This is a genomic window from Cellulosimicrobium sp. SJTW-1 (assembly GCF_047716875.1).
In the GTDB taxonomy this organism is placed as follows: Bacteria; Actinomycetota; Actinomycetes; order Actinomycetales; family Cellulomonadaceae; genus Cellulosimicrobium; species Cellulosimicrobium funkei.
Genome location: NZ_CP136680.1, coordinates 3,204,673 through 3,262,343, shown reverse-complemented (window position 1 = coordinate 3,262,343; position 57,671 = coordinate 3,204,673). Strand labels below are relative to the sequence as shown.

The 57,671-nt window shown below is 74.7% G+C and carries 46 protein-coding genes, 1 tRNA gene and 1 riboswitch (2 of these 48 only partly in view); of the genes, 25 read left to right on the top strand and 22 right to left on the bottom strand.

Annotation, left to right across the window (positions count from 1 at the left end):
• From RSE42_RS14665 to RSE42_RS14640, 6 genes are all read left to right on the top strand, one after another.
• A protein-coding gene (locus RSE42_RS14665; protein WP_415296825.1) for a LamG-like jellyroll fold domain-containing protein crosses the window boundary here: on the top strand, positions 1–3,996 show its 3' portion. Its footprint begins 204 nt before the window's first position; the window shows 3,996 of its 4,200 coding nt (coding positions 205–4,200); its start codon lies off the left edge, out of view; it ends in the stop codon at positions 3,994–3,996.
• A gap of 313 nt (positions 3,997–4,309) precedes the next feature.
• Positions 4,310–4,924: a 50S ribosomal protein L25/general stress protein Ctc gene (locus tag RSE42_RS14660; protein WP_415296823.1), complete on the top strand. Its 615-nt coding sequence runs from the start codon at positions 4,310–4,312 to the stop codon at positions 4,922–4,924.
• 121 nt (positions 4,925–5,045) lie between these two features.
• Positions 5,046–5,648 (top strand): aminoacyl-tRNA hydrolase, encoded by a 603-nt coding sequence (pth, locus tag RSE42_RS14655; protein ID WP_415296821.1) that lies wholly within the window; start codon positions 5,046–5,048, stop codon positions 5,646–5,648.
• 103 nt (positions 5,649–5,751) lie between these two features.
• The gene (locus tag RSE42_RS14650; RefSeq protein ID WP_415296819.1) at positions 5,752–6,924 is read left to right on the top strand and encodes a glycosyltransferase; all 1,173 of its coding nucleotides are present in this window, start codon (positions 5,752–5,754) and stop codon (positions 6,922–6,924) included.
• On the top strand, positions 6,921–8,744 hold the full coding sequence (locus RSE42_RS14645; protein ID WP_415296817.1) for a hypothetical protein: 1,824 nt from the start codon (positions 6,921–6,923) through the stop codon (positions 8,742–8,744). Before RSE42_RS14650 ends, RSE42_RS14645 begins: the two co-directional genes overlap by 4 nt.
• The gene (locus RSE42_RS14640) at positions 8,741–9,943 is read left to right on the top strand and encodes a glycosyltransferase (RefSeq protein WP_415296815.1); all 1,203 of its coding nucleotides are present in this window, start codon (positions 8,741–8,743) and stop codon (positions 9,941–9,943) included. The genes RSE42_RS14645 and RSE42_RS14640 overlap by 4 nt, the downstream gene beginning before the upstream one ends.
• Here the strand turns inward: RSE42_RS14640 and RSE42_RS14635 are convergent.
• The 5 genes from RSE42_RS14635 to RSE42_RS14615 are packed head-to-tail and all read right to left on the bottom strand — an operon-like array spanning position 9,897 to position 16,708.
• Positions 9,897–11,072 carry a glycosyltransferase gene (locus RSE42_RS14635; protein ID WP_415296814.1) on the bottom strand — a complete coding sequence of 392 codons (1,176 nt, stop codon included), beginning with the start codon at positions 11,070–11,072 and terminating at the stop codon, positions 9,897–9,899. The two genes, RSE42_RS14640 and RSE42_RS14635, sit on opposite strands and share 47 nt — an antisense overlap.
• Positions 11,069–12,082, bottom strand: a complete 1,014-nt coding sequence (locus RSE42_RS14630; protein WP_415296812.1) for a glycosyltransferase family 4 protein — start codon at positions 12,080–12,082, stop codon at positions 11,069–11,071. The genes RSE42_RS14635 and RSE42_RS14630 overlap by 4 nt, the downstream gene beginning before the upstream one ends.
• Positions 12,083–12,096: 14 nt before the next feature.
• Positions 12,097–13,269 (bottom strand): glycosyltransferase family 4 protein, encoded by a 1,173-nt coding sequence (locus RSE42_RS14625; RefSeq protein ID WP_415296810.1) that lies wholly within the window; start codon positions 13,267–13,269, stop codon positions 12,097–12,099.
• Positions 13,266–14,678 carry an O-antigen ligase family protein gene (locus tag RSE42_RS14620; RefSeq protein ID WP_415296809.1) on the bottom strand — a complete coding sequence of 471 codons (1,413 nt, stop codon included), beginning with the start codon at positions 14,676–14,678 and terminating at the stop codon, positions 13,266–13,268. Before RSE42_RS14620 ends, RSE42_RS14625 begins: the two co-directional genes overlap by 4 nt.
• Positions 14,675–16,708, bottom strand: coding sequence for a glycosyltransferase (locus RSE42_RS14615; RefSeq protein WP_415296808.1), 2,034 nt, complete (start codon positions 16,706–16,708; stop codon positions 14,675–14,677). Before RSE42_RS14615 ends, RSE42_RS14620 begins: the two co-directional genes overlap by 4 nt.
• 186 nt (positions 16,709–16,894) lie before the next feature.
• Between RSE42_RS14615 and RSE42_RS14610 the strand changes: the two genes are divergently transcribed.
• Positions 16,895–17,854: a glycosyltransferase family 2 protein gene (locus tag RSE42_RS14610; RefSeq protein ID WP_415296806.1), complete on the top strand. Its 960-nt coding sequence runs from the start codon at positions 16,895–16,897 to the stop codon at positions 17,852–17,854.
• 4 nt (positions 17,855–17,858) lie between these two features.
• Here the strand turns inward: RSE42_RS14610 and RSE42_RS14605 are convergent, their stop codons facing one another.
• Positions 17,859–20,216 (bottom strand): hypothetical protein, encoded by a 2,358-nt coding sequence (locus RSE42_RS14605; RefSeq protein ID WP_415296804.1) that lies wholly within the window; start codon positions 20,214–20,216, stop codon positions 17,859–17,861.
• Positions 20,217–20,387: 171 nt separating this feature from the next.
• On the opposite strand from RSE42_RS14605, the gene RSE42_RS14600 reads away from it, so the two are divergent.
• A complete protein-coding gene (locus tag RSE42_RS14600; protein ID WP_415296802.1) occupies positions 20,388–21,305 on the top strand; it encodes a glycosyltransferase in 918 nt (305 codons plus the stop codon).
• 3 nt (positions 21,306–21,308) lie between these two features.
• On the opposite strand, the gene RSE42_RS14595 is transcribed toward RSE42_RS14600, so the two are convergent.
• The 8 genes from RSE42_RS14595 to RSE42_RS14560 are packed head-to-tail and all read right to left on the bottom strand — an operon-like array spanning position 21,309 to position 29,291.
• Entirely contained in the window at positions 21,309–22,298 is a 990-nt protein-coding gene (locus RSE42_RS14595; protein WP_415296800.1) for a glycosyltransferase, read from the bottom strand.
• Positions 22,295–23,101, bottom strand: coding sequence for a polysaccharide deacetylase family protein (locus RSE42_RS14590; RefSeq protein ID WP_415296798.1), 807 nt, complete (start codon positions 23,099–23,101; stop codon positions 22,295–22,297). The genes RSE42_RS14595 and RSE42_RS14590 overlap by 4 nt, the downstream gene beginning before the upstream one ends.
• On the bottom strand, positions 23,098–24,252 hold the full coding sequence (locus RSE42_RS14585) for a GNAT family N-acetyltransferase (RefSeq protein WP_415296796.1): 1,155 nt from the start codon (positions 24,250–24,252) through the stop codon (positions 23,098–23,100). Before RSE42_RS14585 ends, RSE42_RS14590 begins: the two co-directional genes overlap by 4 nt.
• A complete protein-coding gene (locus RSE42_RS14580) occupies positions 24,249–25,400 on the bottom strand; it encodes a glycosyltransferase family 4 protein (protein WP_415296794.1) in 1,152 nt (383 codons plus the stop codon). Before RSE42_RS14580 ends, RSE42_RS14585 begins: the two co-directional genes overlap by 4 nt.
• Positions 25,401–25,404: 4 nt before the next feature.
• Positions 25,405–26,400 (bottom strand): glycosyltransferase family 2 protein, encoded by a 996-nt coding sequence (locus tag RSE42_RS14575; RefSeq protein ID WP_415296793.1) that lies wholly within the window; start codon positions 26,398–26,400, stop codon positions 25,405–25,407.
• Positions 26,397–27,239 (bottom strand): hypothetical protein, encoded by an 843-nt coding sequence (locus RSE42_RS14570; RefSeq protein WP_415296791.1) that lies wholly within the window; start codon positions 27,237–27,239, stop codon positions 26,397–26,399. The genes RSE42_RS14575 and RSE42_RS14570 overlap by 4 nt, the downstream gene beginning before the upstream one ends.
• Complete coding sequence (locus RSE42_RS14565; protein ID WP_415296790.1) at positions 27,239–28,075, bottom strand: ABC transporter permease; 837 nt, start codon at positions 28,073–28,075, stop codon at positions 27,239–27,241. The genes RSE42_RS14570 and RSE42_RS14565 overlap by 1 nt, the downstream gene beginning before the upstream one ends.
• Before the next feature lies 1 nt (position 28,076).
• The gene (locus tag RSE42_RS14560; protein WP_415296788.1) at positions 28,077–29,291 is read right to left on the bottom strand and encodes an ABC transporter ATP-binding protein; all 1,215 of its coding nucleotides are present in this window, start codon (positions 29,289–29,291) and stop codon (positions 28,077–28,079) included.
• A gap of 174 nt (positions 29,292–29,465) precedes the next feature.
• Between RSE42_RS14560 and RSE42_RS14555 the strand changes: the two genes are divergently transcribed.
• Positions 29,466–32,837 (top strand): hypothetical protein, encoded by a 3,372-nt coding sequence (locus RSE42_RS14555; RefSeq protein ID WP_415296786.1) that lies wholly within the window; start codon positions 29,466–29,468, stop codon positions 32,835–32,837.
• Positions 32,838–32,878: 41 nt separating this feature from the next.
• Here the strand turns inward: RSE42_RS14555 and RSE42_RS14550 are convergent, their stop codons facing one another.
• Entirely contained in the window at positions 32,879–33,955 is a 1,077-nt protein-coding gene (locus RSE42_RS14550) for a glycosyltransferase family 4 protein (RefSeq protein ID WP_415296784.1), read from the bottom strand.
• A 161-nt stretch (positions 33,956–34,116) separates the two neighbouring features.
• On the opposite strand from RSE42_RS14550, the gene RSE42_RS14545 reads away from it, so the two are divergent.
• Entirely contained in the window at positions 34,117–35,313 is a 1,197-nt protein-coding gene (locus RSE42_RS14545; RefSeq protein WP_415296782.1) for a glycosyltransferase family 4 protein, read from the top strand.
• Here the strand turns inward: RSE42_RS14545 and RSE42_RS14540 are convergent.
• Positions 35,294–36,001: a phosphatase PAP2 family protein gene (locus RSE42_RS14540; RefSeq protein WP_415296781.1), complete on the bottom strand. Its 708-nt coding sequence runs from the start codon at positions 35,999–36,001 to the stop codon at positions 35,294–35,296. The two genes, RSE42_RS14545 and RSE42_RS14540, sit on opposite strands and share 20 nt — an antisense overlap.
• A gap of 292 nt (positions 36,002–36,293) precedes the next feature.
• On the opposite strand from RSE42_RS14540, the gene mfd reads away from it, so the two are divergent.
• Positions 36,294–40,046 carry a transcription-repair coupling factor gene (gene mfd, locus RSE42_RS14535; protein ID WP_415296779.1) on the top strand — a complete coding sequence of 1,251 codons (3,753 nt, stop codon included), beginning with the start codon at positions 36,294–36,296 and terminating at the stop codon, positions 40,044–40,046.
• A gap of 7 nt (positions 40,047–40,053) precedes the next feature.
• On the opposite strand, the gene RSE42_RS14530 is transcribed toward mfd, so the two are convergent.
• Complete coding sequence (locus RSE42_RS14530) at positions 40,054–40,758, bottom strand: hypothetical protein (protein WP_085387463.1); 705 nt, start codon at positions 40,756–40,758, stop codon at positions 40,054–40,056.
• A gap of 255 nt (positions 40,759–41,013) precedes the next feature.
• On the opposite strand from RSE42_RS14530, the gene RSE42_RS14525 reads away from it, so the two are divergent.
• Positions 41,014–41,454, top strand: coding sequence for an adenylyltransferase/cytidyltransferase family protein (locus RSE42_RS14525; protein WP_021483197.1), 441 nt, complete (start codon positions 41,014–41,016; stop codon positions 41,452–41,454).
• 12 nt (positions 41,455–41,466) lie between these two features.
• On the opposite strand, the gene RSE42_RS14520 is transcribed toward RSE42_RS14525, so the two are convergent.
• The gene (locus tag RSE42_RS14520) at positions 41,467–41,685 is read right to left on the bottom strand and encodes a PLD nuclease N-terminal domain-containing protein (protein ID WP_085387464.1); all 219 of its coding nucleotides are present in this window, start codon (positions 41,683–41,685) and stop codon (positions 41,467–41,469) included.
• A 258-nt stretch (positions 41,686–41,943) separates the two neighbouring features.
• Between RSE42_RS14520 and RSE42_RS14515 the strand changes: the two genes are divergently transcribed.
• The 10 genes from RSE42_RS14515 (at position 41,944) to RSE42_RS14470 (ending at position 53,004) form a co-directional block, all read left to right on the top strand.
• A complete protein-coding gene (locus RSE42_RS14515) occupies positions 41,944–44,130 on the top strand; it encodes a carbohydrate-binding module family 20 domain-containing protein (protein ID WP_415296776.1) in 2,187 nt (728 codons plus the stop codon).
• Between the two features lie 122 nt (positions 44,131–44,252).
• Positions 44,253–45,032 (top strand): MazG family protein, encoded by a 780-nt coding sequence (locus tag RSE42_RS14510; protein WP_415296774.1) that lies wholly within the window; start codon positions 44,253–44,255, stop codon positions 45,030–45,032.
• A 207-nt stretch (positions 45,033–45,239) separates the two neighbouring features.
• Positions 45,240–46,526: a phosphopyruvate hydratase gene (gene eno, locus RSE42_RS14505; RefSeq protein WP_415296773.1), complete on the top strand. Its 1,287-nt coding sequence runs from the start codon at positions 45,240–45,242 to the stop codon at positions 46,524–46,526.
• 192 nt (positions 46,527–46,718) lie between these two features.
• Positions 46,719–47,540 (top strand): FtsB family cell division protein, encoded by an 822-nt coding sequence (locus tag RSE42_RS14500; protein ID WP_232422986.1) that lies wholly within the window; start codon positions 46,719–46,721, stop codon positions 47,538–47,540.
• Positions 47,541–47,581: 41 nt separating this feature from the next.
• A complete protein-coding gene (locus RSE42_RS14495; protein ID WP_415296771.1) occupies positions 47,582–48,109 on the top strand; it encodes a DUF501 domain-containing protein in 528 nt (175 codons plus the stop codon).
• 21 nt (positions 48,110–48,130) lie between these two features.
• On the top strand, positions 48,131–49,165 hold the full coding sequence (locus RSE42_RS14490) for a Ppx/GppA phosphatase family protein (protein WP_168946142.1): 1,035 nt from the start codon (positions 48,131–48,133) through the stop codon (positions 49,163–49,165).
• 210 nt (positions 49,166–49,375) lie between these two features.
• Positions 49,376–49,708: a PadR family transcriptional regulator gene (locus RSE42_RS14485; RefSeq protein WP_034651541.1), complete on the top strand. Its 333-nt coding sequence runs from the start codon at positions 49,376–49,378 to the stop codon at positions 49,706–49,708.
• Positions 49,708–51,093 (top strand): hypothetical protein, encoded by a 1,386-nt coding sequence (locus RSE42_RS14480; RefSeq protein WP_415296768.1) that lies wholly within the window; start codon positions 49,708–49,710, stop codon positions 51,091–51,093. Before RSE42_RS14485 ends, RSE42_RS14480 begins: the two co-directional genes overlap by 1 nt.
• A gap of 191 nt (positions 51,094–51,284) precedes the next feature.
• Positions 51,285–52,775 (top strand): NAD(P)/FAD-dependent oxidoreductase, encoded by a 1,491-nt coding sequence (locus RSE42_RS14475; RefSeq protein WP_034651900.1) that lies wholly within the window; start codon positions 51,285–51,287, stop codon positions 52,773–52,775.
• 152 nt (positions 52,776–52,927) lie between these two features.
• A tRNA-Leu gene (locus tag RSE42_RS14470) sits at positions 52,928–53,004 on the top strand.
• Between the two features lie 42 nt (positions 53,005–53,046).
• Here the strand turns inward: RSE42_RS14470 and RSE42_RS14465 are convergent.
• Together RSE42_RS14465 and RSE42_RS14460 are read right to left on the bottom strand one after the other, a co-directional pair.
• Positions 53,047–53,442, bottom strand: coding sequence for a VOC family protein (locus tag RSE42_RS14465; RefSeq protein WP_415296766.1), 396 nt, complete (start codon positions 53,440–53,442; stop codon positions 53,047–53,049).
• An 84-nt stretch (positions 53,443–53,526) separates the two neighbouring features.
• Entirely contained in the window at positions 53,527–54,453 is a 927-nt protein-coding gene (locus tag RSE42_RS14460; RefSeq protein ID WP_415296765.1) for a VOC family protein, read from the bottom strand.
• 86 nt (positions 54,454–54,539) lie between these two features.
• Positions 54,540–54,668: riboswitch (TPP riboswitch) on the top strand.
• Between RSE42_RS14460 and RSE42_RS14455 the strand changes: the two genes are divergently transcribed.
• From RSE42_RS14455 to RSE42_RS14445, 3 genes are all read left to right on the top strand, one after another.
• On the top strand, positions 54,659–55,411 hold the full coding sequence (locus tag RSE42_RS14455; RefSeq protein WP_021483086.1) for a TenA family protein: 753 nt from the start codon (positions 54,659–54,661) through the stop codon (positions 55,409–55,411). (Overlaps the previous riboswitch by 10 nt.)
• Before the next feature lie 113 nt (positions 55,412–55,524).
• The gene (locus RSE42_RS14450) at positions 55,525–56,007 is read left to right on the top strand and encodes a helix-turn-helix domain-containing protein (protein ID WP_415296762.1); all 483 of its coding nucleotides are present in this window, start codon (positions 55,525–55,527) and stop codon (positions 56,005–56,007) included.
• A gap of 67 nt (positions 56,008–56,074) precedes the next feature.
• Positions 56,075–56,938 carry a DUF6882 domain-containing protein gene (locus RSE42_RS14445; protein WP_415296761.1) on the top strand — a complete coding sequence of 288 codons (864 nt, stop codon included), beginning with the start codon at positions 56,075–56,077 and terminating at the stop codon, positions 56,936–56,938.
• 30 nt (positions 56,939–56,968) lie between these two features.
• On the opposite strand, the gene RSE42_RS14440 is transcribed toward RSE42_RS14445, so the two are convergent.
• Positions 56,969–57,574, bottom strand: coding sequence for a ClpP family protease (locus tag RSE42_RS14440; RefSeq protein WP_396052522.1), 606 nt, complete (start codon positions 57,572–57,574; stop codon positions 56,969–56,971).
• Positions 57,574–57,671, bottom strand: partial view of a ClpP family protease gene (locus RSE42_RS14435; protein WP_415296759.1) — the 3' portion only. Its footprint extends 568 nt past the window's final position; 98 of the gene's 666 nt are visible here — the last part of the coding sequence; its start codon lies beyond the right edge, outside the window; its stop codon occupies positions 57,574–57,576. Before RSE42_RS14435 ends, RSE42_RS14440 begins: the two co-directional genes overlap by 1 nt.

Here is a 57,671-nt window from a genome sequence, read left to right as displayed (position 1 = left end):
ATGTGGTGGCGCTGGACGGCACCGACGAGCGGCCCGATCACCTTCTCGACGCACGGCAGCGAGCTCGACACCGTGCTCACCGTCTATCCGCGCTCGGCGAAGAACGCCCCTGTCGCGGTGAACGATGACGAGGGCGACGTCCGCACCTCGTCGGTCACGTTCGACGCGACCGCGGGGGAGGAGTACCTCGTCGAGGTCACCGCGGCCTCGTCCGAACCCGGTCTGCTGACGCTGTCGTGGCAGCCGCCCGCTCCGGCGGACGCGACGCTCCTGCAGGAGCCCGCCGCGACGGCGATCACGTCCACCGGCATCCCCCTGACGGGGAACACAGGCGAGAAGCCTCAGTCCAAGCTGTGGTCCGCGGGCGGGACGTGGTGGGCGGTGCTCGCGTCGGCGAGCACCTCGCCCGCGGGCACGTGGGTCTGGCGGTACGACGCCGCCGCGAAGACCTGGACGAACGTCACGCGGATCTCCGAGCGCACGGACGTGCGCGCGGACGTCAAGACCGTCGGGGACGTGGCGCACGTGCTGCTCCACGGACCGACGACGACCCTCGTCTCGATCCAGCGCGACGCGCAGTCGAACACGTACGTCCCGTGGACCTCGCGCGCCGGGGCGACCGCGGTCTCCTTGCCGGGGAGCGAGACTGCGACGATCGACATCGACTCGACCGGTCGCATGTGGGTCGCCTGGGACACCGCGAGCCAGGTCCAGGTGCGCTGGAGCGACGCCCCGTACTCCTCGTTCTCGGCCCCCGTCACGGTCGCGTCGGGGATCACCGACGACGACATCGCCGTCGTCACCGCGATGCGGGGCGGCAGGATCGGCGTCCTGTGGTCGAACCAGAACACCGAACGGTTCGGCTTCCGCACGCACATGGACGGTTCGTCCCCGTCGACGTGGACTGCGGACGAGGTGCCGGCCGCCGGCTCCGCGCTGAACGTCGGCGACGGCATGGCGGACGACCACCTCAACCTGGCGCTCGCGGACGACGGCACGCTGTACGCGGCGGTCAAGACGTCGTACGACTCGTCAGACCTGCCGGTGATCGGCCTGCTGGTGCGGCACCCGGACGGCACCTGGGACCCGCTGCGCGAGGTCGACCGCATCGGGACGCGAGGGATCGTCCTCATCGACGACGTCACCGATCGGCTGCGGGTCGTGTACACGCGCAGCACCGAGCTCGACGACATCCTCGTGAAGGAGACCTCGCGCACGTCGCCCGACTTCAGCGGCCCGGCCGAGACCTTGCTCGCGGGCGCCTGGAACAACGCGACGGCGACGAAGTCGAACGTCCCGGGCGAGGTGCTCGTGATGGCGTCCTCGTCGTCGACGGCGCAAGCGGCGCGGCTCGCCTGGACGCCCCCGGGCGCCCCGACGGCGCTCGACGCGACCGTCTCGACGACCGCCGGCGCCTCCGTGTCGGGGACGCTCCGCGCGGACGGACCTGCCGACGCGCCCACGACCTACGAGATCGTGTCCGCTCCAGCGACCGGGACGCTCACCGCGTTCGACCCCTCGACCGGTGCGTTCACCTATCGGGCCGGCACGAGCACGGGGGTCGACTCGTTCACCTTCCGCGCGGGGCGCGACGGGGTCTGGTCCCAGCCCGCGACGGTGACGGTGCGCGTGTCCACGGCTGACGGGCTCGTCGGGGCGTGGAACCTCGACGAGGGGCAGGGCCTCGTCACCGTCGACGCGTCCGGCTGGGGCGGCACGGGTGCGCTCGTGGGTGCGACCACCTGGGTGCCCGGGGTGACGGGTTCGGCCGTGCGCTCGGACGGGAGCACGGGCCATGTGCGGGTGCCCGACTCCGCCGCGCTCGACCTGACGTCCCGGCTGACGGTCGTCGCCTGGATCCGGCCGGAGCAGCGGGCGACGCAGTACGTGGTGAAGAAGGCTGCGCAGGGGGAGACGGACGGCTATGAGCTCGGCCTCTCGTCCGGCGGCACGCCGTTCCTGCGCCTGAACCAGGCGTCCTCAGGCGACACGTTCCGCGTCGACGCGACCTCGTCCTACCCCACGGACGGCACCTGGACGCAGCTCGTCGGCACGTACGACGGGACGCGCATGCGGATCTACGTGAACGGCGTGGAGCAGGGGTCGAAGGCGGGTCCGGCGACAGTCGTCGCGAACTCGTCGCCGCTGGGCATCGGCGCCGAGCCCACCGGGTTCCGACCGATGAAGGGCGCGATCGACGGCGTACGCCTCTACGACCGTGCGTTGTCGGCGAGCGAGGTCACGACGCTCTTCCAGGGCGGTTCCACGCAGCCCACGCCTGCCCCCGTCGCGCGGGACGGTGCTGTGACGACGACGCTCGGTCGGCCGGTCTCGGGCACGCTCGCGGCCACGGTCCCGCAGGGCGCGACGCCGCAGTTCCAGATCGTCACCCCACCCGGCCGCGGGACGGTCGTGCTGACCAGCCCGACGACGGGCGCGTTCACCTACACGCCGGGCGCCTCGCCCGGCACGGACTCCTTCACGTTCCGAGTCGGTGCCGGTGGGCAACGGTCCGCGCCGGCGACGGTCCGGGTGGCGGTGACGTCCCCGGACGGGCTCGTCGGAGCGTGGGACCTCGACGAGGGCCAGGGGCTCGCGACGGCGGACGCCTCGGGCTGGTCGAACGGCGGCTCCCTGGTCGGCGCGGCCACCTGGGTCCTCGGTCGCAGCGGAACCGCGGTGCGGTCCGACGGCGTGACGGGCTACGTCCGCGTCCCCGACGTCACGGCGCTCGACCTCACGACGGGGATGACCGTGAGTGCCTGGGTGCGACCGGAGCACACCGCGACGCAGTACGTGGTCAAGAAGGCTTCGCAGGGGACGACCGACGGCTACGAGCTCGGGCTCGCGAGCGGGGGCAGGCCGTTCCTCCGGCTCAACCACGCCTCCTCGGGTGACTCGTACCGGGTCGACGCGACCTCCTCGTACCCGACGGACGGGACCTGGGTGCATCTTGCGGGCACCTACGACGGCACGCGGCTGCGCATCTACGTGAACGGGGTCGAGCAGGCGTCGAAGGCTGGTCCGGCGAGCATCGGCACGAACTCGCTCCCGCTGGGCATCGGGGCCGAGCCCAACGGCACCCGCGCGACCAAGGGCGCCGTCGACACCGTGCGGCTCTACGACCGCGCCCTCACGGCAACCGAGGTCTCGGCGCTCTACGCCGGAGGCAGCGCCTCGCCCACGCCGACGCCTGACCCGACGCCGGCGCCGACGCCTGACCCGACGCCGGCGCCGACTCCCGACCCGACGCCGACGCCGACGCCGACGCCGGCGCCGACGCCGACGCCCGATCCGACTCCCGACCCGACGCCGGCGCCGACTCCCGACCCGACGCCGACGCCCGACCCGGGACCGACGCTCCCGGTCGGTGCGGTCGCGGCGTGGGGCTTCGACGAGGGGCAGGGGACCATGGCGGTGGACGGCACGACCAACGGTGCGACGGCGTCGCTGCGCTCGGGTGCGACGTGGGCGGCGGGGCTCAGCGGCACCGCGCTGGGGCTGGACGGTGTCGACGACTTCGCGCGCGTCGAGGACACCCCCGCCCTCGACCTCAGTGGACCGATGTCCGTCTCTGCCTGGGTCCGTCCCGAGCAGAAGGCGACCCAGTACGTGCTCAAGAAGGCCGCGCAGGGCGTGACGGACGGGTACGAGCTGGGCCTCGCGAACGGAGGGACGGCGTTCCTCCGGTTCAACCACGCGTCCTCCGGGGACACCTATCGCGTCGACACCACGTCGCCGTACCCGACGGACGGCACCTGGGTGCACCTCGTGGGCACCTACGACGGCTCGCAGATGAGGATCTTCGTGAACGGCGTCGAGCAGGCCTCGAAGGCGGGGCCGGCCGCCGTCGGGACCAACGCGCTCCGTCTGGGGATCGGCGCTGAGCCGGACGGCATGCGTCCGGTGAAGGGCCGTCTTGACGGAGTGCGGCTCTACGCCCGCGCCTTGAGCGCGGCGGAGGTGGCGCAGCTCTACGCAGCGCCCGGGCGGTAGCCCGGACGTGTTGCCTGGGCCCGGACACGGTTTCGCGGCGGGCTCAGGCCCGGGTACAGTTATCAGGTTGCCTCGGCGAGGGACGTCTGACGGCCGGCAGCGCTGGACCGGTGAGCACACCGGCGGCGCGGGACCGCACGTGTCAGCCAGACCTGTTGGATCTCCGTTATCGACTGGGCGGTCGTCCTCCTGCGCGCCCGTCACACGTCCCGCGCCGACGCAGCCGCCCGTCCGGGAGGCCCTCTCACCGTCCGGACAGCCGACCGTCCCCCACTGGCGGCCGGCCCGCAACGTTCTTCCAGGAGTGATCCACGTGTCCGAGATCAAGCTCGCCGCCGAGGCCCGTACCGAGTTCGGCAAGGGTGCCGCCCGTCGTATCCGCCGTGCCGACAAGATCCCCGCGGTCCTCTACGGCCACGGCAGCGCGCCGGTGCACGTCACCCTCCCGGGCCACCAGACGATGCTGGCGCTCAAGCACTCGAACGCGCTCTTCTCGATCGAGCTCGAGGGCAAGGGCCAGCTCGCCATCGCCAAGGACGTCCAGCGCGACCCGGTCCGCAACGTCATCGAGCACGTCGACCTGCTCATCGTGAAGAAGGGCGAGAAGGTCGCCGTCGAGGTCCCGGTCGCCGTCACCGGCGAGTCCGCCCCCGGCACCATCCACCTCGTCGACCTGCAGACCCTCGCCATCGAGGCCGAGGCGACGCACCTCCCCGAGTCCGTCGAGGTCTCCATCGAGGGCCTCGAGGCCGGCACGACCGTCACGGCGGGCGAGGTGAAGCTCCCCTCCGGCGCGACGCTCACGACGGACGCCGAGCTCGTCGTCGTGACGATCTCCGTGCCGCAGGACAACTCGGCGGACATCGAGGCCGCCGAGGCCGAGGCTGCCGAGCAGGCCGCCGGCTCCGAGGCGACCGCGGGCGAGTGACCCCCCGCGCGGACCTCGTCCGCGCCATGCTCTCGGCGAGGCGTCCGGCACCCTGGTGCCGGACGCCTCGCGCGCGTCGGGAGCCGGGACCGTGCAGGACGTCAGCGAAGGAACGGTGCACATGAGCGACCAGCCGTGGCTCGTCGTCGGGCTCGGGAACCCGGGCCCCGGCTATGCCGGCAACCGCCACAACCTGGGCCACATGGTCCTGGACGTCCTGGCTGGCCGGGCGGGCACCCGGTTCGCGCGGCACCCGCGGGCGCAGGCCGCCGTCGCGGAGGCGCGTCTCGGCATGCTCCCCGGCGGGCGTCCCGGGCCGCGCGTCGTGCTCGCGAAGCCCACGACGTACATGAACGTCTCGGGCGGGCCCGTGGCGGGGCTCGCCAGGTACTACGGGATCGACCCCGAGCACGTGGTCGTGGTCCACGACGAGGTGGACATCCCCTTCGGCACCGTCAAGCTGAAGGTCGGGGGCGGCGAGGGCGGCCACAACGGGCTGCGCGACATCACCAAGGCGCTCGGCACGAAGGACTACGTCCGGGTCCGGGGCGGCGTCGGGCGTCCGCCCGGCCGCATGGACACCGCCGACTACGTGCTCAAGGACTTCAAGGGCACCGAGGCGAAGGAGCTGCCCTTCCTCCTCGACGACGCGGCCGACGCGGTCGAGATGCTGCTCACCGAAGGGTTGCTCGCGGCGCAGGGGAAGTTCCACACCAGGCCGTAGCTCCGGGTGCGCCCGTTTTCACCCGGGTGAGGTCCCTTCGTCCCTCTCCGTGCGGACCGGGTCGCATGCCTACGCTGGGTCCTCGCGCTCGTGAGGAGGACCGATGACCCACGGTGTCGCGCTCGCGCACGACTACGCGACCCAGCGTGGGGGCGCAGAGCGTGTCGCGCTGCTGCTCGCCGACGCTTTCCCCGGCGCGCCCATGTACACGACGCTGTACGACCGGCACGGCACCTTCCCCGAGTTCGACGCGATCGAGCTGCGGACGTCCGCGCTCGACCGTGCGTCGCTCCTGCGTCGGCACCACCGTGTCGCCCTGCCGTTCCTCGCGCCTGCCGTCGACCGCCAGCGCGTGGACGCGGACGTGCTACTCGCGTCCTCCACCGGGTGGGCCCACGGCTACCGGGGCGCCCGGCGCACGGTGGTCTACTGCCACGCGCCCGCCCGCTGGCTCTACCAGCGCGACCGGTATCTCGGGCCGGCGCAGGGGTCCGCCGCGCACCGCGCCCGGCGTGGGGCAGCGGCTGCAGCGCTCGGTGTCCTGGCGCCCGGGCTGCGGCGGTGGGACGGTGCTGCCGCGCGGCGCGCCGACGTCTACCTCGCGAACTCCACCGTGACGCAGCGCGCGATCCGCGCCGCGTACGGGATCGAGGCCGAGGTGCTCCCGCCCCCGCCCGCGATGCTCCCCGCGGGAGAGGAGCGGACGGTGCCCGGTACGGGCACGGGATTCCTGCTGTGCGTCGCACGGCTCCTGCCGTACAAGAACGTCGACGTCGTCATCGACGCGGCGCTGGCGACCGGACGCGAGCTGGTCGTCGTCGGCGACGGTCCGGACCGTGCGCGGCTCGAGGCGCGCGCGGTTCGCGGTGGTCGCGGGAGGGTGCACCTGCTCGGCCGGGTCGACGACGCGACCCTGCGCTGGCTCTACCGGAACGCGTCGGCGCTCGTCGCCGCGTCGTACGAGGACTACGGATTGTCGCCGCTCGAGGCCGGGGCGTTCGGACGACCGAGCGTCGTCCTGCGCGACGGAGGCTATCTCGACACGGTCGCGGACGGGGTGAACGGCGTGTTCTTCGACGCGCCTCGGTCCGATCTCGTCGCCGCGGCCGTCGAGACTGCCCTCGCGCGGACGTGGGAGGATGGCGTCGTGACGGCGCACGTCGAGGCGTTCGGCAGAGAGCGGTTCGTGCGGCGCCTGCGAGCGGTCGTGGCGGAGCAGGGTGAGGGACGCACCCCGGGCGCCGCTCGACCGGGTGGGGGGAGCGCGCAACGATGACCATCAGGGAGTTCGCCCGGACGGTCTGGTCGGGCAGGTACTACGTGCTCGGCGCGGTGCTCGTCGTCGTCGCCGGTGCGCTGTTCTATCTCGACCGCCAGGACACGACGTACCGGGCTGTCGCGACGGTCCAGCTCTACGGCGTCCAGAGCGCCCAGGGCGGAGAGTCCCTCGTGGAGGTGACCGTCACGACCGACGCCGAGGACGTCACCTCGGCCGAGGTCGCGGCCGCGGCTGCCGCCGCCCTGGACGAGCCCGGGTCCGCCGACGAGCTCGCAGACCTCGTCTCGGCGAGCGTGGACGGCGAGAGCCGTGCGGTGACCGTCGACGCGACGACGACGGACCGAGCGCGCTCCGTCGAGGTCGCGAACGCGTTCGCCGACGCCTATGCCGCGCAGCTCGTGACCCTTCAGGCGGACCAGGTCGCCGAGCTCGAGAGCAGGCGGGAGGCGCTCGCCGACCAGCTCGCGGGAGTCCGCCAGCGGCTCGCGGTCGACGGTGACGACCCCCTTGCGCTCGCCGAGCAGGACATCATCGTCGACGACTACTCGGCGCTCACCCTGCAGATCAACGCGTTGCGCGGCATCGCCGTGCCCGGCGAGGTGGTGGAGCCGGCGACGGGCGCGGAGCCGCTGGGTCTCTCGCGCGTGACCGTGCTGGCGCTCGCCGTGCTCGTCGGGTTCGTGGCCGGGGTGGGCCTGGCGTTCGCCCGCCGCGGCCTGGACGTCCGCGTCCGCAGCGCGGCCGAGAGCACGCGGCTCACCGACACGCCGGTGCTCGCCGAGCTCTACGGGACCCGCCCGGCGGAGCGCGAGTTCTCGCACACGAGCGCGCTGCCGGTCGCGAGCAAGATCGCGACCCCGTTCACGGAGTCGATCCGCGAGCTGCGGACCGCCGTGCAGGTGTCGACCGCGGGGATGAAGCACGTGGTCGTCGTCGTGACCGCAGCGGACCCGTCCGCCCCTCGCTCGTTCATCACCGCGAACCTCGCGGCATCGTTCGCCCTGAGCGGGCGTCGCACCGTCGCGCTGTCCGGCGACCTCCGACGACCCCAGCTCGACCGCATGCTCCCACCCCCGGAGGGCTGGCAGGGCCAGGACCAGGAGCTGCGCCCTACGTCGGTGCCGAACCTGCGGGTCATGCCCGTCCCAGAGGAGGAGATGGACCCGGCCGACTTCCTCGCGACCGAACGGGCACGCGGGCTCGTGGTCAGCCTGCGTGAGCACGCCGAGGTCGTCGTCGTCGACGCGCCGCCGGTGCTCGCCGCCGCGGACGCGACCATCCTCGGCGGCTACGCCAACGGCGTGGTGCTCATCGCGTCCGCCGGACGGACCGACCGGGCAGTCCTCGCCGAGGCCACCGAGCGGCTGCGGGTGAGCAACGTGCCGCTCCTCGGCATCGCCCTCACCGGTGTCACCGGGGACCGCCGCATGCTCTACGCCTCGACCTACGGCGAGGAGGCGGACACCCCCGAGCCGCCGGGCGACCGGCGCGTCTCGTCGGCGGGCGCCGCCCCGTCCCGCGAGAGCGAGGGCGCCGGGGACCCGGAGGTCCCGTCGCGGAGCACGCGACGCGCGGACGTCGTCGCGGCCGCCGTCGCCGTCGAGGGGCACGCGCGGCCCGGCGACCCGAGCGCCGAGGCTGTCCGGGAAGGTCTGTCCGACCCCGCCGCCGGCGACCCGGCGCAGCGTCCGGCGGCGTCCCGCGGCAGGCGGAAGACCGTCCTCGCACCGGCGTGGAGCAAGGTGGAACCCGCCGCGCCGACGGAACCTCCCGGGGAGTCCACCGACGACGCGCGCAAGCGCCCGTTCCGGTGGTGAGCCGCCCGGGCGGTCCGCCGCTCCGGGTCCTCGTGCTCGACCACACCGCGGAGCTCGGTGGTGCCGAGCTCGCGCTCGTCCGCACGTGCGCGGCCCTCGGGCCCGAGGTGGACGTCCGGGCCGTGCTGTTCTCCGACGGCCCGCTCCGCGCACGTCTCGAGGAGCGCGGCGTGCGCGTCGATGTCGTCACGCTCGCGCCGTCCGTCGCGACCACCGACCGCGAGCGGGCCGGGCGGCTCTCGGCGGCGACGGTCACGGGCGTCCTGCGCACCGTCCCCTTCCTCTGGCGGCTCACGCGGCGCGTGCGGGCGCTGCGGCCCGACGTCATCCACGCGACCTCGCTCAAGGCCGACCTCTTGGGGATCGTGCCCGCTGCGCTCGCCCGGCGGCCCCTCGTCTGGCACGTCCACGACCGCATCGCCCCCGACTACCTGCCGCGGTCGCTCGTCCGGGTCGTGCGAGGACTGGCGCGCACGGTCCCCGCGGCGGTGGTCGCGAACTCGCGCGCGACGGCGGCGACGCTGCCCGTGACGACGGCGGTCGCGTACCCCGGCTTCGCCCCCGAGCAGGCGGAGGGCGCCGGGGCCACGCCCGCCGTGCGCGCGGACGAGACGCACGGGGGGGTCGTGATGGTGGGGCGGATCAGCCCGACGAAGGGCCAGCTCGAGGTCGTGCGCGCCCTGCGCGCGGTCGTGGACGCGGTGCCGACGGCGCGACTGCGGGTCGTCGGCGAGCCGGCGTTCGGCGCGGAGGACTACGCGGCGCTGGTCCGGGACGAGGTGACGCGGCTCGGTCTCGACGACCACGTCGACCTCGTCGGGTTCGTCCCGGACCCGCGTGCGGAGCTCGACCGGGCGGCGGTGTGCGTGCACGCCTCGCCCGTACCTGAGCCGTTCGGGCAGGTCGTCGTCGAGGCGATGGTCCGGGGAGTCCCCGTCGTCGCGACGCGTGCGGGAGGCGTCGAGGAGATCCTCGACGACCCCGGGGCAGGGCCGGCCCCGCTCGGGCTCCTCGTCCCCCCCGGCGACCCCGACGCGCTCGCCGCCGCGCTGCTCGACGTGCTGCGCGACCCCGCGGCGGCGCACGACCGGGCGTCGCGCGCGCGCGAGTCGGTGGCGCGTCGGTTCCCGGTCGCGCGCACCGCGCGCGTGCTCACGGATGTCTGGACGAGCGTGTCCGCACGAGCGCGTCGCGCATGAGCGCGGCCTGACCGCGCCAGGTCGGCACGTCGGGCGGGACCGTCTGCAGCGGCCGCGCCTCGGGCGACGGGGCGGCGTCGAGCGCGGCGAGCACCGCCGCCGGGAAGCCGTCGGCACCGGCGACCCGCACCCTCGGCTCGTCCCGGAACCCTGCCACCGGTGTCGAGACGACGGGCCGCTCCACCGCCCGGTACTCGTAGAGCTTGATGGGGTCCAGGCTGTCCGTGAACGCGTCGACCACGTGCGGGACGAGCAGGACGTCGGCGTGGCGCAGGTAACCAGGCACGGCGGTCCAGGGACGGGGTCCGAGGAGCACCACGCCGACGCGCGCGAGGTCCGCGTGCTCGGTGGGGGACAGGTCCACCACGGGCCCGACGAGGACCACCCGCGCGCGCCCGGCGAGCTCCCGCGCGGTCGCGAGAAGCAACGGGACGTCGAACCGGTCGGGGTGCACGGTCCCGACGTAGACCGCGACCCGGCCCGTGGGGAGGTCGTCCGGGCGAGCGACACCGCGGCGGTAGCGGTCGAGGTCGACGCCGTTGGTCAGGAGCGTCACGTCCCGGGTCGCCCCCTTGCGCGCGACCAGGCCGGTGGAGCACACGATGACCTCGGCGCATCGGTCCAGCAGCGTCGCCTCGTCGTCGACGAGGCGCGCATGCTCGGCCGGGGACCGGTCGGCGGCGAGCCAGTCGTCGGTGACGTCGTAGAGGGCGGGCCACTCCGTGCGCCGCACGACCGCGGCGCCGGACGGGTCGTTCACCCACAGCACGGGGCGGCGGAACCCCGCCCGTGCAGCGGCATGCTCGACGGACCGCGCGAGGCGGTCGTCGACGCTCGGGTCGACCTTGCGAGGCAACCACTTCGTCGGCTCGTGTAGCAGGAGCCGACGCCGGTCGAGCCCAGCCACGGCGGGTGCCTCGCGCAGCCCGCGGCCGGCGCGAGGCACCGTCCGGCGGGTGAGCCGGTGCAGCGGGTCGGCCGCCGGCTCCACGAACAGCACGCGTGCCGTCGGGTCGGCACGGCACAGCTCTGTCACGAGGTACTGGTTGCGGCGCCACACGTCGTCCCAGCGCTCGAGCGACAGGACGACGACGTCACCGACGCCCGCCGCGGTCTCGCCGCGCGTCACGCGAGCACCGCGCGGTAGACGGCGTCCGTCCCCACGACCTGGGCGGCGGGCGTGAACCTCTCGCGCTGCGCCGTGCGCCCGGCGTCGGCGCACGCGTCACGGCGTGCGGGGTCGGCCGCGAGGGCCGCGAGGGCACGCCCGGCCGCGCCGGCGTCGAGCGGCGGGTAGAGGGTGAGCGGGTCGATCCCGGCCAGCGTCTCGCGGTGCCCGCCCGCCGCCGAGGCCACCACCGGGAGCCCGCTCGCCATCGCCTCCAGGACGCTCAGGCCGAGCCCTTCGACCGGGCACGGCGCGACGAGCAGCCCCGCCCGGTCCAGGAGCGTGTCGACGTCGTCGCGCGCCCCGAGGAACGTCGTGGCGTCGCCGATGCCGAGCGACCGGGCGAGGGCCTCGAGCGCCGCGCGCTGCGCGCCGTCGCCCGCGACCTCGAGGCGCCACCCCCGGCCGGAGAGGCCGGACGCGGCGAACGCCTCGAGCGCGAGGTCGGTGCGCTTCTCCGGCTCGAGCCGTTGGACGACGAGCACGACGGCGGCGCGCTCGGCGGCGCCACGCCCGTCGGGACGGTCCGCCACGCCCGGGTGCACCACCTCGCACGCGCCCTCGACGTGCTCGGCGACGTACCGGCTGATGGCGATCTGCGCGCGGACCGACGACGCCGCGACCACCGCGACGACGCGCCCACGAGCGCCGGTGCCGCGGCGGCGCGCGAAGTGTCGCGTCGAGACGACGGGCGGGAACCCGCGCGTCGTGCGAGCCGCCAGGGCAGCGGCCACCTCGGCCGCCGTCATGTGTACGTGGACCACGTCGGCGGCCGCGCCGTGCGCCCGCAGCGCACGGACCACGTCGCCGGTCGTCGTCGCGGGCAGGAGCGGCACGCCCGGGTCGTCCACGGTCGCGCGCATTCCCTCGGGCGCCCCGCCCACGACCGCCACGTCGTGCCCGGCCGCCGACTGCGCGCGCGCCAGCCGTGCCACGTGCCGCTCGACCCCGGCGAACCCGTCGGAACGCACTGCATGGAGGATCCTCACGGGTGTGGCTCCGATCGTGGGGTTGCGAGGGTCGCCGCGAGCTCGAGGTACCGGCGTGCGACGGCGTCCCAGCCGTGGCGCTCCGCCGTCGCCCGGGCAGCCCGAGAGGTCGCGCGCCGGGTGTCCTCGTCGAGCGCGGCGACGGCCTCGAGCCCCGTGCGGACTCCCGCGACGGACCGGTCGACGAGCCAACCCGTGACGCCGTCCTGGACGACGTCCGGCGCGTACCCCACCGGCGTCGCCACGACCGGGACGCCGCACGCGAGCGCCTCGAGGACGACGAGCGCGTTGGCCTCGTACGCGCTCGGCAGGGCGAGGGCGTCGGCGGCGTGCAGCCAGGGGCGGGGGTCGGGCACGCGCCCGGCGAGGTGCACGCGGTCGGTCGTCCCGAGGCGGGACGCCCGCGCTCGCACGTCGTCGAGCATGTCGGGCGTCCCACCGACGACGCTCACGTGGACCCGGGGAAGGTCGGCCGCCGCGGTGAGCACGAGGTCGAGGCCCTTGCGGTCGAACTCGTGCCCGACGAAGACGACGTGGACGGCGTCGGACGGTACGCCCGCGGCGGCCCGGGCCGCCGCGCGCTCCTCCGGCGACGGGGGCGAGAACCTGGTCACGTCGACCCCGTTGCCGATGACGACGGCGCGGGCCCGCAGGTGCGGGTACGTGTCGCGCAGGGCCTCACGCTCGGACCGTGTGAGGTTGACGACCACGCGGTGCGTCCGACCGCGGTAGCGCGCCGCGTCGCGCGCCGCCGTGAAGAGGTGCAGCGGGTTGCGGACCATGCGCCACGCGTAGCCGCCGCGCGCACGCATCGCGACGCGGAGGATGCCGTGGTTGACGTACACGTCGCCGGCGAGGACGTCGTTGTGGCAGATCGACACGACGGCTCCCCGCGACCCGGCGAGCGTCCGTCGCTCGCGGGCGAGCCGGCGTCGCGCGAGGACCGTCCCGACCGTCGAGAACCACACGACCCGCGCGAGGAGCACGAGCCTGCCCCGGACACCCGGTCCGGGTGCGGGGAGCCACGCGCCCCGCGCGTCGGCGAGCGTGAAGCGCGCGGTCGGTACCCCCGCGCGCTCGAACGCGTCCTCGAGGTGGTGCGCGACGCCGCCCACGCCGCTGCCCGGGGCGATCTCCGGGGCTATCTGCAGGATCCGCAGGTCGGTCATCGTTCGGCCATCTCCCGGACGGATCGCAGCTCGTCGAGAGGCAGCTCCCGACCGGTCATGTGGCGGGCGTACCGGCGCGACCGGGCGTAGGACTCGGCGCCCAGGCACACGCCGACGATGACGAAGGGAACCGTCACCTGGACGGACACCCAGAAGAGGTCGAACTGGCCCTGGACGAACCGCATCATGAGCATCGAGAACGCGAGCGTCCCGAAGCGGGGGTTGATCCGCCAGAGCACGACCATCCCCCCGAGGAACAGCACGAGGAACCCGACGAGCCCGACGATCCCGGCCGACGTCAGCACCTCGAGCTCGACGTTGGGCGGCTGGAAGACGAACTCGGTGACGCCCGCCGTCCACCAGCGCAGCCCCATCCCGACCCACGGGCTGCGCTGCCACACGTCGATCGAGTCCGCGTACCAGGTGAGTCGCTGGTTGGCGGAGTTGAACTCGTTGCCGGAGGCGAGCTGCTCCTGCACGGCGAGCACGACGAAGTAGATCGCCGGGATCGCGGCGAGCAGGATCAGCTTCGAGCGCTTGCGGTCCGGGTCGCCGCGCAGCGTGATGAGCATGATGCCGATCGCGAGGCCGATGAGGGCCTGGCGCGCCTGCGCGGCGAGCACGCCGAGCGAGCACAGCCAGAACGTGCCGAGCGAGAACCATCGTGGCCAGCCGACCCACCAGGGCCGCGCGTACGCGATGAGCGCGGCGAAGGCGAGCACGCACCCGATGAAGTTCTTGTGCATGGCCACGGGCGTGTCGATGTAGACGGGCCCGGTGATCCCCGCGGCCAGCTGCTGGAGCGCGACGAGGCACGTCTGCGCGGCGATCGCGAGGCAGGGCAGCAGGAACAGGGTGAGCCCGAGCCGCGCGCGACCGGACCGCCCGACCGCCCAGCCGAGCACGAGCGCCCCGGCGACCGACAGCCACGCGTGGAACCACTCCACGACGTTCGCACTGAACGGGTTGACGATCACGGTGAAGAGCGTCGCGACCTGGTACACGAGCGACAGCCAGAGCATGGCCCGCATCGGCCGGGAGAACGGTCGCGGTGAGAAGAACAGCGCGAACCAGAACGCGCCGAAGAGCGCGAAGTCGCTCAGCGAGAGGTCGACCCCGCCGCCGCCGACGCGTTGGACGACGACGAGCGCGGGCATCGCGAGGATCGGGAGCGCGACGGGCTCGTAGGCCGTGAGCCCGACGATCAGCACGAGCAGGGCTCCCCCGACGGCGGCCGTCTGCAGCGCCGGTACCACGAACCCGAGCACGGCGAGGAGCGCGACGACGACCGCACCGCCCGCCACCCAGCCCGCCACGGTCCGCGTCCGCTCGAGCGCGGCCCCCCGCACGTGCGGCGCGCGGTAGAGGACGGGGCGTCGTCGGGGCAGGCGGACGGCGGGCAGGTTCACAGGGCGGACTCCGCCCGCACCGGGCCGGTGAGGTAGAGCCGCAGGCGCCGCCGGGCGCTCGCCCGCCCCTCACCCGTCAGGGCGACAGAACGCACCGCCGCGCCGAGCACGGCGCCGACGCGCGCGACCGCCCACCCGGCGCGGCCGTGGTGCTTGCGCAGGTAGCGCTCCTGCGAGGCGTGGAAGTGCGTCTCGCGCCGGGTCGGGTCGCTGCTGGTCGCGCCACCGAGGTGCGTCGCGCGCGCCTCCGGGACGACGGCGTGCCGCCAGCCGGCCCGGACGGCGCGGTACGCCCAGTCGGTCTCCTCCGCGTAGAGGAAGAAGCGCTCGTCGAGGCCGCCGAGCTCGTCGACCGCGGCGGCGTCGAGCAGCAGCACCGACCCGATGACGAACGAGCGGTCCACCGGGGTCCGCCGCAGCCGCGCGAGGCCGACGGCCTCGATCCACGTGGCCGCGGGCGAGGGGAACGGCCACACGACCCGTGCGGGCGTCCCCTCGTCGTCGACCTGCTGCGGCCCCACGCTCGCGACCCGTGGTGACGCGTGCAGCGCACGGTGCAGGGTCTCGACGTCCTCCGGCGTCACGACGGCGTCCGGGTTGAGCAGCAGGATGTCGGCCCCCGGCGCCTGCCGGTGCGCGAGCGCATGGTTCACCCCCGCGGCGAACCCGCCGTTGCGGCCCGGGTCGAGGTAGCGCCCGCCCGCGAGCTCGGTGATCTCGCGGATCTCGGGCAGGGACGAGTTGTCGACGACCGTGATCGGGTACTTCCCGGCGAGCGGGGCGAGCGCGTCGCGCACCATCGCGGGAGACCCGTAGGCGACGACGACGACCTCCGGTGGCACGGTCGCGGACGGGTCGCTCGCGCCGGGCCCCTGTGCACGCGCGGGGCCCGTGCCCTCGTCGACCGCCGTGCGGTAGAGCTCCTCGTAGCGACGGGCGACCTCGGCCCACGAGCACGACGCCGCGCGCTCCGCCCCCGTGGCGCGCAGCCGGTCCGCGAGGCCGTTCTCGTCCAGGACGCGCGCGAGGGCTGCGCGGAGCGCCTCGGGGTCGTCGGGCGGCACGAGCAGGCCAGCACCGCCGACGACGTCGGGCAGCGCGCCGGTGCGGCTCGCGACCACCGGGACGCCGCACGCCATGGCCTCGACCGCGACCCGGCCGAACTGCTCGACCCAGCCGCGCGTCTCGCGCGAGGGGACGGCGAGCGCGTCGAGGGAGCGGTAGAACGCGACGAGGTCGTCGCCGTCGAGCGCGCCGACGAACCGGGCCCGGCTCCCGAGCGGACGCGCCGCCTCCTCGAGCGCCGCGCGGTCCGGTCCGTCGCCCGCGACGACGAGGTCGACTCGGTCGTCGCCCGCGACCGCCGCGAGGAGCACGTCGACGCCCTTGTGGTGCGCCAGCCGCCCCGCGTACCCCACGCGGAGGCGCGCTCCGCCGCGTCCCGGGTGCGCGTCGTCGGAAGGGTGCGCAGCGACCTCGCCGGAGGCGGGCGCGAAGACCCCGGGGTCGACACCCAGGGGGACGGTCTCGACGCGCCCCCGGGCGCCCTTGGCGCGCACGATCCTGCCCGCCTCGTCGTTGCACACCGACACCGCCGCGGCACCTCGCAGGGCGCGCGCCTCGAACCACCGGAACGGCCACGGGTAGCGCTTGTCGAGGTTCTGCGCCGAGTAGAGGAGGTACGGCGGGGCAGGACGCCGCGACACGACCGCCCGCAGCCGGCGTAGCAGGAGGACCTCCGCGGTCGCGAGCGCGAACGGCTCCTCGTGCACGTCGAGCACGTCCCACCTCTGCCCGAGCGCGCGCCACAGGGGGACCGGGTCGTACACGAAGAGGGCGGGGTGCGATCCGATGGTCCGCACCCCGTGCACCGGCTCGCCGGGCCTGGGCACGAGGCGCACGGGCGCACCGCCCTCGTCCCACGCGCGCGCCGACAGCAGTCCGACGTCGAGCCCTCGCGTGCGCAGCTCACGCTCGCGCTCGCGCCAGGCGTCGACCACGGCGCTGTGCGAGACGCGGAGGACTCTCATGTGGGAGATTGTCCCCCAGCACGCTACGGATCCCGCAGGAATCTGCCGATTTCACCCGTCCGTCCGTGGGCCGACGCGTGGCCCTGGGCCCACGGCGAGGACACCGCGGGACACGGCGAGGACAGGGCGACGAGACGGCGAGGCGGCGACGAGAGCGGCGACGCGGTGACGACACGGAGGAGCGGCGTGGACGAGGTCCGGCGGACGACCGGGGGCGGCACCGTCCTCCCGAGCGTGAGCGTCGTCGTCGCGACGAACCGCGGCGGGCCGTTCCTCGCGGAGGGGATCGCGTCCGTCCTCGGGCAGTCGTACCCGGCGGCCGAGCTCGTCGTGGTCGACGACGGCTCGCCCGACCCCGCGGCGCTGCGCCGGATCGTCGAGGGCGTGCCGCGCGACGTCGCGGCCCCGCGCCCCCGCGTCATGCGGCAGGCGCCCGCCGGGGTCTCCGCGGCGCGCAACGCCGGGGTCGCGGGCACGTCCGGGGAGCTGGTCGCGTTCCTCGACGACGACGACCGATGGCACCCCGAGCGGCTGCGGCGGCACGCCGAGGTGATGGCCGCACGGCCGGACGTCGTGGTGAGCTACTGCGGGATGCGCACGATCGACGCCGCCGGCGCGGAGCTCGTCGCCGCGGACCAGCGCGCGGCGGACGACCAGCGGGCCGTGATCCGCGGACCGGGCGTCCTGCTCCCGAACCTCGTGGTCCGTCGGGACGTCTTCGACGCCGTCGGGGGGTTCGACCCGAGGTACAGCCAGGGAGAGGACCTCGACCTGGTGCTCAAGGCCGCGGCGCTCGGGCCCTTCGCCCTCGTCGACGACGTCCTCGTGGACTACCGCCACCATGCCTCGAACACCACGAGGTCCTACCAGGACCTCGCGACCGGGCTCCGGGTGATCCTGCGGCGCCACCGCGCCGCCGCGCGCGCCGCCGGACGGCGGGACCTCGTCGACGCCTACGACGACCGGCTCCGGGCCAACGACCGGTTCGCGTGGTGGAGCGCCGGGCGCGCGGCGCGCGCCGCGGCCGCCCGGAGGGACGTCCTGGAAGCGCTGGGCGACGCGGCGTGGGCCGTCCGGTTCTCGCCGTCGACCCCGGTGCGCGTGGCGGCGCACCGGCTCCGTGACGCGCGTCCGGGCAGGCCCTGAGCGGCTACCGCGTCGGGTGGTCGGCGACGTCCGCGGCCCCGGGGGCGCCGACGAGCGCGGCCCCGGGCGTCGCTGCGCGGCGTCGGGCCCACTGCGTGTACCGCCACAGCAGCGGCCCCTTCGCGCCCCGGGCAGTGCCGAAGGCACGTCGCGCGAGCACGGCGGCCCGCGCCCGCGGTGCAGCCGTCAGGGCTCGCGCCCGATGTCGCCGCCGGTGCGACCTCTGCTCCTGCTCGGAGCCGTCGAGCAGGACCGCGAGAGGCATCCCCGTGTAGGGCAGCCACCGTGTCTCGTAGGACATGTCGCCCACGGGCAGGTCGATGCCCAGGGCGTGCGACATCTCGCCGAAGGTGGGGCAGCGGTCGAGCGGCGGTGGGTCGCCGTCGTACCGGTGCATGAACTCGAAGTCGACCACGCGCAGCCCGAGCTCGCGGTCGAGGACGAAGTTCTGGGGCTTGGCGTCGACGAGGTCGTAGCCGAGCTCGTGGAGGCGGCGGAGCACCGCGACCATCTCGCGCAGGACGGGGAGCGGCACGAGCCGTGGTCCGCGGGGCGTGTCGAGGGGCTCGAGCACGTCCTCGAAGTACGGGCACGTGAACCAGTTGCGTCCCGTGTCCAGGACGGGCGGGACGGCGTCCACCCGCCCCGACAGCTCGCGCATCGCCCCGACCTCGCGCTCCATGAATCGCAGGAACCCCCGCGCGAAGGTCTTGCGGACGACCAGGCCCGCCGGGCTCTCGACGACCTCGACCCGGGCCCGTCGGCCCCGGCTGAGCGTGCGCACCACGGGCACCTCGGTGCGGAGCTCCTCGTGCCTCTCGTCCACGTCCGCGCGGATGCTCGCGACCTGCCCCGGCACAGCGATCTCCAGGTACTCCCAGGCCTCCTGCTCGTTGTCGGACGAGTGGACGGGGTTGAACGCGGCGTCCGCGGTGGTCCTGACCTCCACTGCGCGCCGGACCCGCTGCTTCGCGACGACGACCTCGCCGTTGGTGAGGTGGGGGTAGCGCGCGAGCAGCTCGGGCGACGGCGGGTCGGGGTCGTGGTGGAGCGCCGCGATCACGATGACCGGGTCCCCGCCGCTGACGGGGAACGGACCCTGACCCCAGTTCCCCCCGCGCAGGCTCTGTGCGGTGCGGGTGCGCGCCTCGTCGTCCAGCTCGGCCACCGCGACCACGTCGAAGCCGACGTGCTCGAGCTCGGCGAGCACGTCCGCCGCCGTGAGCGTGGTGAGCGTGCGCTCGCGGACGAAGAACACGGTGAGCTCGGATCCCTCGGAGACCCCCCCGGCCCGGTCCCCGGTCACGGTCCCGAGCGCAGTCTCGACCCAGGGGTTCGACGACGCGAGGCGGCGCAGGGCGTCCAGCGGTGGCCGCCAACCCACCGTGGCGAGGTAGTGGTCGACATCCTCGAGGGTGCGCAGCGCGGGGACGCCGAGGGGCGCGCCCAACCGGGCGACCTCCGCGGGGTAGTCGTGCTCGGGGTCCGGGTCGGTGCGACCGAGGAGCGCGGAGGGGAACCCCGAGGACGGGCCCTTGTGGTAGACCGCGTGGTAGGCGAGCGAACGGACGTGGTCGTCCGGGGCGGGCACGAGAAAGCCGGAGCCGTGCACCACGGCGCGGTCGATGAGCCCGGTCGCGAGCGACGGAGGGTAGTAGGCCGCGCCCTGGTAGTCCGTGTGCTCCAGCCCCGAGGCGCTGTAGAGGTCGACGGGGAGCACCCCGGGCTCGGACTCGAGGAGCGCGCGCAGCGCGTCGGCGTCCTCGTCCGCCACGAGGACGTCGAGGTCCTCGCCGGGCGCGATCTCGGGCAGCGACTCGAACCAGCGGAGCACGGCGTAGCGCAGCCCCGCCTCCTCGAGCCGTCCCGCCAGGCCGACCGGTCCCCAGACCGGGGAGAAGTACGTCCGCGGCGCCGGCTCCCGGTGCTGGGGCACCTCGTAGGCGTCGAGCACGATCCCCTCGCACTCGACACGCCCACGTCTCCGCAGGCGCCCGATCGTCCGGGCAGAGAGGGCCGCGGCGCGGTGCTCGAGATCACGCGCGCCTCCAGCCCGCTCGACGACGAGCGTGCGGACGTGGTGCAGGTCACGGTGCGCCCACAGGACCCGTGCCCAGGGCCCACGGAGCACCAGCACGTCGGTGCTGTTGCGGAACGCCTGGTCCGGTGCCGTCAGCGCGTGCACGCGGTGCGCGAGGTGGTCGCCGACGTCGGACCGGATCGCCGCGAGGTACCGGGGCGGGACGAGCCCCAGGTAGCGCGCCGCGAGACCGCACCGGTCGAGGGCGTGCGCCAGCGCCCCGTCCGTGGCCCCGATCTCCAGGACACGCGCACCGGGGGGCACGACAGACGCGAGATCCACACGGCGACCCTATGGCAGCGGTGACGGCGCACGAGCCGCTCGTCCCGATTTCACCCGGGCGAGGTCCGGACGGGCACGGGAGAACCGTCGGTGCGACAGGTCCGAGTACCCGGGTCCGGCTATGCTCGGCGGGTCGTGGACGACCCCGCGAACCCGGACGAGGAGAGGCGCATGGAGGACGCTCCGCGTCGGGCTGACGACCTGCCGAGTGTCACGGTCGTCATCCCGGTGTACAACGACGTCGAGCGGCTGCGTCTGTGCCTCGATGCCCTCGTGCAGCAGGACTACCCGGCCGACCGGATGGACGTCGTCGTGGTCGACAACGCCTCGACCACCGACCTGCGCCCCGCGCTCCCGGACGACGACCGGTTCGTGCTGGTCGAGGAACGGCGCAAGGGTTCCTACGCGGCCCGCAACGCCGGGCTCGGGGTCGCGGCGGGCGAGGTGCTCGCGTTCACCGACGCCGACTGTCGGCCGTGGCGCGACTGGCTGAGCACGGCGGTCGCGGCGCTCCGAGGGCCGGACGCTCCCGACGCGGTCGGCGGGCGGATCCGTCTCGTGTTCCGCGACGGGCCGGAGCCCGGCACCGGGCCGGAGCTGTACGAGTCGGTTCACGGCTTCGACCAGGAGCGCTTCGTCACGACGTTCGGCTTCGCCGCGACCGCCAACCTCGTCGCGACCGCCGAGGCGGTCCGGGGCGTGGGCGGCTTCGACCCGTCGCTCCAGTCCGGCGGCGACGACGACTTCGGTCATCGGCTCGAGGCGAGCGGCCGCCGTCTCGCCTACGCGCCGGACGCGGTCGTCGACCATCCGTCGCGACCCACGTGGTCGGAGCTCACCACGAAGTCGGTCCGCATCGCGCGGGGGATGGCGGACCTCGCCGCGTCCGCGCCACGACGTGAGTCCGTGCGAGCGGCGACGGGCGAGCTCCGGGCCGGGACGACGGTCTGGCTGACGATCTGGCGCAAGCCGTGGCCCCCGACGCCGCGGGGGCGGCTCGGCTACGCTGCCGCGTTGAGCTGGGTGAGCCTCATCCGGCTCGCCACGTGGACGCCGCGGCTGGTCCGCCGCGCCGTGCGCCGCGGCTGACGATCACCGCGGGGCGGGGCCCGGGACGAGGTCGTCCGGCGGGGGGACCTGCGGCGTCGAGGCCGGCGGCGCCACCCGGCGACCTCGCGTCCACCCGGCGCGCCACACCACGTCGGCGACGTCCGCCGGGTTCCAGAGCCGGGCTACCTTGTGCAGAGCGCGCGTCGTGAGGCCGACGGCGCGCCGCGCGGGCGACCCCGGAGCGGGAGCACGGTGGCCCGGGGCGGCCGCGGCATCCTGCGGCCCTGCGCCGGACGACCGCGCCAGGGCGTCCGCGACCAGCGCGTATCGGTGCTCGAGCCAGCGGGACCCGACGCCGTAGGCGTACGCCTGCCGGTAGACGGCACGGACGCCTGTACGACGCCGCACGTGCAGCACCACGTCCGGGTCGAAGGCGATCCGGTATCCCGCGAGCTGGAGTCGCAGGCAGAGGTCGTCGTCCTCGCGCGTCGCGGCCCGCTCGTCGAACCCGCCGACGGACCGAAACGCCTCCGCCCGGACGCCGAGGTTGCCCGCGCCCGCGGTGACGAAACCGGGGAGGAGGTCGAGGTTCGTCAGGCCGTGCTCCTGCGGCGACCACGTCACGGCGACCTGGTGCCGCGGCGCCGCGACGAGCTCGAAGCGCCCCCCGACGACGTCGTGCTCGTCGAGAGCACGGCGCATCCCTGCCACCCAACCTGGCCCGACGCGGTCGTCCGCGTCGCAGAAGGCAAGTCGGGGGGCCCGCGCGACGGCGGCACCCGTGTTGCGCGCGGCGCCCGGGCCGCGGACGGCGGAGGCGTCGACGAGCCGGAGCTCCGGCATGCGTCGCGACCACCGGCGCACGAGGTCCGCCGTCCCGTCCGACGACCCGTTGTCGCAGACCACGACCTCCCAGGGGTGGCCGGGGCGCTGGTCGTGCAGGGCACCGAGCTGGCCCTCGATCGTCCCGGCGGCGTCGAACGCCGGGACGATCACGGAGAGCTCCGGCGCATCCCGCGCACCCGCGTTCACGGGCGGACCATGCGCTGGCGCGCGACGCTGACAACCCGCGGGTAGCAGCCGAGGAGCTCGCCGGCGGTGACCTCCCGGAAGCCCGCGTCGCGCGTGCGGGAGAGGAGGCGGTCCAGGACGACGGCGCGGTCAAAGGTCGGCAGCCGCTCGCCGGGCCGGATCGTCTCGGGGTCGGCGCGCGTGTCGTGCAGGAGCAGGACGCTGCCCGGGAAGACCGTCGCCGCGGCGCGGTCGGCGATGCGCGGCGCGTCACCGTCGAGCCAGTCCGCGGCGTCCCCGGACCACAGCGTGAGGTCCAGCCCGAGCCGTCGCAGCCCGATCGCCTGGCGCAGCGTGTGCGCGCCGTAGGGAGGTCGGTACAGGCGGACCGGGGTGCCGACCACGTCCTCGACGGCGTGCTTCGCCCTGCGGACGCTCGCGACGGCCTCACGGTCGGAGAGCGTGAGCAGCGAGCGGTGGTCTTCTCCGTGGAGCGCGAGCTCGTGCCCCTCCGCGACGATGCGCGCGGCGACGCCGGGGTGGCGACGCACGGCGTCCGAGAGCACGAAGAAGGTGGCGCGCGCTCCGTGACGCGCGAGCACGTCGAGGATCGGCGGCGTCTGGTCGGGGTCGGGGCCGTCGTCGTACGTGATCGCGTGCACGCGCTCCGTCGTGTCGACGCAGAACGTGCCGAGCACGGCCGTGACGGCCCGCGGCACCCATCCGCGCGCGACGGCGACGTCGCCGAGCCCGCCGCCGGTGGTCGCGGCGGCCTCGACGTCCCGGTGGCGGACGAGGAGAGGACGAGGACCGCGTGCGCTCACGTGTCCTCCCGGTGCGCGCCGCCGGCGCGACGCTCCCGGACGAGACCACGGACGGTGGCCGCCCGGGGCAGAGCGCGCACGAGCGTGCGGTTGACACCCCCGCGGGGCGCGAGGAGCAGCCCGACGAGCGCACGGCGCTGCGGGTAGAGCGCGGAGCTCTCGACGTTCTTCGGGTGCATGCACTGGTCGAACAGCTCGACGGCGGCGGGGTCGGCCAGGAAGTGGTCGACCTCCGCGGCGCGGCCGACGACGCCCGGGCTCAACCGGGCAAGCTCCTCGTCGTAGGTGTCCATGAGCGAGAACACTCCCTTGCCGCACACGAGCGACACCGACATGAAGAGCGTCCGACCACCGGCGCTCAGGGTGAACAGGCGCAGGAGCCCGCGCTCCCGGAAGCCGTCGGCGACCTGGGTGAACCACTCCGCACCGTTCGGCGTCACCCGCAGCGCGCCGCCGCGATCGGTCGTGCCTTTCCAGCCGGCAGCCTCGAGCTCGAGGAACTCCTCGAAAGCCGCCGGGTCTGCACCGCGGTCCTCGCCGACGAGCGGTGCGCCGAGCTCGCGCTCGAGGTTGCGGGCGAGGCGGCCGAGCTTCTTGCGCCGGCTCGGGCTGAGGTCGGCTCGCCACGTGGTGCCCCCGGGGACGGGGCGCATCGCGGCGCGCTCGAAGCGGTAGCGCTCGAGCACCGGCGTGCGGGTGGCGCGTGCGGCGGCACCGACGGCGTCGTAGAGCGGGCCCGCGCCGGGCAGGAGCGTGAGCTCGACGAGTCCCGGGAGCCCGGCACGGCGCCCGGCGAGGTGCCGGAGGAGCGTCGTGAGGGCGTCGACGGCGTGGTCCCCGTCGACGAGCGGTGCGCACAGCGGGGCGCGCCGCGACAGGAACGGGCCGGCCGTCGTCGCGTAGGACAGCGGCAGCCCTTGGAGACGGGGCTCGACGCTCAGCGGGAGCAGGGCGAGCATGCCGTCCGCGTCCTCGACGACGACCAGCCGGATGCCCGCCGCGGAGGGGAACCAGCGCGTGGCGGTCAGCAGGAAGGACGGGTCGAGGAACGGGCTGGGCTCGATCGCCCGTGCTGCGAGATCGCGCCAACGGGCCTCCTCGGCGGGCGTGACGTCCTCGATCCGGAGGGTGCGCGCGTGCAGCGACGTCATCGGTCCTCCGTCCGGGCGCAGTCCGCGTCGGCGAGCGCCGCGTCGAGCCGCGCCCGGGCGTGCGCCCACGTGAGCCCGGCCGCCCGGCGGCGCCCGGCGGCCTGCGTCCGGTCGAGCAGCGTGTGGTCGTCGGCGAGCGCCTCCAGCACCTGGGCGAGCGCAGCCGCGTCGGCGGCCGGGACGAGGATCCCGGCGTCGCCCACCGCCTCGGGCAGCCCGCCGACGTCCGAGGCCACGACGGCCGCGCCGGCGGCCATGCCTTCGAGCGCCGTCAGCCCGAAGGGCTCGGGCCAGACCGACGGGACCACGAGGACGTCCGTCCTGCGCAGGATCGCCGGGAGCTCGGTCCGCTGGACGAACGAGGCGAACTCGACGCTCGCGTGGGCTGTGGCGGCGTCACGGCGCAGCCGGAGCTCGTACGGGGTGAGCGGTGCGTCGGCCGCGAACCCCGACCGTCCGACCACGGTGACGTGCAGGTCGGGTCGCCGGAGCCGGCGGACCGCATCGAGCAGGACGTGGACGCCCTTGTCCGGGATCACGCGTCCGACGAACGTGATGCGCGTGGTCGCCCCGCGTGGCGGCCGTGGTCCCTCGAACTGCGCGGCGTCGACCCCGTTGGGCACGGCGTGCACCCGTCCGCGCAGCGCGGTCGGGAGCAGCCGGGCGGTCTCGTCGGCGAGGTACTCGCTCACGCAGACGACGGCGGCGGCCCGGTCGAGGACACGCGCCGCCTCGCGCCGACCGTAGGTCCGCAGGAGCTGGTTGTGCGCGTACAGCACCGGTGTGTGCCGCGGCGCGACGAGCGGCACCGCCTGCGGTGCGTTGTGCGCGAGGACGACGGACTCGGGCCAGGACCCCTGTGCGCGCAGCGTGGCGGCGAGGGCGCGGCGCGCGCCGGGACGGGCCACGCCCAGCGTCCCGGCGAGGAGGTCGAGGTACCGGTCGGCGCGTCGTTGGGGGGCTTCGTCGTACTCGATCACGTCGGCGCTCGGGTACCGGGGCGCGTAGGTCCCGCGTGCCACGACGACGGTCGGTCGGGGTCCCACCCCGCCGGAGGCGAGCCCGTGCACTACCGTGGGGACCGCGCTGCCCGTGCGGGGCGAGAAGTGGTCGCCCGGGGTGAGGAGGTGGACGTGCCGACGGGACACCGGATCACCCCGCGGCGGGCGTCGCGACGCCGGCTCGGGCGTCCCGGCGTCGCGCGGCGGCGGCCGCCGGGACACCCGCGACGAGCCCGACGAGCTCGGCGACCGACCTGGTGAGGACGACCGGTGCGAGGAACCGGACGCGGGTCGCCCGCGGGCTGCCGTCGGGCTTGTGCGCCCGGAACCTGTCGATCGCGGTGTGGACGTAGTCGGCCTGCTGGTGGAGCGTCGTCCTGGCGTAGCGCCGCACGATCGGGTCGCGCCACCCGAAGTTCCGCACGAGCATGACCACGTGGTTGCGCCGCAGGTAGTACAGGTAGCGGCGGTCGAACCGCTTGCCGCCGATCCCGTAGGGCGCCGCGACGTGCCGGACCACGGCGTCGGGCGCGAAGAGAAGCCTCCCGCCGGTCGCCCGCAGGCGCAGGGAGATGTCGGACTCCTCGCACAGGCATGTGCCCGGGTATCCTCCGCGGATGCCTCCGATCGCCGCGAGCGCGCTGCGTCGGAATGACATGTTGGCACCGAGCAGGTGGTCCACCTCGACGATCCTGCCCGGGTCGGCGCCGAAGTGACCCGTGAGCCTGCCGTCGGGCAGCAGCCGGCCGATCCGTCCGAGCCCCTCGGACTCCTCGCCCGGGATCCCGTTGTCGGCCCGTCCACCCACCGCGACCACCGCCGGGTCCGCGTAGGGTGCGACGAGCTCGTCGAGCCAGTCCTCCGCCACGTACGCGTCGTCGTCGATGAACGCGACCACGTCGCCGCGGGCGACGGAGAAGCCCATCTGCCGCGACTCCGGCGTCGTCCCGCGGCCCAGGGTGCTGTGGAGCAGACGGACGTCGGGGAACTCCTCGCGCACGAGCCGCCGCGTCGTGTCCGCCGGGGTGGCGTCGACGACGATCACCTCGAGCGGTGCGGACCGCAGACGTGCGAGGTGCGCCAGGCACTCGCGCACGCTGTCGGGGCGCCCGTAGGTCACGACGACGACGCTCACGGTCGGGGTCACGGGGCGCCTCCGGGCGGCTCGGGGACGGTCACGAGGCGGAACCAGTCGTGCCGGCGCAGGGGGGAGGTGAGGGCGGTGCGGCGCGGGTGGCACGACCTCGCGACCCAGGACTCGTAGACGCCCGGACGCGAGTAGTGCGTGGTGTGACCCGACCAGCCGAACTTCTGCCGCATCGTCGCGGGTGTGCGGACCCAGGAGAAGTGCAGCACCGCGTCGTCGGGTTGGACGACCTCGTGGACGACCTCGTCGTGACGGTGGCTGGGGTCCGTGTTCCACGGCCGGAGGTCCACCCGGTAGAGCGGCGCGTCCGTCTGGCGCGCATGGGTGAGCGCCGTCCCGGCACGCACGGCGAGCGGCCCAGGGTAGGACGCCGCGGGCCGGCCGAACCGGCTGCTCGCCTCGAGGTACCGGCCGGGAGCGACGCGCGAGTAGAGCCACCGGGACGGGTAGTGGAGACCGGACGCTCCCGCGGCCTCGGCCCGGGCGAGCGAGCCGAGGAACGACGCCGGGGAGAGCATGACCTCGTCGGTGTCGAGCTGCAGCACCCAGTCGGCGCCGTCGGACGCCTGGTCGAGCGCGGCCTGGCGCTGCACCGTCTCGCTCTCGAGGGGCGCCTCGCCGGGGCGGGCGTAGGTGCCAGGCGCACGGACGCACTTTCCGTCGACGTCGAGCGCGTCGACGACGGCGAGGCACTCGTCGACGGGGAGCGGCGTCCCGGTCCAGGAGGTCGCGTCCTCGTCGTAGGACAGCACGATGCGGTCGACGTGCGCGTAGTACGAGCGAAGGCTCGAGGCGAGGTAGCTCGGGTCGGCGACGAGCACGTACGCGGTGCGGCGCATCAGATGAAGTCCGCGAACTCGCGCTCGTTCTTCTGGAAGACGAGCGTGCCGCCGAGCAGGATGAGCGGGGCGGCGACGACGAGCGCGACGACCTGCCATGTCACCGGGGGCTCGGTGCCCAGCAGGGACCAGCGAAACCCCTCGAGGAACCACGTGATCGGGTTGATGTCGAACAGCCAGCGCAGCCTGGCCGGCACCTCCGACAGCGCGTACGCGACCGGGCTCGCGTAGAGGAGGATCTGGACGAGCCACGGCAGCACGTAGCCCACGTCGCGGTACTTGACCATGTACGCGGCGGCGGCCAGCCCGAGGCCGGTGCCGACCATGAGGATGAGCAGGACCCATACGGGCAGCAGCAGGACCGCCCACCCCGGGTTCACCCCGTAGACGAACAGGAGCACGATCGCGAGGACCAGCGCGACGAGGAAGTCCACGATGACCGACGCGAGGCTCGACACGGGGACCAGGAGCCGTGGGAAGAACACCTTCTGGACCAGCGCCTGGTTCCCGACCATCGATCCCGACGCGCGGCCGAGCGAGCCGTTGAAGAGGTTCCACGCCAGCATCCCGGCGAGGGTGAAGAGGAAGTACGGGATCTTCTCGTCGCCGGTCGACAGGTCCGCGATCTGCCCGAACACGACGGTGAAGATGCCCGCGCTGACGAGCGGCTGGGCGACGACCCACGAGACGCCGAAGATCGTCTGGCGGTACCGCACGATGATGTCGCGCAGAGCGAGCCGGACGGCGACCTCGCGCGCGTTCCACAGCTCACGCCACGACGGCAGGTTGAGGCGGCCGGGCGGCGTGATGACGGTGCGCTGCACGGTCTGCTCCACGTCAGCCTCCCTCGTAGTCGAAGTTCACGAAGATCATGCCCTTCTCGGTGCCCGAGGACTCCGTGAACTCGGGGTAGGGGAGGTCGGGCAGCACCTCGAAGCGCCATGCGCCCTCCCACGCGTCGAGCACGCCGGCCTGGCACGCGTACACGTCTACGGTGTACTGACCGGGCTTGAGCCACAGGTCGCGGACCACGAGGCGGCCCTTCTGCGGCTTCTCCGGGTCGAACCACTTCCCGACAAGGCGCGAGTCGCACTGCGCGATGACGGTCCCCTGGTCGTTGTTGACGTGCATCGAGACGAAGTACGTCCCGATGAGGTCCTTGCTGGCGGGCGCCTCGAAGTCCACGACGATGTCCTGCGAGGACTTGACGAACTCGTCCTCCATGCGGACCGAGGACAGCCGCAGGTTGCCGTTGCCCGGGCGCTTCTTCGGGTCGGACTGCGCCGCCGCGAAGCTCTCGAAGCTGTCGCGGTACGCCTGCAGCGTCCCCTCGACGCTGCCGGAGTACGTGAGCGTCCCGCGGTCGAGCAGCACCGCGGACGTGCACAGCGCCTGGACCGTCTGGAGCTGGTGGCTCACGTAGAGCACGGTGCGGCCGCCCTGGGCGGCCTCGCGCATCTTCTGGATCGAGCGGCGCTGGAACTCGGCGTCGCCGACCGCGAGGACCTCGTCGATGGCGAGGATCTCGGTGTCGAGGTGGGCCGCGACCGAGAAGGCGAGCCGCACGTACATGCCGGACGAGTAGCGCTTGACCGGGGTCGCGAGGAACTTCTCGATGCCGGAGAACGCGACGATCTCGTCGTAGCGCTTGGTGATCTCCTTGCGCGTCATGCCGAGGATCGCGCCGTTGAGGAAGATGTTCTCCCTGCCGGTGAGCTCGGGGTGGAACCCCGTCCCGACCTCCAGGAGCGACCCGACCCGGCCGTTGAGCTCGATGCGCCCGCGCGTGGGTGCGGTGACGCGCGTGAGGATCTTCAGGAGCGTGGACTTGCCGGCCCCGTTGCGACCGACGATCCCGAGCGCCTCGCCCTGCGGCACCTCGAACGACACGTCGTCCAGCGCGTCGAACAGCGTGTACCTCTGCTTGCCGGTCGACCGCACCCACTGGATCGCGGCGGCGGCGGCGGTGGACGGTCGCTCGCCGAACGCGCCGAGCCGGTACGTCTTGCCCAGCCCGGCGACGCGGATCGCGGGTTCCGTGGTCGCCTGCACAGATGAAAGATAGTCGTCCTCCTGGCGCCCGGGGCCGGGTCGATCGGGTGAATCGAGCCCAGAACCGGACGAACGCGGGTGAAAGTGCTCCGGTGTCCTCGGCCCCAGGGAGCGACGGACCTACGATCGCGTGAAGCGGCACCTGTGCCGGGCCGACGACAGCAGGGCGGCGAGATGGCTTCGGACGAGGGCGGCAGGGAACCCGCCGACGGTGCGGACCTCACGGTCGTGGGCGGCGCCGTCGCCGCGATCCTCGGGCTCGTCACCGCGGTCGTCATCGGCGGGACGGCGAGCGCGCCGGCCGCGCAGCCGTTCACCGCCTCCCCGGCGCCGGCGGCGGCGCCCGTCACGCAGCAGGGCGCGCTGCCCCTGTGCGGGTTCCCCCGCCTCGAGCAGGTGACCGACGACGGCGTCGACACCGAGGCGCTGGACGGGATCCGTACGGTCGTCGACGACGTCGTGACGCTCGACGACGGCGAGCTCGTCACGTTCCGCGTGCTCGACGGCGCCGCATACGTGCTGGAGTGGGACCGCGAGGCGACGTACACCGTCACGCGCTACGACCTCGCGACCGGGGACGTGGAGGCGACGACGCCGGTCGAGCTCGACTGGGACGGCGCGAGCGAGACGTTCCGCACGGACTCCTTCGAGGTCGACCCGGACGGGAGCGTCTACCTCCTCGACACGCTCATGCACCGCCGCGACCTGCTCAAGGTCGCGCCCGACGGCACGACGACGTGGTCGACGACGATCCCTGAGGGGCAGCACACCGCGGGGGACCTGCTCGACCTCTACGGCACGGTGCGCTGGACGGACGGCGGCCGGACCGTCGTCGGCGTCCAGGAGGCCGGCGAGGTCCTGCACGAGGTGTCGGGTGACGGAGAGCTCCTCGCGGAGACCCCGTTCGAGGGCGCGGTCCTCGCCCAGCTCCCGGACGGCACGGCCCTCGTCAAGACGGACGTGCGCGACGACGAGCGCCGCACGCTCGACCTGCGCGCCGTCGGGCCGGGCGGCGACGACCCGTCCGTCCACCTCGGGGCCTCGTGGGTGCGCGGCAGACCTCTCGGCGTGCCGCGCGTGCCGTGGCTCGACGACACGACAGGCATGACTACCGGACCGTCGAGCGGTACCGGCGACGACGGCCTGGTCGTGACCGACACCAACCTCGGGTTCCGGTGGTGGGGTCGCGACGGTGTGTTCCGCGGCGTGTGGCCGGACACGCACAAGGACGTCGAGCAGCCGTTCGCGCTGTGGGAGGGCACGCCGGTGCTGCGCGACGGTACCGCGGGCGACGCCCCGTACTATGTCCTCACCCACGGTGACGAGGACGGGTTCGCGATCACGGAGATCTCGGCCGACCGGATGGCATACCAGCTCGGCGCGCCGGTGAAGTACAACGCGGCGAACGAGGAGCTGTTCGGCGGCCTGGGGCTCGGCGCCGGGCTGCACGTGGACGCGCCGTACGGCGTCTTCCCGGACGGGGCCGAGCCGCGCGTGGTCGCCGCGTTCGACGACGCCTGGGGTGCCTCCGCCGGGGCATACCGCCTGCGCTACCAGGTGCGCGGCGACCCGCGCGTGTGGGACCCCGTGGTCGGTGACGAGATCGTCGTCGACCTCCCTGCCGAGGGCGGGGACGTCCCCCTCGACATGCCTCCGGCCCGGCCCGGGGTGTACGAGGTCGACGCCGCGCTCGTCGACACCGCGACGGGAGAGCCGGTCTCGGGCACCTGCCTGCGCTACACGGTGGCCGCCGCGGGCAGCAGGCTGGACCCGGCGGCGCTCGCGGACGGCGCGGACTGGGGCGGCGCAGGCCCGCTGCGGGGCGTGCAGCTCGCCGACCAGCTCGGCGTCGGCAGCCACCGCACCCAGCTCGACTTCGGGGCGATCGTGCCCGACCCGACCGCGGAGCCGGACGCCGCCGCGCTCGTCTGGGACTCGCTGCCGAACGCGGCGTTCGCGCCCGACGAGGAGGAGGGCGAGGAGGCCGCCGACGTCGACCCGTTCACCGAGCTCGCGGCCGCCGCCGAGCTCGCCGAGCAGACGGGCGTCATCCTGACGCTCCAGCTCGGCTCGGGCGGCGAGGCGGAGCATGCCGCGGTGGCGGCGGGGACCTGGGAGGGCTGGGTGCGTGAGATCGTCTCCGCCGTCCACGAGCGCGCACCGCAGATTCGCTACTGGCAACCCTGGAACGAGCCGAACAACACGGGCTACGAGGACGCGGCGGCGTACGAGGAGGAGGTCGGGGCGCCGTTCGCGGCCGGAGCGCGCTCGGCGTCCCCGGACGTCGTCGTGGTCGGCGGCAACACGCTCGGGATCGAGCCTGCGTGGTGGGCCGACCTGGTCGCGGCGGGTGGCTGCGACTCGCTCGACGTCGTCGGGATCCACCCCTACACCGGGTTCAACCGGTCGTGGGAGGAGGAGGGGTTCTCCGCGGACGGCGCCGAGCTCGACCGTCTGCGCGAGGCGGTCGCGCCCTGCGGCGACGTCCCCGTGTGGGACACCGAGAGCGGGTGGTGGTCCGACGGCGTCGTGAACTTCTGGGCCGGGGGGTCCGACGTCGTGCGCAAGCTCCTGTGGTACGGGACCGAGGGCATCGGCGAGTGGACGTACTTCTTCTCCGAGGGCGGGTTCGGCGAGGCCGGGAACTCGTGGTCGCTGCTCCAGTTCGGGGAGTACGTGAAGCCCGCCGGCGCGGCGTTCGCGGCGAGCGCGGCGTTCCTCGAGGGGTTCGGGCCGTTCGAGGAGGTCGAGACGGGGACGCCCGGGGTCCACGCGGTGCGCGCACCGGGGACGGGCGCGGCCGAGGGTGCCGAGCTGCTCGCCCTGTGGAGCGAGGACCTGTCCACCACCGTGCGGCTGACGGCGCCGGACGGTGCGGTCACCGTGACCGCGCGCGACCCGTACGGTGCCGAGCGCGGCCTGGAGGTTCCCTCCGGGGGCGTCGAGGTCCCGGTGAACGGCGTGCCCGTCCTGCTCCTCGCGCCCGCGGGCACGGCGCTCGAGGTCGCCCCTGCCGAGCCGTTCGGCGACGACGTGCTCGAGGGCCGGCCGGTGACCGCGACGTCGACCCACGAGGACGCGAGCGGTCCCGACGTCGTGACGTCGGGGACCTTCGCCGTGGGCGAGCCGTGGCGGTCGGGGCGCCTGGCCGACGGCTCGGTCGACGAGGCGCCCGGCGTCGAGGTTGCCACGGACGGCCCGCGCACGATCGACCGGGTCGCCGTCGCGACGGCCGGCATCCGGTGCTGCACGTCGGGGCTGCGCGACTACACCGTCTCGGTCCGGACGCCCGACGGCGCGTGGCAGGTCGTGGCGGAGCAGACCGACCAGCTCCTGGACCGTGTAGCGATCTTCTCGTTCGACCCGGTCGAGGTCACGGCGGTGCGGGTGACGCTTCCCATGACGACCGAGCGCGACGTGCCCGTGCTCGCCGCGAACTACACAGGGGTCGTCGGCGGGCTGCACCCCGACTTCGTCCCCCTCGCGACAGAGAGCGACTGGATCGCGACGATCAGTGCCGTGCAGGCGTGGGAACCGGCCGGGTGAGCGGCGAGCGGTCGGCGTCCCGCCCTCGTCGGGACGCGCGCTCAGGCGCGCGCAGCGACCGCTCGCCAGACCGCCGCGTGCTGCGCCGCGCTGCGCTCCCACGTGAACGTGGCCGCGCGCTCGCGTCCGCGGGCGACGAGCGCCTCGACCTCGGCGTCGGGCGTCGTCACCCACACGAGGGCCGCCGCCAGGCTGTCCCCGTCCGGCTCCGCGAGCACGCCGCCGTCGCCCACGACCTCGGGGAGCGAGCTCGTGCGGGCCGCGACCACGGGGACGCCCGCGGCCATCGCCTCCAGGGCCGGGAGCCCGAAGCCCTCGTAGCGCGACGGCACGACGACCGCGGCCGCCCCCGCGACCAGCCCCGGCATGAGCTCGCCCGGCAGCCGCCCGACGAGCCGCGTGCCGGGCAGCTCGCCGAACAGGGCGGTCCGACGCGGGTGCGTGGGCCCGCTCATGACGAGCGTGAGGTCCGGTCGTGCGGAGCGGACCCGGCGCCACGCCACCGCGAGCTCCTCCAGGTTCTTGCGCCGGGACGCGCCACCCGCGTGCAGGACGTACGGGCCGTGGACCCCGAGAGCCGCGAGGCGCTCGCGGGGGAGCGGCGCGGCCGAGAAGTACACCGGGTCCACGCCGTTGTACGCGACCGTAGGTCGCTCGGCGAGCCCGAGGACGTCCGCGGCCTCGTCCGCGCTGAACTCCGACACGCACACGACCGCCGCCGCACGGCGGACCTCCTCGGCGGCCGCGCGCACGGGCGCGGACTCGTCGTCGTAGCGCCACGACACGACGTCCTGCACGGCGACCACGTCGCGCGTCGGGTGCGGCGGCAGGTCGAGCCCCACGCGGTGCACCACGGCGTCCCGCGGGTAGACGACGCGGCCCACGGCGCTGCGCACGGCACGGCTCGCGGCGGCGAGGCGCCCGAGCGGGAGCCGGTGCGTCCCGGCGAGCGGCGAGCGGAGCGACCGGAAGACGGCGCGCTCGACGGACCACGCGCCCGCCGTCCCGGCGGCACCGTCGCCGAGCGCCCCCGCCGCGCGCGCGGCGACCTCCTCCTGGTACACCTGGGCGCCCATGGGGATCTCGACCGCGACGGTCGCGACGACGAGCTGCGGCATCGGGCGGATCCCCCTCGAGACGTGGCGTCCGGCCGGTGCGGCGCGGTCGGTAGAGTGACTCACTCTAGTGGCGCGGACGTCCTGCCGGACCGGCGCGAGCGGGTGACGAGCGGGTGATCGTGGAGCTGTCGCGGGCCGTCCCGCGGGACGGGGAGGGGCGCATGGCAGGGCGTCGGGTCGCGCTGGTCGCGAGCTCGTTCGACCCGCATACCGGAGGCGTCGAGTCGCACGTGCGCCACGTGGCGCGGGTCCTGGCGTCGCGGGGGACCGCGGTGGAGGTCTGGACCGTCGACCGGGGCGAGCGCCTCGGCACTCGGCGCGTCGACGGTGTCCTCGTACGCTACCTGCCGACGCCGCAGCCCTCGAGCAGGCCTGGGGACGTCGCGCGGTTCGCCCTCGCGGCGCCGCGTGCGGCGCTCGCCTGGGTCCGCGCCTTCCGCTCGTTCCGCCCGGACGTGCTCCACGTGCAGTGCTTCGGACCCAACGGCGCGTACGCCCTCGGCCTCCGCACCCTCACGCGCACACCGCTCGTCGTCAGCTCGCACGGGGAGACGTTCGCGGACGACCACGCCGTGTTCGAGCACTCCCGGCTGCTCCGGGCTGCGCTCGAACGCTCGATCGACGTCGCGGGCGCGGTCACGGGGTGCTCGCGCGTCGTCGCGGACGACCTGGTCCGCTTCGGCGCACCGGACGCGGTCGTCGTCCCGAACGGCGTCGACCTCGTCGGGTACGACCCGGTCCGGCGCGGGCCCGAGGACGGTGCGGACGGAGGGCCGCCCGGGCCCGAGCGCTCCTCGGCGCGCGAGCCGGTGGTGGTCGCGGTGGGGCGGATCGAGCACGTCAAGGGTTTCGACCTGCTCGTGGACGCGTTCGCGTCCTCGGCGCTGCGTCACCGGGCGCGGCTCGTCGTCGTCGGCGACGGCAGCGAGGCGGACGCGCTGCGCCGTCGCGTCGCGTCCGCGGGGCTGGCAGGCCGTGTCGAGCTCCCCGGGCGGCTCGACCCCTCCGCGGTCGCGGACCGCCTCGCGGGCGCGGACGTGGTGGTGGTGCCGAGCCGCGCGGACGCCGCCCCCCTCGTGGTCCTCGAGGCGTGGCGGTCCGGCCGTCCGCTCGTGGCGACCGTGCGCGGCGGCCCCCCGGAGATCGTCACCGACGGCGCCGACGGCGTGCTCGTGGACCCGCAGGACACGCGGGCGCTCGCTGACGCCGTGCTCGGACTGCTCGACGACCCGGTGCGTGCGGAGCAGATCGGTGCCGCCGGACGCCGACGGGTCGAGGACTTCACGTGGGAGCGTGTCGTGGACCGCTACGAGGCGCTCTACGCCGGGCTCGCGGAGCTCACGACGACGGGTCGGTGACGCGCGCCGGGGACGCCCCGTCGGTGGTGCCGGAGGGCGGGACCGGGGACAGGCCCGCGGCGCGCGCGTCGCGCGGGACGTCGAGCACCCACACGGTGGCGACCGTGACCCCCACGGCCACGAGCAGGGACCCGACGACATCGCTCGGGCGATGCGCGTACGTCACGACGGACGCGAGCGCTGCGACGGCGGTCACCCCGAGCGCGGCCCATCCGGCGGCTCCGCGCGACGCCGGCCGGGGCCACAGGAGCCAGGCTGCGGCGCACAGGCCGCCGACCACCGCGACGTGGCCGCTCGGGAAGGTCTGGTGGGCATAGCCGTATCCCCCGAGGTCGGGCCGTACGAGGACCTCGCGCAGCCCGAGCGCGATCCCGACCGTACCGAGCGCCACGAGGACCGCGGCGACGAGGTCCGGCCAGGCGCGGCGCAGGAGCGCGACGACGCCGAGGACCGCCACCGCGACGGCACACGCCACGGGCAGGCCTCGGCGCAGCGCCCCGGCGACGTCGCGGCCCGCGTCGTGGAGGGGCGCGAAGGCTCGGAACGCGCCCGCGTCGGCCTGCTGGCCGGCGACGGTGAGGTGCGAGGCCGCCCACAGCGCGACGAAGGCCACGACGACGAGCGCGAGCGCCACGAGCAGTGCGGGCGGGCGGGACCGGGCCGGCGCGGGCGCCGCGGAGCTGGGCACGTCTCGAGCATGGCGGAGCGGCAGCGCCCGTGTCACGGGTGCCGTGCGGCGTCCCCGGGTGAAAACGGCGCGCTGCGCGCGACCGCCCAGGTGTGGGCGCCGAGGCGTACGCTGAGGACCGTCGTCTCGCGCGACCCAGCCCGGACCTGCTCGCCGCCCGCGGAGAGCCTCGGTCCGGGCCGTTCGTGCTGCGCCGTCGTGTCCGCTGCCGTCCCGGCCCACCCACGCCGCCACGAGCCCCCGCGCCCCGGGGCCCGTCACCGTCGATCACCGTCCTCGGAGGACTCACCCCATGAACCTCACCGGCATCCTGCCCGCGCTGCTCGCCGACCAGGCCGCGGCGGCCGCGGTCGAGCACGTGCGCGCCCGCGGCGAGGCCGACGTCGTCGGCCCGGCCGGCGTCCGCCCGCCGCTCCTCGCGGCGATGGCGGGGGCGCGCGCGACGGGGCCGGTGCCGGACGGTGACGCCCCGGCGTCGGGCGGCGGGGGTGGCCCGGCCTGGGCCGCGGGCTCGCGCCCGCTCGTGGTGGTGACCGCGACGGGGCGCGACGCGGACGAGCTGGCCGCGAGCGTGCGCGCCTACCTGCCGGACGAGCTGGGCGACGTCGTCGCGGTGCTGCCGAGCTGGGAGACGCTGCCGCACGAGCGCCTGAGCCCGCGCGCGGACACGGTCGCCAAGCGCATCGCGGTGTTCCGCCGCCTCGCGCACCCGGACCCGGAGGTCGGCCCGTCCGGTCCCGTCCGGGTGCTCGTCATGCCGGTCCGGGCGCTCCTGCAGCCCGTCGTGGACGGGCTGGGGGACCTCGAGCCGGTCGAGCTGCACGCGGGCACGACGGCGGACCTCACCGACGTCGCGGAGCGGCTCGTCGCGGCGGCGTACACGCGCGTGGACATGGTCGAGCGGCGCGGCGAGTTCGCGGTCCGCGGCGGCATCCTCGACATCTTCCCTCCCACGGAGGACCACCCGCTGCGCGTGGAGTTCTGGGGCGACGAGGTGTCGGAGATCCGCTGGTTCGCGGTCGCCGACCAGCGCAGCCTGGAGATCGCCGAGCACGGGCTGTGGGCTCCGCCGTGCCGCGAGATCCTGCTCACGGACTCGGTGCGGGCGCGGGCCGCCGCGCTGGTGGAGGACCTGCCGGGCGCGACGGAGATGCTGGACCGGCTCGCGGCGGGCGTCGCGGTCGAGGGCATGGAGTCCCTCGCGCCGGTGCTCGTGGACCGCATGGTCCCGGTGCTCGAGCTCGTGCCCGACGACGCGCTCCTCGTCGTCGACGACGCCGAGCGCGTGCGCCGTCGCGCGCACGACCTGGTGGCGACCACGGAGGAGTTCCTCGCCGCGGCCTGGACGGGCGCGGTGGCGGGGGGCAAGGCGCCGGTCGACCTGTCCGCGGCGTCGTTCGAGACGTTCTCCGAGGTGCGCGCGGTCGCGCAGCGCCGCGGCCTGGGCTGGTGGACGCTGTCGTCGTTCGCGCTCGACAACCCCGACCTCGACGTCCCGCCGGACGCCGACGGGGGCGCCGCTGCGGACGCCGCCACGTCGAGCGGCGGCGCGGGCACGACGGCCGCCCACGTCGGCGAGAGCGCCGACGGCGTGCCGACCTTCACGCTCGGTGCGCGCGACGTCGAGTCCTACCGCGGCGACGTGGCGCGCGCGCTCGACGACGTGCGCGGACTGCAGCACGCGGGCTGGCGGCTCGTGCTCACGACGGAGGGCCACGGGCCGGCCAAGCGCATGGTCGAGCAGCTCGGCGCGGCGGACACGCCCGCGCGGCTCGTGCCGCGGCTCGACGACGAGCCCGAGGGCGGCATCGTCCTCGTCACCCCGGCGATGGTCGGCAAGGGCTTCGTCGCGCCGGGGCTGCGGCTCGCCGTCTTCTCCGAGGCCGACCTCACGGGCCGGGCCGGGACGAGCACGCGCGACATGCGCAAGATGCCCAGCCGGCGGCGCAACGTCGTCGACCCGCTCCAGCTCAAGGCGGGCGACTTCGTCGTGCACGAGCAGCACGGCGTGGGCCGCTTCGTCGAGCTCGTGCAGCGCACGCTCGGCACGGGCGGCAACGCCGCGACGCGCGAGTACCTCGTGATCGAGTACGCGTCGAGCAAGCGCGGCCAGCCGGGCGACCGCCTCTTCGTGCCGATGGACCAGCTCGACCAGGTCACGAAGTACACGGGCGGCGAGGCGCCGAGCCTCAACAAGATGGGCGGGTCGGACTGGGCCAAGACGAAGTCCCGCGCGCGCAAGCACGTCAAGGAGATCGCGGGCGAGCTCATCCGCCTGTACTCGGCGCGCATGGCCACGCAGGGCCACGCGTTCGGCCCGGACACGCCGTGGCAGCGCGAGCTGGAGGACGCCTTCGCGTACGTCGAGACGCCCGACCAGCTCGCGACGATCGACGAGGTCAAGGCCGACATGGAGAAGACGGTCCCCATGGACCGGCTCGTGTGCGGCGACGTCGGCTACGGCAAGACGGAGATCGCGATCCGCGCGGCGTTCAAGGCGGTCCAGGACGGCAAGCAGGTCGCGGTGCTCGTGCCCACGACGCTGCTCGTGCAGCAGCACCTCGAGACGTTCTCCGAGCGGTACGCGGGCTTCCCCGTGACGGTCAAGGCGCTGTCGCGCTTCCAGACCCCCAAGGAGTCCGAGGAGGTCGTGGACGGGCTGGCCAAGGGGACGGTGGACGTCGTCATCGGCACCCACCGCCTCATCACGGGCAGCGTGCGGTTCAAGGACCTGGGCCTTGTCATCATCGACGAGGAGCAGCGCTTCGGCGTCGAGCACAAGGAGACGCTCAAGCAGCTGCGGACCAACGTGGACGTGCTCGCCATGTCCGCGACCCCGATCCCGCGCACGCTCGAGATGGCCGTCACGGGCATCCGGGAGATGTCGACGCTCGCGACCCCGCCGGAGGAGCGCCACCCCGTCCTCACGTACGTCGGGGCGTACGAGGAGAAGCAGATCGCCGCGGCGCTGCGCCGCGAGCTGCTGCGCGAGGGCCAGGTGTTCTACGTGCACAACAAGGTCGAGACGATCGAGCGCACCGCGTCGCGGCTGCGCGAGCTCGTCCCCGAGGCCCGCGTGGGCGTCGCGCACGGCAAGATGAACGAGCACCAGCTCGACCAGGTGATCCGGGCGTTCTGGGAGAAGGAGCTCGACGTCCTCGTCTGCACGACGATCATCGAGACGGGCCTCGACATCTCCAACGCGAACACGCTGATCCTCGAGCGCGCGGACATGCTCGGCCTCTCCCAGCTCCACCAGCTCCGCGGCCGCGTGGGCCGTGGTCGCGAGCGTGCGTACGCGTACTTCCTGTACCCGCCCGAGCGGCCGCTCACCGAGACCGCGCACGATCGCCTCGCCACGATCGCGGCCCACACCGACCTCGGCGCGGGCATGCAGGTCGCCATGAAGGACCTCGAGATCCGCGGCGCGGGCAACCTGCTCGGCGGGGAGCAGTCCGGCCACATCGCGGGCGTCGGGTTCGACCTGTACGTGCGCATGGTGGGGGAGGCCGTCGCCAACTACCGCGGCGACGGGCCCGAGGAGCAGCCGGAGGTCTCGATCGAGCTCCCGGTCGACGCGCACCTGCCGGAGTCCTACATCGCGACCGAGCGCCTGCGGCTCGAGGCGTACAAGAAGATCGCCGCCGCGGCGGACGCGCCGGAGCTCGCCGAGGTGCGGGCCGAGCTCGTCGACCGCTACGGGGCGCTCCCGGACGTCGCGTCCGCGCTGTTCGACGTCGCGGACTTCCGCAACCACGCCCGCCGCGCGGGGCTCACGGACGTCACGGCGCAGGGCAAGTTCATCCGGTTCGCGCCGGTCGACCTCCCCGAGTCGGCGCAGCTGCGGCTCAAGCGCCTCTACCCGGGCACGCTGCTCAAGCCCGCGATCCGCGCGATCCTCGTGCCGTACCCGACGACGGCGCGCATCGGCGGCCGCCCGCTGCGCGGTGCGGAGGTCCTCGGGTGGGCGCGCCAGCTCATCGACGCCGTGGTGCTCGGCGAGGTGAGCGCGGCCGCGACGGTGGGGACGTCGTCGGCCCGCTGACGCGCGGTCAGCGCAGGCGCCAGCTCCGCCGGCCGCCGTGCCGGGGGGAGCTGCTGCCGCCGCGCCCGGTGGGGTCGGTGCCGTCCCCGCCGCCGGGGAACGGCGGCGTGCGCGCGCCCCGCTCGGTGAGGGTGGGGGACCACTCGAGGCGCCGGGCGGCGGGCGGGTGCACGACGCGGGCGACCGCCGCGACCGCGGTGTCGATCGTCGTGAACGCCTGCCGGTAGGCCCGCTCGGAGCGGCCGTGCGGGTCCGGGATGTCGAGGGGCGTGCGCGGGGTGATCGTCCGGACGCGCTGGGCGCTCGCGATCTCCGGGAGGCGGGCGATGCGGTCGGCGTCGCTCTCGTCCGGGTCGACGGGCAGTTCGATCGCCGAGAGCAGCGCGGCGAGCTCCAGGAGCGTGTAGGTGCGTCGGACGGCCTGGGGGACGAGGGTGACGACGGCGGCCCGCTGGGCCCGGGACATCGTGAGGACGAGGTCCGCCTGCTCGATCATCGCCGCCGTGAGCTGCCGCCCGGTGTGCGTCGACGCCTCCAGGCCGCGTGCCGTCAGCAGCCGCGCCATCGGCTCGTCGAGCGGTGCTCCCTCGAGCGCGTGCGTCCCGGCGCTCGACACCGTGACGCTCGTGTCGCTGCGGATGCTGAGCAGCCTCTCGGCGGTGGGGGAGCGGCAGACGTTCCCGGTGCACACGGTGAGGACCTGGGACGGCATGACTGAGGTCGGCACTCCCTCCGGTGCGCGGGGACGTCGTCCGGAAAGGCGACCGACCGAAGGTAGCACGCAGCGATCGGGCCCCTGCCGGGCGGGCGGGCGGGTGCGCTCCCACGCGCTCGTCGAGCCCACAATTCACCCGGTGGGCCGCCTTCTTCACCCTCGCAGGGCGTGGTTGCGGGCCTCCTCCCGGTCCTAGCCTGGACGCGGCCCCCTCGCCGTGCGGGGCGCGCGGCCGAGGACGGGAGGACGGGCATGAAGGTCGGGTACGCCCCCGGTGCGTGGGACCTGTTCCACGTCGGGCACCTCAACGTCCTCCGGCACGCCCGCAGCGAGTGCGACTACCTCGTCGCGGGTGTCGTGGACGACGACATGCTCGAGCTCGCCAAGGGCCGGCGCCCGGTCGTCCCCGTCACGGAGCGCGCGGAGATCGTCCGCCACGTCCGGTTCGTCGACGAGGTGTTCGTCGAGACCCAGCCCGACAAGCTCGAGACCTGGCGCCAGCGCCCGTTCGACGTGTTCTTCAAGGGCGACGACTGGCGCGGCACCCCGAAGGGCGCCGAGCTGGAGCGTCGCTTCGCCGAGGTGGGCGTCGAGGTCGTCTACTTCCCCTACACGGTGCACACGTCGAGCACGGCGCTGCGGCGCGCGCTGACGCTGCTGGAGCCGACGGCCGGGCTCACGGTCGAGGGCTGAGCCCTCCCGCGGTCAGCTCTTGCGGCCGTCGAGGAAGTAGGCGATGGGCCCGACCCAGTTGACGAGGAGCGCGAGGCCCCACGCGAGCTTGGTCCCGTTCACCTGCTCCGCCGGCCGACGCACGAGGTCCCGGTACGCCGCGGCGGTGAGCGTGACCTGGGCGGCTCCCACGACCCCGACGGCGATCCGCTGACCCGTCGTCAGGTCCTTCCACCGGCGCTTGGTTCCCATGGCGTCTCCTCTCGGTTCGTCCTCCGACGCTATGCCGTCCGGGCCGCCGCCGCACCGGCACGACCCGTCCGCACGACCCGTCGACACGGGTCGTGACAGCCCGCGCCGGTCTCTGTAAGGTTGCAGCAACATCCGGAAACATCCTGCAAAGCCGCAGGTGCCGGTCGCGCCCGCCACCCCGGGGCGCTTGTCATCACCGCGTGGCCCGTCCGTGCTCGACGCCGAGCGAGGGGCGGCCGCATCCTCGAAGGAGCTGCAATGACGCGCACCACCGACCTCGCTGGACCCCCGGCGCCCATCCCCGTCCCCGCAGGACGCCTCGCCCGCCCGCGCGGCGGCCGCCTGCGCCGCGTCCTCGCGGCGGGCGCCTCGGCGGCTCTCGCGCTGACCGCGGCGCTGGCCGCGGTCCCGCTCGCCGCACCCGCCGCGGCCGCGCCGCCCGTGCCGACGCCCGTCGTCGACTCCCCGAACGGCCGGGGCGACGTGATCCTCAACCTCTTCCAGTGGACGTGGGACTCCGTGGCCGCCGAGTGCACCAGCACCATCGGCCCGGCCGGGTTCGGCTACGTCCAGGTCTCGCCGCCGCAGGAGCACATCCAGGGCACGGCCTGGTGGACCTCCTACCAGCCCGTCAGCTACAAGCTCGAGTCCAAGCTCGGCACCCGGGCTGAGTTCCAGCGCATGGTGAGCACGTGCAAGGCGGCGGGCGTGGGCGTGATCGTCGACGCGGTCGTCAACCACACGGCAGGTGCCGACACCGGGTCCGGCACCGGGACCGGCGGGACGGGCTACTCCGTGGACAGCTTCCCCGGCGTCCCGTACGGGCCGAACGACTTCAACGACTGCCGGTCGAACATCAGCAACTACGGCGACCGGTACAACGTCCAGAACTGCCGCCTCGTCTCGCTCCAGGACCTGCGGACGGGCTCCGACTACGTGCGCGGCAAGATCGCGGGCTACCTCAACGACCTCCTGTCGCTCGGCGTCTCGGGCTTCCGCATCGACGCCGCGAAGCACATCCCGGCCGCTGACCTCGCGGCGATCAAGGCGCGGCTCACGAACCCGGACGTCTTCTGGGTGCACGAGGTCATCGGCGCGAGCGGCGAGCCGATCCAGCCCTCGGAGTACCTCGGTTCCGGCGACTCGCACGAGTTCTTCTACGCGCGCGAGCTCAAGTCCCGGTTCGACGGCCAGATCAAGGACCTGCGCACCATCGGCGACAACAAGCTCCCCTCCGACCGCGCGGGCGTCTTCGTCGACAACCACGACACCGAGCGCAACGGCGAGACGATGAACTACAAGTGGGGCGCCAAGTACCGGCTCGCCAACGCGTTCATGCTCTCGTGGCCCTACGGCGCACCGAGCGTCTACTCGGGCTACGCGTGGAGCGACAAGGACGCGGGTGCGCCCGGCGCCTCGGCCACCTCCGTGCCCGACGCGAGCTGTGCCGACAGCGCGTGGGTCTGCACGCAGCGCTGGACCGAGATCGCGGGCATGGTCGGCTTCCACAACGCGGTCGCCGGGACCCCGGTGACGGGCTGGTGGGACGACGGGAACAACCACATCGCCTACGGGCGGGGCGCCAAGGGCTACGTGACGATCAACAACTCCGCGAACGCCGTGACGCGCACCTACCAGACCTCGCTCCCCGCCGGGACGTACTGCGACGTCGTGGCGTCGAAGGACTGCTCGAAGACCGTCTCCGTCTCCGGCTCGGGCACCTTCACGGCGACGGTGCCCGCGTACGGGGCGCTCGCGCTCCACGTCGGGGCGCGCGGCGACGGCGGCACCGGGGGCCCCGGGCCCGTCGACCCGGCCGGCACGACGACCGTCTACTACGCGACCGACAAGGGCTGGAACGCGTACAACGTCCACTACAAGGTCGGCACGGGCGCCTGGACCGCCGTCCCCGGGGTCCCGATGACGGCGGCCTGCACGGGCTGGGTCTCGCGGCAGATCAGCCTGCCCAGCGGGGCGACGGGCGCGGCCGCGACCGTCACCGCCGCCTTCACGAACGGCTCGGGCGCCTGGGACAGCAACGGCGGCAAGGACTACTCCCTGTCCGGCGCCGCGGTCGCCGTCTCCGGCGGGACGGTCACGGCGGGCGACCCGTGCGACGGCGGCGGGTCGCCGGGCGGGCCGGTCGAAGGGCAGGGTGACGCGTCGTTCTCCGTCACCGCGACCACCACGTGGGGCCAGACGGTCCACGTCGTCGGCAGCATCCCGGCGCTCGGCTCCTGGGCGCCCGCGAACGGCGTCCCGCTGTCGTCGTCGGCCTACCCGGTGTGGACCGCGCGCGTCGACCTCCCGGCCGGCACGACCTTCCAGTACAAGTACGTCAAGCGCGACGGCGGCGGGAACGTCGTCTGGGAGAGCGGCGGCAACCGCACGGCGACGGTCGGCGCCGACGGCTCCGTGACGCTGTCGGACACCTGGCGGTCGTAGCGCTTCCGCCATCCCCACCACGCGGTCGTGGCCCGGCCCGGGCCACGACCGCGTGCTCGACCGGCAGCGACGGCACGCTCGACCGACGGCGACCGCGTGCCCGGCGAACCTACGATGAGGCGGTGACCGCCCCCGAGCCCTCGGCAGCCCCGGACCCGCACGAGCCGACGCACGACCGCGCGCCCGGCACCGCGACCGACCCGCTGCGCGACGTCGTCGCCGTCATGGACCGCCTCTACTCCCCGGGCGGGTGCCCGTGGGACCGCGAGCAGACGCACGTCTCGCTCGTGCGGTACCTCCTCGAGGAAGCGCACGAGCTCGCCGACGCCATCGAGACCGACGACCGCGCCGGGATGCGCGAGGAGCTCGGCGACCTGCTCCTGCAGGTGCTGTTCCACGCGCGCATCGCGAGCGAGGAGCCGGACCCGTTCACCGTCGACGACGTCGCCGCCGACCTCGCGGCGAAGCTCGTGCGGCGCCACCCGCACGTGTTCGCGGACGCCGACGCGACCGACCTGCACGGGCAGTGGGACGCGATCAAGAAGGCCGAGAAGCAGCGCTCGTCGGTGCTCGAGGGCATCTCGCACACGCAGGGGGCGCTCGCCCGCGCGCAGAAGGTCCTGTCCCGGGCCGGGCGCTGCGGCCTCGGCGACGTCGTCGGCGCGGCGCTCGCGGCGCCGTCGGGCACCGGGCCGGGTGCGGCCGGCGAGGACGGCGCCGGCCCGACGCCGGACGAGCGGCTCGGGCGCGAGCTGCTCGCGCTCGTGGCCCGCGCGGAGGCCGACGGGCTCGACGCGGAGGCCGCGCTGCGGGGCGAGCTGCGGCGCGTCGAGGCGCGGATCGTCGCGGCCGAGACGTCGGCAGGGGCGCCCGCGGAGCCCGGCCCGGCGGTGCAGGGCTGAGGCGGGACGTTCGTCCCGATCGTCGACGCGCAGGTCCCCGACCCGGGGCCCACGGACCGGACGCAGCGGCGCAGGTCACAACCGGGCACTAGGCTGTGGTCGTAAACCCACCATCGTCGCGGGCGCGCACGCGGCGTCCCGGGTTTCCCTGCCCGGGTCCGCCACCACCGTTCGAAGCGCCCGCAGCCCTGCCCCGAAGGAGCACCTGTGGCCAGCATCGAAGCCGTTGGAGCGCGCGAGATCCTCGACTCCCGCGGAAACCCGACCGTCGAGGTCGAGGTCGTCCTGGACGACGGGACGTTCGCCCGCGCCGGAGTGCCCTCGGGCGCGTCGACCGGTGCGTTCGAGGCCGTCGAGCGTCGTGACGGCGACAAGTCCCGCTACCTGGGCAAGGGTGTCGAGGGCGCGGTGAACTCCGTGATCGACGACATCGCCCCGGAGCTCATCGGCTTCGAGGCCGAGGACCAGCGCCTCATCGACGCCGCCCTCATCGACCTCGACGGCACCCCGAACAAGGGCAAGCTCGGCGCGAACGCCATCCTCGGCGTCTCGCTCGCCGTCGCGAAGGCCGCCGCGAAGAGCGCGGGCCTCGACCTGTACCGCTACGTCGGCGGCCCGAACGCGCACGTCCTTCCCGTGCCGATGATGAACATCCTCAACGGCGGGTCGCACGCGGACTCGAACGTGGACATCCAGGAGTTCATGGTCGCCCCGATCGGCGCGTCCTCGTTCCGCGAGGCGCTGCGCACCGGCGCCGAGGTCTACCACGCGCTGAAGTCCGTGCTCAAGGAGAAGGGCCTGGCCACCGGCCTCGGCGACGAGGGCGGCTTCGCGCCGAACCTCGCGAGCAACCGCGAGGCGCTCGACCTCATCCTCGTCGCGATCGAGAAGGCCGGCTTCGCGCCGGGCACCGACGTGACGCTCGCGCTCGACGTCGCGTCGACCGAGTTCTTCAAGGACGGCGCGTACCAGTTCGAGGGCGGCGCGAAGACGCCGGCCGAGATGATCGCCTACTACGAGCAGCTCGTGCGCGACTACCCGCTGGTCTCCATCGAGGACCCGCTGTCCGAGGACGAGTGGGACAGCTGGTCGCAGCTCGTCGCCGAGGTCGGCGACCAGGTGCAGATCGTCGGCGACGACCTGTTCGTCACCAACCCGGAGCGTCTCGCGAAGGGCATCGAGCTCAAGGCGGCGAACTCGCTCCTCGTGAAGCTCAACCAGATCGGCACGCTCACCGAGACGCTCGACGCCGTCGAGCTCGCGCAGCGCAACGGCTTCACCGCGATGGTGTCGCACCGCTCGGGCGAGACCGAGGACACGACGATCGCGGACCTGTCCGTCGCGACGAACGCCGGCCAGATCAAGACGGGCGCCCCCGCCCGCGGCGAGCGCATCAACAAGTACAACCAGCTCCTGCGCATCGAGGAGGCGCTGGACGACGCCGCCCGCTACGCCGGCCGTGGCGCGTTCCCGCGCTGGACGGTGCAGGGCTGACCTGCGGCTGACCGTCGGTCGCGCACGACCCCGCCGGGGTGACCCGGCACCCGGAGCCCGGAGGGCCGCTCGTCGGCTCGCCGGGCTCCGGCGCGTCCGGGCGGGTGAAGAAGTCGTGTCGATCGCCTCACGTTCGCGGGCGCACCGCGCGTGCTCCCGGCGCGCCGCCTCTCACGGCAGCACAATCGGGGCATGCCGTCCTCGCGTCGTCCCCCGCGCCCCGGTGCCCCCGCGCGGCCGGGCTCCGGGCCCGCGCGCGGCACGTCCGGGACGAAGCCCACGAAGCGCTCCGCGTCGTCGGGGTCCGCGAGCCCGCGCCCGGCGTCCACGGGCGCCCCGCGGACGGCGTCGGGCTCCTCGGCGAAGTCCCCGGGCGGCGGCTCGACCGCCCGGACCCCGTCGTCGTCCGGAGCGCGCCGCCCCGCCGCCCGACCGAGCAGCGCGACGTCGACGCGACGTGCCGCCGGCCCGGCGCCCGAGGACCGGCGTCGGAGCCGCTACGGCTTCCTCCTGCCCGAGGTGGTGACCGTCCGGACCCTGGTCCTGTCCGTCGTCGTGCTCCTCGCCGCGGTGCTCCTGCTGCCGACGCTGCGCGCGTACGTCAACCAGACGGGGGAGCTGCGCGAGCTGCGCGCCGGCCTCGAGCAGGCGCAGGCCGAGCACACCGAGCTCGAGGCCGAGCTCGCCCGGTGGGACGACCAGGCCTACGTCGAGCGCGAGGCGCGGGACCGGCTCAACTTCGTCATGCCGGGGGAGCGGCCGTGGCGCGTGCTCGACCCGGAGACGGTGGTCGACGACACCGACCCGCAGACCGGGCGGACGATCACGGACGGACCCGTCCGGGGGTACGAGGAGGGCACGCCCTGGTACGAGGCCATCTGGGAGTCGGTGCAGGTCGCGGGCGGTCCGCGCGCGTCCGCGGGCGACGACGCGGGAACGCCCGACGGGACCGCGCCCGCGGGCGAGGAACCGGCCGGCGACGAGGACGCTCCGCCGAGCGGGGAGAATGGGTGAGGCGTCGTCCCGACGCCGCCGACCGACCCGAAGGAAGTCCCGTGCCCGACGCCCGCCTGGCCATCCCCGCCGACGACCCGGACGCCGTCGTCACCGAGCGCGACCTCGAGACGCTCGCGGAACAGCTCGGGCGCACGCCGCGCGGTGTCGTCGGCATCGCCGCGCGGTGCGCGTGCGGGCGACCGCTCGTCGTCCGCACGGCGCCGCGGCTCGAGAACGGCACGCCGTTCCCCACGACCTTCTACCTCACGAGCCCGGGCGCGGTCGCGGCCGCGTCGACGCTCGAGGCGAACGGCGTCATGAAGGAGATGTCGGAGCGGCTCACCGAGGACGAGGAGCTCGCCGCCGCCTACCGGCACGCGCACGAGCACTACCTCGCGCAGCGCGAGGCGCTCGGCCACGTCGAGGAGATCGACGGCATCTCGGCGGGCGGGATGCCCACGCGCGTGAAGTGCCTGCACGTCCTCGTGGGCCACGCGCTCGCGGCCGGGCCGGGCGTCAACCCGCTGGGCGACGAGGCGCTCGAGCGCGTGCGCGACGTGTGGCGCCCCGACCGCTGCACCTGCTGACCGCGTGGCACGCTTGGACGCATGACCTCTGGCTCCACCTCTCCGCTCACCCGGGACCCGGGCGCGACCGCCGCGCCGGCCACCTCGCCCGCCCCCGTCCCGCCCGGCGCCTCGCGCGTGGCGGCGATCGACTGCGGCACCAACTCGATCCGCCTCCTCGTCGCGGACGTCGACCCGCAGGCCGGGACGCTCGTCGACCTGGACCGCCGCATGGAGGTCGTCCGGCTCGGCCAGGGCGTCGACCGCACGGGCCGCCTCGCCCCCGAGGCGCTCGCGCGCACGCTCGACGCCGCGCGCCGCTACGCGCAGGTGATCGCCGACCTGGGCGCGACGCGGACGCGCTTCGTCGCGACGTCGGCCACGCGGGACGCCGAGAACCGCGACGAGTTCGTCGCGGGCGTCCTCGACGCGCTCGGCGTCGAGCCCGAGGTCGTCTCGGGCGAGGAGGAGGCGGCGCTGTCGTTCCGCGGGGCGACGTCGACCGTCGCGGCCGTGCGCCCCGGCCCCTACGTCGTGGTGGACCTCGGCGGCGGCTCGACGGAGCTCGTGCTCGGCACGACGACGCCCGACGCCGCGTACTCGATGGACGTGGGGTGCGTGCGCATGACGGAGCGGCACCTGCGCTCCGACCCGCCGACCCCCGCGGAGGAGGCGGCGGCCCGTGCGGACGTGCGGGCCGCGCTCGACGACGCGGCCCGCGTGGTGCCGCTCGGGCAGGCGGCGACGCTCGTCGGGCTCGCCGGGTCCGTCACGACGGTCACGGCCCACGCGCTCGGCCTCGCCCGGTACGACCGCGACCGGATCAACGGGTCCGTGCTGCCGGTCGACACCGTGCTCGCGGCCTGCGACGACCTGCTGCACCGCACGCGCGCCGAGCGCACCGCCCTGGGGTTCATGCACCCCGGGCGGGTCGACGTCATCGGCGCGGGCGCGCTCGTGTGGTCGGAGGTCGTGCGCCGCGTGCGCGACGACGTCGCCGCCGCGGGCGGGTCGCTCACCGAGGTCGTGACGAGTGAGCACGACATCCTCGACGGCATCGCCTGGTCGCTCGCCTGACCCGGGGCCGCCCCGACGGCCCTTCCTGCCCGACCGCCGAGCCCGGCGTCGCGGCACCGGACACGCCGGTGCCCGCGGCCCGGGCTCCGGCGTGTCCGCGCGAGGGGCGTGTCGTGTGCACGGTACTGCGCATCGCGCGGTAGTGTGCATCCCGTGATCCCGGTGGCCGAGCACCGGGACGGACCGGGGCCACGCCCGACGGAGGGACGGATGGACACCACGCAGCTGCTCAAGGGGGTGCTCGACGCGGCGGTGCTCGCCGCGGTCGAGGCCGAGGACGGGTACGGGTACGACGTCGTGCGGCGCCTGCGCGCGGCGGGGCTCGAGGACGTGGGGGACGCGTCCGTGTACGGGACGCTGCGGCGCCTGTACGCGGGCGGGGCGCTGACCACCTACGTCGTGCCGTCCGACGCCGGGCCGCACCGCAAGTACTACGGGATCAACCCGCAGGGCCGGGCCATGCTCGACCTGCACCGCAAGGAGTGGCAGACGTTCGCGGGCACCGTGTCCGCGCTGCTGCGGACCGGAGAGGTGGCCGCCTGATGAGCACGACGACCCCCGCGCAGCCGCCCGCCGGCGCGCCCGTCGGACGGGCCTTCTACGGGCACGTCCACGCCTACGCCCAGCAGGTGCGCGCGCACCTCGCCGACCTGCGCCCCGACCAGGTCGAGGAGCTCGCCGACGGGCTCGAGGCCGACCTCGCCGAGGCGGTCGTCGACGCGCCCGGCGCGCTCCCGCGCCGAGCCCCCGCTCCGGCGTCGTCCGACGGCGCTCCGGCCGGCACGGACGGCACGGATGGCGCGGGGGCGCTCGACGACACCGGCCTCGACCTCGTCGCGTTCTTCGGTCCGCCCGCCGAGTACGCCGCCGAGCTGCGCACCGCGGCCGGCCTGCCTCCCGTCGCCCCGGGCGCCGCGCGGGGCCCGCGCCCCGGGCTGCGCCGTCGGCTGGCCGGGCTCGGCGAGATGCTCGCGGCGGACTGGCGCGCGGGGTGGCAGCCCGTCACCTCGTCGCCGCAGTGGGCCTCGACGGCCGAGTTCCTGCGCGCCCTCACGCCCGCGTGGTGGGTCCTGCGCGGCTGGGTCGTGGCGACGCTCCTGCTCGCGCTGGTCGCGGGATACCAGGTGGCCGTGCTCCCGCCGGACCTGTCCGCGCGCGTCGTCGTGCTGATCGCGGTCGTCGTGAGCGTGCAGTGGGGCCGGGGCCGGTGGCTGCCCACCCGCGGGCTGCGGAAGGTCGGCCGTCCGCTGTCGGTCGCCGCGGCCGTCGCGGCCGTGCCCGCCGTCCTCGTCGCCGCCTCGGCGAGCGCGTCGAGCCCGTACGCGTGGGACCGCGGCTACGAGCAGGGCCGCAGCGACGCGAGCAGCGGCCTCGTGAGCAGCGTGTCGTTCGGGAGCGGGGACTCCCCGGGCACGGCGGGCGTGTGGGTCGACGGCGCGCAGGTGTCCAACCTCTTCGTCTACGACGCGGCGGGCGAGCCGCTCCGCGACGTCCAGGTCTTCGACGACCGCGGCCGCCAGGTCCGCACGATCACCGAGGAGGGTGCCTCCGGGGCGTGGGCGGTGCCCGACGTCGAGGGCACGTGGTACTTCCAGCCCGCCCTGGCGACGGACGGGCGCGAGCGATGGAACGTCTACCCGCTGCGCGCGGTCGCCGAGGAGGACGTCGAGTACCCCGAGGGCGACGGCCGCCCCGTCCCGGCGACGGGGACGCGCACGCGCGACATGCCGTGGCCGTTCCTCCAGGCACCGACCGCGGTGCCGTCGAGCGTGGGGACGGGGGAGACGTCGTCGGGCACGGGCGGGGCGAGCGACGCGCCGGCCGAGGGTGACCCGGCGCCGTCGCAGGAGGCCCCCGCGACCCCGCCCGCGGGCGGGGTGCCGCCCGCACCGACCGGCCCGACGCCCGTCGTCGGCGCGATCGGCTGACCGGCAGGCCCGGGGTGGTGCGCCGACGGCGGACGGCGGCGCACCACCCCGGTCCCGGGCCCTGCGGAATGTCGCCTCTGCCCGCGTGTGCCCGCCTCTGCCCCCGTCCGTCCGCGCGGCGTGGGGCGCGTCACGCCCGTCAGGCGGACGCTCCGGCTCGCCTGTGCCGCAACCGGTAATACTCTGGAACCATGCCTCAGAATGACCTGACCTCGGTCAGCCGTGCCCAGACCGCTTCGCCGCGGCCCCGCAAGGTGCCCCGCGTCGTCGTCCTCGGCGGCGGCTCCGTGGGTCTGTACGCCGCCCGCCGGCTGCGCAAGAAGCTCGGTCGCCGCGAGGCGGCGATCGTCGTCGTCGACCCGCGCCCGTACATGACGTACGCGCCGTTCCTCCCCGAGGCGGCCGCGGGCTCGATCGACGGCCGCGACGTCGTCGCGCCGCACCGCCGTGCGCTCAAGGGCGTCGACGTGCTCCAGGGCAAGGTCGTCGCGATCGACCACACGGACCGCCGCGTGACGATCCACCCGGAGGAGGGCGACGACTACTCGGTCACGTACGACCACCTGATCGTCGGCCTCGGCTCGGTGTCGCGCACGCTGCCCATCCCGGGCCTGGCGGAGAACGCGATCGGCTTCAAGAACGTGGAGGAGGCCATCGCGGTCCGCAACCACGTGCTCAACCGCATGGACGTCGCGTCGTCCACGTGGGACGAGAAGCTGCGTCGCCGCATGCTGACGTTCACGTTCGTCGGCGGCGGGTTCGCGGGCATCGAGGCGCTGGCCGAGATCGAGGACATGGCCCGCTACGCGACGCGCAACTACGCGACGATCGAGGAGAAGGACCTCCGCTTCGTCATGATCGAGGGCGCGGGCCGCATCCTGCCCGAGCTCAGCGAGCCCATGGCGCAGTACGCGCTCGACGAGCTGAAGAAGCGCGGCATCGAGTTCCACCTCAGCACGTTCCTGTCGTCGTGCGTGGACGGCCACGTCGTCACGTCGACCGGGGTCGAGTTCGACTCCGACACGATCGTGTGGACCGCGGGCGTCAAGGCGAACCCGGTCCTCAAGGAGTCGTCCGACCTCCCGGTCGACAAGCTGGGCCGCATCACGGTGCTGCCGACGCTCCAGGTCGCGGACGCCGACGGCAACGTCGTGCCGAACGCGTGGGCCGCGGGCGACTGCGCCGCCGTCCCGGACGTGCTGAACCCGGGCAAGTTCTGCCCGCCGAACGCGCAGCACGCCATCCGCGAGGCCACGCGCCTCGCCGACAACCTCGCGCTCGAGCTGCACAGCGAGCCGCCGGTCGAGTACCGCCACAAGAGCGTCGGTACGGTCGCGTCGCTCGGCCTGTACAAGGGCGTCGCGGAGCTGTTCGGCGTGTTCAAGCTCCGCGGGACGCTCGCGTGGCTCATGCACCGCAGCTACCACGTCATGGCGATGCCGACGGGGAACCGCAAGATCCGCATCTTCATCGGCTGGATCGGCCAGTTCCTCATGGGCCGCGAGCTCGTGTCGCTCGGCTCGCTGCACGACCCGCGCGCGGAGTTCCGCGCCGCGTCCGTCCCGCCCAAGAAGGACGGCGACCCGGTCAAGCAGACCGCGCAGGGCTCGGCGGCCGCGGCGGAGTCCGGTGCGGGCACCGTCGACGCCGACGACCGGACGCCGGCGGCGAAGGCCTCCTGAGGTCGCGGCCGGGCCCCGGCCCGGCCGTCGTGCCCGACGCAGAGGGGCGAGCCGCGCGTGCGGCTCGCCCCTCGTCGCGTCCGGGTCCCGAGCGGGCGCCCGTCGTGCCGACGGGCCCGGGGAGCCCCGCGCGCGCGGTAGATTCGGCCCGCGCCCCCATGGCCCAACTGGCAGAGGCGGCCGGCTTAAACCCGGCGTGTTCCGGGTTCGAGTCCCGGTGGGGGCACCATGCCGACGGGCGGTCGGCTCCGAGGCGCCAGGGCTCCCCGGGCTAGGACAGCCCCGTCGGGCCCTCCGGCTCGGCCGGGGGAGCGGCCTCCTGGCCGAGGATCACGACGGTGCCGTCCGGGTCCTGCACGCGCGCGACGCGCTCGCCCCACGGCTGGTCCGCGGGCGGCTTCAGGACGGGCACGCCCGTGGCCGCGAGGTGCTCGACGGCGCGGTCGCAGTCGTCGACGTACACCCACAGCACGACGCGGGTGTCCGCCGGAGGCGGGTCGCCCTGCCCGAGCCCGAGCGGTGACCCGCCCACGCGCACGCTCACGTAGACGGGCGGGCCGTCGTCGGGGAACGCGTACTCGACGGTCCCGCGCAGCAGGTCGCGGTAGAAGCCGAGGGACCGGTCGAGGTCGGCCACGGTGAGGACGGGGAAGAGGCTGCGGAACACGGTCGCTCCTCGGTGCGCTCGGCGGGTCCTCCCATCGTGCGCCTCGTGCCCCGGGCGCGCGCTCCGTGCCCGGGGCGCCGCGCCTCAGCGCGCCAGCAGCTCCTCGGTCGTGGTGCCGGGGACGGACAGCGTCACGCGCGTGCCCCACGGGTCGTGCACGACGACGGAGCGGCCGTCGTCCGCGTGCTCCAGCCCGCGGGCGCGGAGGCGCGCGACGAGCGCGTCGAGGTCCTCGCGGCCCGGCACCGTGACGGCGACGTCGCCGAGCCCGAGGCTCGCGGCGCGGGGCCCGGCGCCCGCGCTGTTCCACACGTTCATCGCGACGTGGTGGTGGTACCCGCCCGCGGACGCGAAGAGCGCCCCGCTGTACCCGGTGAGCGTCGCCTCGAAGCCGACGGTGTCGACGTAGAAGGCGTGGGCGGTCGCGACGTCGCCCACCTGCAGGTGCACGTGACCGACGCGGCCCGCGAGCGAGGGGCCGGCGTCGAACGTCTCCTGGTCGAGGTGCGTGCGCAGGTAGGCGTTCGGGTCGAGGAACGTCGTCGTCATGAGGATCTGGCCGTGCTCGCGCACCCACGTCTCGCGGGGGCGGTCGGTGTAGAGCTCGACGCCGTTGCCCTCGGGGTCGGTGAAGTAGAACGCCTCGCTGACGAGGTGGTCGCTCGACCCGACGAAGGTGCCGCGGCGGTCCTGCGCGGCGCGGTAGACGGTCGCGGCGAGGCTCGGGCCGTCGTCGAACAGGAAGGCCGTGTGGAACAGGCCGGCCTGGCGCGGGTCGACGGGCGGGAGCCCGGGCGTGTGCACGAGGCGCAGCATGGGCGTGCGGCCGCGGCCCAGCACGCGGTGCACCTCGGCGCCGCGAGACCGCTCCTCGAGCGGGGCGAGGGCGAACGCGCCCGTGTAGTACGAGGTCATGAGCTCGAGGTCGCCCACGCGCAGCGTGACGGCGTCCATGCTCGTGGACGGGGACAGGAGGCGGTCGGTCGGCGCGCCCGGCGTGCTCGTGGTCATGTCTGCTCCAACTTGTTGTCGCTACAACTATATTCCCACACCGTGGCGAGGGCTCCCGCACCGGCGCCGTCCTTGCTAGGGTCGGCGCGAACCACGCGGGGCGTCCCGCCCGGGCCACGGCCCGGGCCGAGGGACTGAGACGAGCGGTACGGCCGCCCGGACCCGTCGAACCTGATCTCGCTAGCACGAGCGGAGGAACGTGGGCATGACGACGCCTGCTGCCATCACCCTGAACCCTGTCCTCGCGGACGACCCGACCGCGCTCGTCCGGCAGGAGGAGACCGGCTTCACCGCCGACCTCGCCCGCCGGTACGCGGACCTCTTCGAGACGTTCTACGACCACCCCTTCCTGGCAGGGCTGCGCGACGGCTCCGTCGAGCCCGCCGCGGTCCGCCACTACGTGGGCCAGGACCACCAGTACCTCACGGCCTACCTGCGCTGCTACGGCCTCGGCATGGCCCTCGCGCCCGACCGGTCGTGGGCGGCCTACTTCCACGACAAGGCCGGCTTCCTCCTCGACGACGAGTCGCACGCGCACCACGCGATGTGCGACTTCCTCGGCGTGACGTACGAGGAGGCGCAGACGCACCGCCTCGCGCCGAGCGCGCAGGCCTACGTCGACCACATGACGGCGGCCGGCCGCGACTCGCTCGGCGTGCTGCTCGCCGCGCTGCTGCCGTGCCCGTGGACCTACATCTGGTCCGCGCGGCGCTTCTGGCTCGGCGAGCGCGAGACGACGCCCGGCGCCCTCGGCGACGACCACCCGCTCGCGGGCTGGTGGCAGTTCTACGCGGCCGAGCGCACCGAGGACGTCCTCACGGACCTGCGCGCACGCCTCGACGCGCTCGCCGCGGACGCGGGCGAGGCGGAGCGCGCGCGCATGGAGCGCGCGTTCGAGCTGAGCTGCCGCCACGAGATCCGCTTCTGGCAGATGGCCTGGTCGCTCGAGCGCTGGTGACCCGTCCGGCCGGGCGCGCGGCCGGCGTCGCGTCGTGCGCCCGGCCTTACGCCAGCAGCAGATACCCACCCGGGCGCCTCGGCACCCGGGTGGGCCGCGGGTAGCGTGAACGCATGGACGCGACGAGCGCGGTGCCGGGCACGCTGCCGGACGTGGTGCCGGACGGGGTGACGCCGAGCCCTCGCTCCCGGGCGGGCGGACGGGCGGAGCCCCTCCTGCGCCACGTCATCGGGGGGATCCTGCGGCGGGCGCGGCTCGCGCAGGGGCGCACGCTCGTCGACGTCGCGGCCGCCGCGCGCGTCTCCACCGCCTACCTGTCCGAGGTGGAGCGCGGGCGCAAGGAGGCGTCGTCCGAGGTCCTCGCCGCCGTGTGCGGCGCCCTCGGCCTGCGGCTCGTCGACCTCGTCGCCCGCACGGGCGAGGAGCTCCGGCCGCTCGCGCCCGTCCGCGTGCTGTCCTCCGCGCGAGAGCGCGGTGCCCTCTCCGCGCCACGGCAGGTCGCCCCGGTGGGCGAGCCCGTGCGGGACCTCCCCGTCGCCGAGACGCTCCGACGTCCGACGGCGCGCGCCGGCGACGTCCTGCTCCTCGCGGCCTGAGCGGCGGTCCCGTCGCACCGCGTGTCGTGCGGGGGCCGGGCGCCGTGCGCGCCGCTACCGTCGGTCCATGACGGAGCCGCAGACCGCGCACGGCACGGCAGCCCAGGACGTCCCGGCCCTCCAGGACCTCGTCGACGACGCCGCGTTCCTCTCCCACGAGCACCAGCTCCACCTGACGGACCTCCACGGCGACGACGCCTGGGCCGCGGACCTGACCACCGGGGTCTTCACCTTCACCGCGCCCGACGGCGGGACCGCGACGTGCCACCTCCAGTTCCTCGGCACGGCCGCGCCCGGGCCGGGCACGTGGATGTGGGCGTGGCAGAACGTCAACGGCTTCCCCGACGCCGTGCTCACCGCCGCCGAGAGCACGCGCCGGACCGGGCTGCGCGAGGCCGCCGAGCCGGAGCTCCCGCTCGCCGACGACCTCGCCCACCGGCTCGCGCTCGCGGCCAAGGCCGTGACCGGCTCGTTCGCCCACTACAGCGCCCCCGTCGGCGGCGGCACGCGGGCGTGGTTCCTCCTGGACGACGCCGACCTCGCCCTGCCCGCCCCGAGCGTGCCGCGCGTCGTGCGCACGCTGAGCGAGGGGCTGCTGTCCGTCACGGTCGTCGACCACCGGCGCGCCGTCACGTCCTACGCGAGCGCGCGCGGCCTGCCGGCCGTCGAGGACGGGACCGGCGCCGTCGTGCTGGACGTGCCCGACGGCACCGTGACCGTGCGGTTCGACGAGCGCGGACGGATCGCGGGCATCTCCGCGTCGTCCGGGCGGATCGCCGCGCCCGAGGCCGCCGCGCCCCTGGCCGTCGAGCCCGAGGCCGCAGCGGTGGAGCCCGAGGCCGCGGCGTCGGAACCGGCCGTGCCCGAGCCGTCGCCCGCGGAGACGACCACCGAGCCGCGCCGCCGGTCGTGGTTCCGACGACGCGGCTGACGACGCCCGGGTCACCCCCGCGGTCGGGCGTCACGCCGCCGCGGCGAGCTTGCGCGAGGTGACGACGGCGTCCGCGACGCCGTACTCCACGGCCTGGCGCGCGGTGAGCACCAGGTCGCGGTCGGTGTCTGCGCGCAGGCGCTCGACGGTCTGGCCCGTGTGCCGCGCCAGCACCTCCTCCGTCTCGGACCGGATCCGGAGGATCTCCTCGGCCTGGATCGACAGGTCCGAGATCGTGCCCTCCCCGCCGCCCGACGGCTGGTGCAGCAGGACGCGCGAGTGCTCCAGCACGAACCGCTTGCCGGGCGTGCCCGCCGAGAGCAGGACGGCCGCGGCCGAGGCCGCCTGACCCATGCAGATGGTCGAGACGTCGCAGCGGACGAACTGCATCGTGTCGTAGATCGCCATGAGCGCGGTCGCGGAGCCGCCCGGGGAGTTGATGTACAGCCCGATCTCCTGGTCCGGGGCGTCCGACTCCAGGTGCAGGAGCTGCGCCATGACGACGTTCGCGACGCCGTCGTCGATCTCCGTGCCGAGGAACACGATGCGCTCGGACAGCAGGCGGGAGAAGACGTCGAACGCGCGCTCGCCCAGCGGCGTGCGCTCGACCACGGTCGGGATCGTGTAGCTCGCCATCACAGACCCACCTTCCGGGCCGCGCGAGCGGGGCGGACGTCGTCGAGGCTCTCGACGATCCGGTCGACCATCCCGTACTCGAGCGCCTGCTGCGCGG

Bases quoted from the DNA above. Each gene is read 5' to 3' on its own strand.
- pth (WP_415296821.1), top strand. From the start codon at position 5,046: ATGAGCGACCAGCCGTGGCTCGTCGTCGGGCTCGGGAACCCGGGCCCC.
- RSE42_RS14650 (WP_415296819.1), top strand. From the start codon at position 5,752: ATGACCCACGGTGTCGCGCTCGCGCACGACTACGCGACCCAGCGTGGG.
- RSE42_RS14645 (WP_415296817.1), top strand. From the start codon at position 6,921: ATGACCATCAGGGAGTTCGCCCGGACGGTCTGGTCGGGCAGGTACTAC.
- RSE42_RS14625 (WP_415296810.1), bottom strand. From the start codon at position 13,269: ATGACCGACCTGCGGATCCTGCAGATAGCCCCGGAGATCGCCCCGGGC.
- RSE42_RS14615 (WP_415296808.1), bottom strand. From the start codon at position 16,708: ATGAGAGTCCTCCGCGTCTCGCACAGCGCCGTGGTCGACGCCTGGCGC.
- RSE42_RS14600 (WP_415296802.1), top strand. From the start codon at position 20,388: ATGGAGGACGCTCCGCGTCGGGCTGACGACCTGCCGAGTGTCACGGTC.
- RSE42_RS14585 (WP_415296796.1), bottom strand. From the start codon at position 24,252: ATGACGTCGCTGCACGCGCGCACCCTCCGGATCGAGGACGTCACGCCC.
- RSE42_RS14570 (WP_415296791.1), bottom strand. From the start codon at position 27,239: ATGCGCCGCACCGCGTACGTGCTCGTCGCCGACCCGAGCTACCTCGCC.
- RSE42_RS14555 (WP_415296786.1), top strand. From the start codon at position 29,466: ATGGCTTCGGACGAGGGCGGCAGGGAACCCGCCGACGGTGCGGACCTC.
- RSE42_RS14550 (WP_415296784.1), bottom strand. From the start codon at position 33,955: ATGCCGCAGCTCGTCGTCGCGACCGTCGCGGTCGAGATCCCCATGGGC.
- RSE42_RS14545 (WP_415296782.1), top strand. From the start codon at position 34,117: ATGGCAGGGCGTCGGGTCGCGCTGGTCGCGAGCTCGTTCGACCCGCAT.
- mfd (WP_415296779.1), top strand. From the start codon at position 36,294: ATGAACCTCACCGGCATCCTGCCCGCGCTGCTCGCCGACCAGGCCGCG.
- RSE42_RS14530 (WP_085387463.1), bottom strand. From the start codon at position 40,758: ATGCCGTCCCAGGTCCTCACCGTGTGCACCGGGAACGTCTGCCGCTCC.
- RSE42_RS14525 (WP_021483197.1), top strand. From the start codon at position 41,014: ATGAAGGTCGGGTACGCCCCCGGTGCGTGGGACCTGTTCCACGTCGGG.
- RSE42_RS14520 (WP_085387464.1), bottom strand. From the start codon at position 41,685: ATGGGAACCAAGCGCCGGTGGAAGGACCTGACGACGGGTCAGCGGATC.
- RSE42_RS14515 (WP_415296776.1), top strand. From the start codon at position 41,944: ATGACGCGCACCACCGACCTCGCTGGACCCCCGGCGCCCATCCCCGTC.
- RSE42_RS14500 (WP_232422986.1), top strand. From the start codon at position 46,719: ATGCCGTCCTCGCGTCGTCCCCCGCGCCCCGGTGCCCCCGCGCGGCCG.
- RSE42_RS14490 (WP_168946142.1), top strand. From the start codon at position 48,131: ATGACCTCTGGCTCCACCTCTCCGCTCACCCGGGACCCGGGCGCGACC.
- RSE42_RS14485 (WP_034651541.1), top strand. From the start codon at position 49,376: ATGGACACCACGCAGCTGCTCAAGGGGGTGCTCGACGCGGCGGTGCTC.
- RSE42_RS14480 (WP_415296768.1), top strand. From the start codon at position 49,708: ATGAGCACGACGACCCCCGCGCAGCCGCCCGCCGGCGCGCCCGTCGGA.
- RSE42_RS14475 (WP_034651900.1), top strand. From the start codon at position 51,285: ATGCCTCAGAATGACCTGACCTCGGTCAGCCGTGCCCAGACCGCTTCG.
- RSE42_RS14460 (WP_415296765.1), bottom strand. From the start codon at position 54,453: ATGACCACGAGCACGCCGGGCGCGCCGACCGACCGCCTCCTGTCCCCG.
- RSE42_RS14455 (WP_021483086.1), top strand. From the start codon at position 54,659: ATGACGACGCCTGCTGCCATCACCCTGAACCCTGTCCTCGCGGACGAC.
- RSE42_RS14450 (WP_415296762.1), top strand. From the start codon at position 55,525: ATGGACGCGACGAGCGCGGTGCCGGGCACGCTGCCGGACGTGGTGCCG.
- RSE42_RS14445 (WP_415296761.1), top strand. From the start codon at position 56,075: ATGACGGAGCCGCAGACCGCGCACGGCACGGCAGCCCAGGACGTCCCG.
- RSE42_RS14440 (WP_396052522.1), bottom strand. From the start codon at position 57,574: ATGGCGAGCTACACGATCCCGACCGTGGTCGAGCGCACGCCGCTGGGC.